The organism is Streptomyces echinoruber, assembly GCF_014651135.1.
In the GTDB taxonomy this organism is placed as follows: domain Bacteria; phylum Actinomycetota; class Actinomycetes; order Streptomycetales; family Streptomycetaceae; genus Streptomyces; species Streptomyces echinoruber.
Genome location: NZ_BMWH01000001.1, coordinates 64,120 through 121,790 on the forward strand (window position 1 = coordinate 64,120; position 57,671 = coordinate 121,790).

Genomic DNA, 57,671 nt, shown 5'->3' on the forward strand with positions numbered 1-57,671 from the left:
CGGCGGGCGCCGGCGCGTCGGGCGCCGGCCGGCCCGGTGGGCGCATAACGGCCCGGTGGGCACGGAACGGCCCGTGCCGGGTGCCGGGCGGTCCGCCCGGCACCCGGCCGGCGCGTCAGGCGGCCTGCTCGGCGAACACGTCGAGGAACGCCTCGCAGAACGCCTTCACATCGTCCGGTTTGCGGCTGGTGACCAGCTTGTTCGGGCCGTGGTCGCAGACCTTGACCTGCTCGTCGACCCAGGTGCCGCCCGCGTTGCGGATGTCCGTCCGCAGACTCGGCCAGCTCGTCAGCACCCGGCCGCGCACCACGTCGGCCTCGACCAGGGTCCACGGGGCGTGGCAGATCGCGGCCACCGGGCGCCCCCGCTCGAAGAAGGACTTCACGAACGCCACGGCCCTGTCGTCCATCCGCAGGAAGTCCGGATTGGCCACGCCGCCCGGCAGCACCAGCGCGTCGAAGGAGTCGGCCGAGGTCTCGCCGACCACCTCGTCCACGCGGAAGGTGTCCGCCTTGTCCAGGTGGTGGAACGCCTGGATCTCGCCGGGCTTCGTCGACACCAGCACCGGATCGTGGCCGGCGTCCTTCACCGCCTGCCAGGGGTCGGTCAGCTCGATCTGCTCGACGCCCTCGGGAGCGGCCAGAAACGCGATACGCATGACAGGTTCACCGTCCTTTCCGCGCGGCCCGGCGGGTCGCGTCACCCCCGGACCGCTTCTTCCTCGCTCGCGCCGCCCGCAGGCAGCGCACCAGCTCCTCGCCGTACGGCAGGAGCACGCAGGCGCCGATCGCGGTGGCGACGCCCGCGAGACAGCCGCGCGGCAGCGGGCGCCGGCGCGGCACCAGCCGCCACGCGTCCGCATCGCCCCGGCCCCCGCGCACCAGGGACCTGACCTGGTCGGCGTGCAGGCACATCAGCGAGGCCGGCGCGGCGAACGGCAGCGACTCCAGGAAGCTGTGGATGTGCTGCTCCAGCGGCTTGACCTCGCGGTCGCTCTCCACCGCCGTGCGCACGTCCCACAGCGCGGTCGCCTCGTGCACCGCGGCGCCGCCCAGCCGCACCGCCGGCAGCAGCGGGTTGACCTCGTAGCGCAGGGTCAGCGCGATGGGCAGGCCCACCTCGGCCATCATCAGGGAGTGGATCAGGGACTCCTTCGTTCCCGCCGTGTCCTCGATGCGGGTGCGCCGGTGCATCGCCCAGTCGGCGAGCCCCGGCACGAACCAGCCCGGCAGCAGCCCGTACAGCAGGTAGCGGATCGTGGCGTCGCCGACGTCGGCGGTGTCGCCGCCGCGCACCGCCGACTCGGCGGCCCGGGCGCGGCTCACGCGTCCGCCCCGCCGCCGGGGCCGCCGGCCGGCTCCGACCGGCTGATGTCGGCCGGCGCCGACCGCGGCTCCTGCGCCACGGCCAGGTCGCCGAGGCCGACCATGCCGACGGGCAGGCCGTCCTCGACGACCGGCAGCCGGCGCACGGCGTGTTCCCGCATCAGCGCCGCCGCCTCCGTCACCCTGTCGTGCGGTCCGACCGCCACCGGCTGCGGGGTGCACACCGCCTTGACGCTCACCTCCTGCGGGTCCAGTCCCTCGGCGACCGCGCGCACCGTGATGTCCCGGTCGGTGAGCACGCCGACGACGCTGTCGTCGTCCGCGACCAGGACGTCCCCGATGTCCTGGGTGCGCATCAGCCGTGCCGCCTCCACGAGCGAGGCGTCCGGGCGGACCGCGGCCACGCCCGGAGTCATGACTTCCCTGACGAGTTCAGCCATCTGTATGTGCCGGCCCTTCCTGGTTGTGGGGGGTGTGGTGGGCTGGTTGTGGGGGGTGTTGTGTGTGTGGGGGGGGCGGACGGTCGCGCGGCTACGCGTTCCCGCCGTCGGCCTCACCGGTCAGCGCCTCGGCCAGCTCCTGCACGTTCCCGTACCGGGCGCGGCGCGGCAGGCGCTCCAGCCGCTCGACGAGGGCGTCCGGCGCGTTGCCGCGGCGCAGGGCCCGCACCAGGTGGTCCCGGTCCGCCGGGAACGCGCTGCGCCCGAGGACGCGGGCCAGGTCCAGGCGCACCGCCTCCAGGGAACCGGGAGCGGCCCCGCGCACGTCGGTGAGCTGCGGGTCGTCCTCCGCGCCGGGCTCCGGGTCGTGCCACTCCTCGGTGCGGGTGGGGTGCCCGGAGCGGAGCAGCCCCTGCAGTTCGTGCTTCATCTCGTCGTCGCGGTGGACGCTCAGCCGGTCGCTGCCTCGCTGCATTGCTTCCCTCCGGATCGTTCTGGGGGACGGGCCTGCCGCGTACCCGGCGCCGCGGCGGCGACACGCCCGCCGCCGGGACGCGCGGGGGCCGTACGACGTCCCCTCCTGCCCGGCGCCGCCGCTACTTCCGGCCGCGGCCCGGCAGGAACTCCTGCATCTTCGCCTTCAGACCCTGCTTGGCCAGGTGGCCGCCTTCCGGGTCGCCCTTGAGGAGCGCGGCGGCCGTCGCCTCCATCTGCTCCCAGGTGGCGTGCGGCGGGATCGGCGGCACGGACGGGTCGGTGAGGAACTCGATCACCGCCGGGCCGTCCGCCTCCAGACCGGCCCGCCAGGCCGCCTCGACGTCCTCGGGCTTCTCCACGCGCACCCCGGTCAGGCCCAGGGAGCGGGCGAACGCCGCGTACTGCACGTCCGGCAGGGACTGCGAGGCCTCGAAGGACGGCGAGCCGCCCATGGCGCGCAGCTCCCACGTCACCTGGTTGAGGTCCTGGTTGTTGAAGACGGCCACGACCAGGCGCGGGTCCTCCCACCGGTCGCGGTACTTCGCCGCCGTGATCATCTCGGCGAGCCCGTTCATCTGCATCGCGCCGTCACCGACCAGCGCGATCGCGGGCCGGTCCGGGTGCGCGAACTTCGCGCCGATCGCGTACGGCACCCCGCAGCCCATCGTCGCCAGCGTGCCGGACAGCGACGCGCGCATACCGGGCCGCATCGTCAGGTGCCGCGCGTACCAGTTCGCCGTCGAGCCCGAGTCGGAGGTGACGATCGCGTCGTCCGGCAGCAGCGGGTCCAAGGTGCGGGTGACGTACTCCGGGTTGATGGGGTCGGCCGCGACGGCCGCCCGCCGCTCCATCACCTCGTGCCAGCGCCGCACGTTCGCGCAGACCGTCTCGTACCAGTCCCGGCCGCGGTCGGTGTTCAGCAGCGGGATCAGCCGCTCCAGCGTCGCCCTGGCGTCGCCGACGAGGTTCACCTCGTACGGGTAGCGCATGCCGACCATGTGCGGGTCGATGTCGATCTGCACCGCCCGCGCCTTGCCGAACTCCGGCAGGAACTGCGTGTACGGGAAGGACGAGCCGATCGTCAGCAGCGTGTCGCAGTCCCGCATCAGCTCGTAGCTCGGGCGCGTGCCCAGCAGGCCGATCGAGCCGGTGACGTACGGCAGTTCGTCGCTGAGGACGTCCTTGCCGAGCAGCGCCTTGGCCACGCCGGCGCCCAGCAGCTCGGCGATCCGCTCCACCTCGGCGCGCGCCCCGGCGGCGCCCTGGCCGACCAGGATCGCCACCTTCTCACCGGCGTTGAGGATCTCCGCGGCCCGCTGCAGCGACTCCTCCGACGGAACCGCGGTCCAGGCGCTGCGGTCCAGGCTGGAGGGCACCATCTTGAACTCGTGCGTGGGCGGCGAGTAGTCCAGCTCCTGCACGTCGCCGGGGATGATGACCGCCGTCGGGCAGCGCCGCGCGTACGCGGTGCGGACGGCCCGGTCCAGCACGTTCGGAAGCTGCTCGGGGACCGTCACCGTCTCCACGAAGTCGGAGGCGACGTCCTTGAACAGCGTGTGCAGGTCGACCTCCTGCTGGTAGGAGCCGCCCATCGCGGTCCGGTGCGTCTGGCCGACGACCGCCAGCACCGGCACGTGGTCGAGCTTGGCGTCGTACAGCCCGTTGAGAAGGTGGATCGCACCGGGCCCCGAGGTCGCCGTGCACACGCCCAGCCGGCCGCTGAACTTGGCGTAGCCGACCGCCTCGAACGCGGCCATCTCCTCGTGCCGTGCCTGAATGAACTTCGGCTGGTCCTCCGCACGCCCCCAGGCCGCGAGGAGGCCGTTGATGCCGTCGCCGGGGTAGCCGAAGACGTACTCGACCCCCCACTCGCGCAGCCGTTGCAGGACGTGGTCGGCGACCTTGGTGCTCATGTGCAGGGACCTCCCGGACTCGCTTCCGAACCTGGTGAAGGCACACGTGCGGACACGCACGGGCAGCAGGTGACGAGTGACCCGGTGCGCTGCCGGAAAACCTGGGGCGCCCGGCGGTCGCCCGGGCGGAGGCGGGAGGTTCCGGAGGGCCCGGGGCCGGTCCGGGCGCGGGGTCGGACGGCCGTTCCGGCGGCTCTTCCGGCGGCTCTTCCGGCGGCCGTGCTCCCCGGCGTCCGCCGGTGTTCCCCGGCGTTTTCCGGCCCGCGGGCCCCGTGACGTGCGGTGACCGCAGGCGTGGGGAACTGTGACGGTCACGGGCGTTTGGGGCCGCGGGCCCCGGGCAGGCGCACCCGGACCAGTGCTTCGGACCGGAGGCACGCCCGTGGGGGCGGCGGACGCGTCGCGAGGGCGCATCCGCCCACAGCCGTGACGCCCGCAACCGTGACGCCCGGATCGCGACCGCGCTCCCGCGGTGACCGTCCATCCCCGAGCACGCCGAGGGAGCTGCGACGCACCATGCGAACCCCAGCCCGCACAGCCCGCACAGCCCGCACGAAGCAGGCCACCACCAGGCACCCGCACGACGACGCACCCGACACGGAGGACGCCTTCCGCAGGCTCGCCGCCCTCCCGCCCGGCCCCGAGCACGACGCGGTGCGCGCGGGGATCGTGGAAGCCTGGCTGCCCATGGCCGAGCGCATCGCCGGCCGCTTCCGCAGCCGCGGCGAGAGCTTCGAGGACCTGCGCCAGGTTGCCGCGCTCGGCCTCGTCAAGGCCGTCGACCGCTACGACCCCGAGCGCGGCAACGCCTTCGAGAGCTACGCCGTCCCCACCGTCACCGGTGAGATCAAGCGCCACTTCCGCGACCACCTGTGGACCCTGCACGTGCCGCGCCGCGTCCAGGAACTGCGCAACCGCGTCCGCGTCGCCTGCCAGGAGCTGTCCACCACCGTCGGCCACCGGCCCGGCGTCACGGAGATCGCCGAGCACGCCGGGATGACCGAGGAGGAGGTCCGGGCCGGCCTGGAGGCGCTGGAGAGCTTCTCCGCGCTGTCGCTCGACGCGGAACTGCCCGGCAGCGACGACGGCTACTCGCTGGGCGACTCGCTGGGCGCCCCCGACCCGGCGCTGGACACCGTCGTCGACCGCGAGGCGGTCAAGCCGCGGCTGGCGGAACTGCCGGAACGGGAACGGACGATCCTGTACCTGCGGTTCTTCGGGGGCATGACGCAGAGCCGGATCGCCGAGCAGCTCGGCATCTCGCAGATGCACGTGTCGCGGCTGATCAGCCGGTGCTGCGACCGGCTGCGCGAGCAGGTGCTGCGCTAGCCGAAGGCCGTGAAGTCATGGCTCGGGCGGGGGTGTCCAGGGGGCGTAAGCTGCGGTTTCGCCGGACGTGAGGAGCGGAGCCCCGGTGGAACCGGCGGTCTGCCAGGACAAGCCGTTCACAAAGTTCGCACAGACAGACCGGAGGCTCCGCCGTCCGGACAACGTGCCCTCACGCGTGTCGTCACGGTGGCCGGACAGCGGCCATGCGCTCGGACCCGCGGACCCACAGGTGACGCGCTTCGTCCGGCGCCGGGCACATCGGCCGGCTCCACCGTCTGCCCGCCTGTCCTCCTGCCCGCCTGTCCTCCTCGAGCGCGACGGGACGGGGCCCCGGTGCCGCCCTTCCTCGCGTCACCCGCACGTGTGATGTGCTCCCGCTGAACGCGTGCAGCCGCGCGCGTCGCTGCCCGGCGCGGGCTCTCATGGCCGGTAGGCGGCACGACCGCCGTGCCGCCGCCGGTCGAAGGAGCCCGCCCCATGCGCCGCACCGCCCGTGCCCTGTCCGTCGCCGTCCTGGCCGGTGCCGCCCTGTCCGCCGCCGGCACCGCGGCCCGGGCGGAGCCGTCCGCGGGGGTCGGCCCGCAGTCCGTGCCACCCGGCGGCACCGTCACCGTCTCCGTGTCCTGCGACCCGGGCGGCAGCGTTGTGCCCGACACCCTGGAGGCGACGTCGCCAGCCTTCGACGACGGCACCGTCCGGCTCCGGCGGGTGCCCGGCGACGACGACCGCGCCGCCGCGATCGCCTATCGCGGCACCGCCCGTGTCGCCCCCGCCGAGGACCTGGAGGAGGACGTCGAGGGCCTCGGCCCGGACACCTCCTGGACGGTGGACGGCACCTGCCCGGCCCCGGCCGGCGGGCAGGGGAAGACGTGGCGCGCCGAGTTCCGGGTACAGCGCGGACAGGGTGGACTGGGCGGACCGGGCGGGCAGGACGGCACCGGTCAGGAGGACGGGCACGACGACGGGCAGGGCGGCTGGCACAGCGGCGGGCAGGGCGGCACCCAGAGCACCGGTGAGCGGCCCGACTGCGGGACCGTCGGGCCCGACGGCACCGGTTCCCGCGACGGCACCGGCTCCCGCGACGGCTCCCACAACGGCCGGACCCACGGCGCCGATTCCCCCGGTGCCGACCCCTACGGCTCCGATTCCCTCGGTCCCGATTCCCCCGGCATCAACCCCCACGGCTCCGACTCTCCCGGTCCCGGCGTCCCCGGCGTCGACTCCCGCAATGCGGAACCCCAGGACCCCGGTTCCCCTGCCTCCCAGACCCAGACCCAGATCCAGCCCCAGCCTCAAACCCAAGCCCAGACCCAGACCCAGACCCAGACCCAGACCCACACCCACGCCTCCGGCCTTCCCGACGACTCCTGCGGCGGTGTCCCGGCGGTCGGGCACGGCGTACGGGCCGGAGCGGGCGGCGCGTTCACCGCGTCGGTCCCGGCGCTGGTGGCCGGCGGGCTGCTGGTGGCCGGCGCGGCCGCGGGCGCCGGGTACCGCTGCACCGCGGGGCGCCGACGGCGCACGCGCGGCGCGGAGTGAGGGCGGCCGCGCCCGCGCCCCGCGTCAGCTCCCTGTGACCCGGGCAAACCCGACCGAGTGGCCATGAGGAGGCGGTGGGCGGGGTACGTGGTCCCACACGGCCGCAACCGCAGCACGCGCGGCACCGGTACCACTACCCACCGGTACCACACCGACAGCACGGCCGACGACGACACGACGCGGCCGGAGCACACGGAGGTTGGACATGCGGACGGATCCGGAGCCGGAGGGACACGGCCCCGTCCGCTACGGGCCCTCCCTGCCGGACGACGGCCTGCCGCCGCTGCCGGAACTGACCGACGTGCTCGCCGCGGCCGCCGGGCGGGCCGCGGAGCCCGTCGGCGGCGGCCCGGCGCTGCGCGAGGCCGCGTGCGGCCACTTCGCCCGCCGTGCCCTTCCCACCGGACCCGCCCGGGTGGCCGCCGCGCCCGGCGCGCCGCCCCTGCTGCTCGCCCTGACCGCCGCGGTGGGCGGTGACGTCCTGGTGCCCCGCCCGTGCGCGGCCTGGTGGGCGCCGTACGCGCGGCTGCTGGGCCGGCCCGTCTTCCACGTGGCGACGCCCGCCGAGTGCGGCGGGGTCCCCGACCCGTACGCCCTGCTGGAGACCGTGCGCCGGGTCCGCGCCGAGGGCGGCGACCCCCGGCTGCTCGTGCTCGCCGTCGCCGACGACCCCACCGCCACCGTGGCGCCGCCCGAGGTGGTGCACGAGACCGTCGAGGCCGCCGCCGCGGAGGGGCTGCTCCTGGTCAGCGACGAGACCTGGCGCGACACGGTGCACGCACCGCACGAGACGGTGCTGCTCGGCCCGGCCGAGATGCTGCCCGAGCGGGTCGTCGTCGTCACCGACCTGGCCGGCGCGCTGCTGCCCGGCGGCTGGCCCGCCGCCGTCGCCCGCTTCCCGGACGATGCCGCCGGCGGCGACCTGCACGCGCGCGTGCTGGACGTGCTCACCGCGCTCGACGCGCGCGTCGCCGCACCGGTCGCCGCCGCGGCCGCCTACGCGCTGGGCGACCCCGCGCCCGTCACCGCGCGCCGGGAGACCTCCGTACGGCTGCACGCGCACCTGGCCGCCGCCCTGCACGGCGCCGTCGTGGCCGCCGGCGCACTGGCCCGCCCCCCGCAGGCGGGCCGCCACCTGTACGCCGACCTGGAACCGCTGCGCGGCGCGCTGGAGAGACGCTCGGTCGGCGACGCGCAGGAACTGGAGGACTTCCTCACCGCCCGGCTGGGCATGCCCGCGCCGGGCGGGCACCGCTTCGGCGACGACCTCGCCGCCCCGCGCGTCCGCCTGTCCACCGGTCCCCTGCTGGGCGCCGGGGACGGGGAACGCGCCCGGCACCCCGATTCACCCGCGCTGTGGGAACAGCCTCAGGTGCAACGCGCGTTGAACCGGGTGAAGTCGGTCTTCGACGACCTTTGCGACGACGCTCAGCGATGGGAGCCTCCTCGATGACGCAGCAGTCCGAGCCGACCACGCCCACCATCCTCCCGGAAGCCGACGACCCGGCCTCCTCGTCAGCCCCGTCACTCCCATCAGCCTCGTCAGCCCCGTCAGCCCCGTCAGCCCTCACCTCCGTCTCGCCGCTCCCGCCGCTCGCCGAGCCCCGCCCCCTGGGGGAGCGGCGCATATGGCCCCGCACCTTCCACGACCGGCTGACCGCACCGCTGCCGGGGGCGAAGGCGTACGCCCGCTTCGTCCGCGAGGGGTCCCTGCGGCCCGGCAAGGAGGGGCTGGCCGACATTCCCCGGCTGCCCTGCGCGCCCGGTCCGCTGCCCCGCGTCGACGCCCGCACCGTCGCCGTCACCTGGGCGGGACACGCCAGTTGGGTGGTGCAGATCGGCGGCCTGACCGTCCTGACCGACCCGGTCTGGTCCCGCCGCATCCTCGGCACCCCGGCCCGCATCACGCCCGTGGGCGTGCCCTGGGAGGCGCTGCCGCCCGTCGACGCGGTCGTCATCAGCCACAACCACTACGACCACCTGGACGCCCCCACCCTGCGCCGACTCCCGCGCGACACCCCGGTGTTCGTGCCGGCCGGCCTCGGACGCTGGTTCCGGCGGCGCCGGTTCACCCGCGTCACCGAACTCGACTGGTGGGAGGCGGCCGAACTGAGTCCGGGGAGCGTCGCGGGCGCCCCGGTCGAGGGCGGTGGCGGGCGACGGGCGGCCGTCCGCTTCGACTTCGTCCCGGCCCACCACTGGTCCAAGCGCACCCTCACCGACACCTGCCGCACCCTATGGGGCGGTTGGGTGCTCACCGCGCCCGACGGGCAGCGCGTCTACTTCGCCGGCGACACCGGCTACGGCCACTGGTTCTCCCAGATCGGCCGGCGCTACCCCGGCATCGACCTGGCCCTGCTGCCCATCGGCGCCTACGACCCCCGCTGGTGGCTCCGCGACGTCCACTGCGACCCCGAGGAGGCGGTCCAGGCCGCCCAGGACCTCGGTGCCCGCCGCATGGCCCCCATGCACTGGGCCACCTTCGTCCTCTCCGCGGAGCCGGTCCTCGAACCCCTCCTGCGCGTCCGCGCCGCCTGGGAGAAGGCGGGCCTGCCCCGGGAGGACCTGTGGGACCTGCCGGTGGGGGCGTCGCGGATACTGGAGTAGCCCGCCGTCGTCCCGCTCACCCCGGGCGCTGCGACCGCTGCGCCGCCGAGGCCCCCCTGACCCGCCGCCACACGCCCGGTGCCGCGCTGATCAGGAGGGTCAGGGCGACGGCGGCGACGACGCCCTCCCAGGGCTCGGGGAAGAGGGAGCCGCCGAGGATGCCGATGAGCTGGTAGGTGACGGCCCAGGCGAGGCAGGCGGGGAGGTTGCCGCGGGAGAAGCGGCGCAGGGGCCACTCGGCGAGCAGGCAGGCCAGCATGACGGGGATGCGGCCGGCCGGCACCAGGCGGGAGAGGACCAGGACGGCTATGTCGTGCTCGGCGAGTTTCCCCTGCGCCTGCGCCAGCCGGTCCTCCGGGGCCCGCGCCCGCAGGGCCTCCAGCCGGCGCGAGCCGTTCCTGGACTTCATCCCCCGGCGGCCCAGCCAGTACAGCGCCGCGTCCCCGGCGAAGGCGGCCAGGGACGCGGTGACGAACACCAGCGCCAGCGAGAACGGCGCCGTCTGGTGGAAGGCGACCACGGCCGCCGAACTCACCAGCGCCCCGGTCGGCACCACCGGCACCAGCGCCCCGAGGAACACCAGCAGGAACAGCGACGGAAAGCCGAGCGCCTGCTGGGTGGACTCCGGCGGCACGCCCGACGTCACGGCGGCGGCCAGCCAGCTCACCGGGCGACCTCCAGCCGCACGCTCTCCCCGTGCCCGAGCCGGTGCACCGTCACCCCGGGCGCGTGCCGCGCGGCCAGGCGCGCGAACTCGTCGCCGGGCGCGTGGAACTCGTGCGGGCGCACGGCGTCCATCCCGATCGGCCAGTACGTGCCGTAGTGCACCGGCACGGCGCTGCGCGGCGCCAGCCGGGCCGCCGCGTGCGCCGCCCGGGCCGCGTCCAGGTGCCCCTCGCCGAGAAAGGGCCCCCAGCCGCCCACCGGCAGCAGCGCCACGTCCACCGGTCCGACCGCCTCCGCCATGCCGTCGAACAGGCCGGTGTCCCCGGCGAAATACGTCCGCGCCTCGCCCTCGACGACGTACCCCAGGGCGGGGCAGCGGCGCGGCCCGACGGGCAGCCGCCGCCCGTCGTGGCGCGCGGGCACCGCCCGCACGGACAGCCCGTCGACCGCCGTCGTGTCCCCGGCCGCCACCTCCGTGACGCGCAGGTGCGTCAGCCGCCGCAGCCCCGGCACCGCCCGGGGCGCGCCCCGGGGCACCAGCAGGCGCGTGCCCGGCGCGAGGCGCGCCAGCGACGGCAGGTGCAGGTGGTCGGCGTGCAAGTGGGAGACGAGCACCACGTCCGCGCGGAGCGCGCCGGGCGGGGGGAGCGCGCCGCGCCGGCGGCGCAGGTGCGCGAGCCGGCGCGCGCACAGGGGATCGGTGAGGACGCGGATGCCCGAGTCCTCGACCGTGCAGGTGGCGTGACCCCACCAGGTGACCTCCACCGGCACCTTCTTCGCCTCCTTCGCGCGCCTCCCGAAGAGCCTACGGGCAGGAGTAGGGTCGGCGGCGAAAACACCGGGGACAAAGGTGACAGGTGGGGGAGGCCATGGGCGAAGCGCGAAGTGCCGCCGGCCCCGGGGCCGGCACGGCATCGGTCCGGGTCACGGCGATCGCCAGTCTGACGCCGCTGGAGGAACTCGACAGCGACCCCTTCCTCGTGGACTCCCGCAGCCAGCACGCCATGTGCGCGCGCTGGGCGGCCGAGCACGGCTACGTCGTCGTCCGCGAGCTCCTCGTCCGCCGGCTGCGCCCCGACCACTGCGTACTGTGGGACGGCGTGCGGCCCGGCCGGGACGTGTTCGTCGCCCCCAGCCGCCGGGTGCTGGAGACGGCGCTGGCCGACGTGGAGGAGTTCACCGCCGAGTGCGCCCGGCGCGGGGTGCGCGTGGAGACGGTCGGCCGCGCCGAACCGGCGTACGACGCGCAGATGAAGGCCCGGGTGCACCGGCGGCTGTCGATGCCCACGGCCGGCTACGACGGCCGCTGACCGCCGGCATCACCACCACACCGCCGCCGGTGACGACGGCCGCCGACCATCGGCGCCACCATCCCCGCCGCCCCGGTCGCGGCGTCCGGCGCCGCGCCGTACGGGCCGTACGGCCGGCACTCGTCCGGGTGCGGTTCGGGCGAAGTCGGACGTGTGTCAGGGTGGAGGCGGGCCCACACCGACGACGGGCCGGGACGCGAGGGGTGCGAGGGGGACGGGACGTGCGCGCAGGACGGTGGCGGCCGGTCGCCCGGCAGGTGGGGCGGAGCATCGCGGTGTGGGCGGTCTCCACGCTCACCATGCTCGTGCTCGCCGGGCTCCTGCCGGACTTCCGGCTGCAGTCCCCGGACGGCGACAGCGCCACCACCATCGCCGTCACCGCCGCGTGCGGCGCCGGCGCCTTCGGCGTGCTGTCCGCCGTGGTGTGGCCGCTGCTGGTCCGGCTGCTGCTGCTCGTGCCCGCGCTCGTCCTGGGCCTGCTGGTGTTCTTCCTCAATGGCTCCCTGCTGCTGCTCGCCCTGCGCGTCAACCCCTCCGGGCAGAGCGAGGCCGCGCCGGAGACCGCCGTCATCGTGGCCGCCGTGATGTCCGCCGTCGCCTCCGCCACCGGCGGCGCCCTGACCGTGCGGGACGACGACGCCTACCGGCGCCGCCTGTACCGTCTCGCCGACCGCCGCCGCAGACCCCGGCCGGCCTGCCCGGCCACCCCGGGCACGGTGTTCGTGCAGCTCGACGGCGTCGGCCACGACGTGCTGCTGGACGCCGTCGGCAAGGGCCTGATGCCCACCGTCGCCCGCCGGCTGGGCACCGGGCCGGGCGAGGAGGCCACGCACCGGCTCAACCCCTGGCGCACCGACTGGTCCAGCCAGACCGGCGCCAGCCAGCTCGGCATCCTGCACGGCAGCAACGAGGACGTGCCCGCCTTCCGCTGGTACGAGAAGGACACCGGGGAGGTCGTGGTCTGCAACCGGCCGACCAGCGCCGCCGAACTGCAGCGGCGCGCCGCCGCCCGCGCCGGCCACGACGGGCTGCTCGCCGCGGACGGCGCCAGCCGCGGCAACCTGTTCAGCGGCGGCGCCGACGAGAACGCGCTGGTGCTGTCCGTCTCCGCGCGCCGCGACCGCCGCCACCGCTCCCGCGCCGGCTACTTCGCCTACTTCTCCGACCCGGCCAACGCCGTGCGCACCGCCCTGTCCTTCACCGCGGAGGTGGCGCGCGAGATCACCCAGTCCACCCGGGCCCGACTGCGCCGGCAGCGCCCGCGCGTCGGCCGCGGCGGCCTGTACCCCTTCGTGCGCGCCTTCGCCACCGTCGTCGAACGGGACGTCGTGGTCGCCGCGGTGATGGGCGACCTGCTGGCCGGCCGCACCGCGATCTACGCCGACCTCGTCGCCTACGACGAGGTGGCGCACCACTCCGGGCCGCGCAGCCGGGACGCCGAGCAGGTGCTGCAGCGCCTGGACCGGTCGCTGGCGCTCATCGAGAAGGTCGCCGAGCACGCCCCGCGCCCGTACCGCGTCGTCGTCCTGTCCGACCACGGGCAGAGCCCCGGCGAGACCTTCCGCGCCCGCTACGGCCTCAGCCTCGGCGAGCTGGTGCGGGCCGGCTGCGGGCTGCCCGTGCCGCGCAAGGCCGAGCGGACGCACAGCGGCGCCGAGGCCCGCGCCGCCGTCCGCGCCGCACTGCGCCGGCCCGTCGAGGAGGACGCCGGGCGGCACCACCCGCCGGTGCGGCGCGCCGAGCCGATCGTGCTGGCCTCCGGCAACCTCGGCCTGATCTCCTTCCCGGACGTGCACCACCGCATGACCAAGGAGGAGATCGACGCCCGTCACCCGGCGCTGCTGCCCACGCTCGCCCACCACCCCGGCATCGGCTTCCTGCTGGTGCGCAGCGAGGAGCACGGCGGGGTGGTGCTCGGCGCCCACGGCAGCGAGATCCCCCTGGACCGGCTCGACGAGGACCCCGGCCCGCTGGCGGTCTTCGGCCCCGGGGCCGCGGCGGCCGTACGGCGCACCCACGCCTTCCCGCACGCCGCCGACATCATGGTCAACTCCTGCTACGACCCCGCCGACGGCGAGGTCCTCTCCTTCGAGGAGCAGATCGGCTCGCACGGCGGACTGGGCGGCGCGCAGGCCCGGCCGTTCCTGCTCTCCCCGCTGGCCTGCTCCCCGCCGGTGGCGGAGGGCGGGGAACTCGTCGGCGCCGAACAGGTCCACAAGGTGCTGCGGCGCTGGCTGGACGAGGCCGGCGGGCCCCAGGTGCCGCTGCCGGCCGCACCGCGGCGGCACGCCGCCTGACCGGCCGCCCGGAAACCCGCCGGCCGCCCGGAATCCCGCCGGCCGCCCGGGATCCCGCCCGACCGGCGCCCGGGACCCCGCCGTTCACCGGGATAGGGGCCGGTGTTCCGCGTGCGGCGGACCGTGATGTGATCGGATGGTGCCGGGGAACCCGGGAACGCCCCTTCCAGGGCGGGAATCCGGAATCCGCTGGAACTCCAGAAGGCCGAAAGGACTCAACGTGGCAACCACGCGCACCGCACACACCGTCTGGGAAGGCAACCTGCTCGAGGGCAACGGCACCGTCACCTTCGACTCCTCCGGCATCGGCCGGCAGCCGGTGTCGTGGCCGTCCCGCGCCGAGCAGCCCGGCGGGAAGACCAGTCCCGAGGAGCTGATCGCCGCCGCCCACTCCAGCTGCTTCTCCATGGCGCTGTCGCACGCCCTCACCGGTGCCGGCACCCCGCCCACCAAGCTGGTCACCTCCGCCGACGTCACCTTCCAGCCGGGCGAGGGCATCACCGGCATCCACCTCACCGTGGAGGGCACCGTCCCCGGCATCGACAACGACGCCTTCGTCGCCGCCGCCGAGGACGCCAAGGCCAACTGCCCCGTCAGCCAGGCTTTGAAGGGCACCACCATCACCCTCTCGGCGAAGCTCGCCTGACGGTCGCGGGCACGCGCGACGCCGGGGCCCGTACGGAGCCGGCCCGGACGCACCGGACGGCGGCCCGGGCCCCGAACCCGCCTCCCGGCGGGGCGCCGGCCGCTCAGAACCGGTCGGCCGATCAGAACCGGCCCGCCGGTCAGAACCGGTCGGCCGGTCAGAACCGGTCGGCCGGTCAGAACCGGTCCCGGTACTCCCGCAGCAGCCTCCTCGTGCGCTCCGCCGACGCCGCGCCGGCCGACATGTGGTCCAGGACCTCCAGATGGGCGGAGACCTCGGTCCGGGCGTCGAGGTACAGAGCGCCGGTGAGGTACTCGGTGAACACCAGGTCGGGCAGCTCCGGCTCGGCGAACCGGAACAGGGTGAAGGGGGCGTACGTCCCCGGGTGCGGCCCGGCGGCGAACTCGGCGACCTGCACGGTGACGCGGTCCCGCTCCGTGTACTCCAGCAGCTTGTCCAACTGGTCGCGCATGACCTCGCCGCGGATGCTCACCGGCCGCCGCAGCACCGTCTCGTCCATGATCACCCACAGGTGCGGCGGATCGGGGCGCTCCAGCAGCCGCTGCCGCTCCATGCGCAGCGACACGTGCCGCTCGATCGCCTCCGGCCCGCCCTGCCCGACCGTGCCGGCCTCCAGGACGGCCCGCGCGTAGGCCTCCGTCTGCAGCAGCCCGGGCACGAAGTGCGGCTCGTAGGAGCGGATGATCCGGGCGGCGCCCTCCAGGCTCACGTACAGGCTGAACCACTCCGGCAGCACGTCGTGGTACCGCTGCCACCAGCCGGGCCGGTTCGCCTCCTCGGCGAGCCGCACGAACGTCCCCACCTCGTCGGGGACGACGCCGTAGGCCTCCAGCAGCACCTGCACGTACGGGATCCGCAGCGCGACGTCGGCCGTCTCCATGCGGCGCACGGTCGCGGACGTCACGCGCAGCACCTTCGCGGCCTGCTCGCGGCTGAGGCCGGCCGCCTCCCGCAACTCCTGCAGGCGTCTTCCCAGCACCACCTGGCCCACGGTGGGCGCGACCCGCCGCTCCACGCCACGCCTCCCCTGGTGCGCCCTTGCGCGCCCTGTGCGCCGATGTTTGGGGGCAGTCTGCCATGTCCCGCCTCCGGCTTCACCCGTGTCCCGCGGGAATCCTGACGGATCGTCGGCGACGGCGGCGACCCGGCTGCCGCCGCCGCGGGGACGCACGGGACAAGGGGGCCGAGTGACGGCAGAGGCGGGAGGGACGCGTGGACGAGCCGTGGTCGCGGTGGAACCGGAAACTGTCCTGGCAGGCCGCGGCGGTCCACCGGGCCCGGGTGCGCGGCTGCCTGCTCGGCGGCGCGCTCGGTGACGCCCTGGGCTGTCCGGTGGAGTTCCACTCCCTGGACCGGATCCGCGCCGAGCACGGCCCGCGCGGAGTGACCGGTCCGGTGCCGGACGGCACGGGCGTGGTCGGCCGGATCAGCGACGACACGCAGATGACCCTGTTCACGGCCGAGGCCGTACGGCAGGCCCACGAGCGGGAGCGGCTCAAGGGCATCGGCGGCGCCGCGCCCCGCCTGGTGCGCTGGGCCTACCAACGCTGGCTGGAGACGCAGCGCCGGCCCGCCCCGGACCCGGCCGCCCCGATGCCCCCGGAGTACGAGGGGCCCGTCGGGCGCCTGGTGACCGAGCCGTGGCTGTACGCCCGCGGCGCCCCCGGCAACGCCTGCCTGTCCGGGCTCGCCCGGGACTTCGTCCCCGACCCGGCCGCCGAGCTCGGCCCGCCCGGGCCGGTCAACCCCGGCTCCAAGGGCTGCGGCGCGGTGATGCGCTCGGCGCCCTTCGGGCCGGCGCTCGCCCCGGTGGAGCACGCCTTCGGCCTGGCCGCCCGCTGCGCCCGGACGACCCACGGCCACCCCACCGGCTCCTACGCGGCCGGCGCCCTGGCCGCCATCGTCTCCCACCTCGTCGACGGCGAGTCCGTCGAGGGCGCGGTGCTGCGCACTCAGCGGCTGCCGGCCCGGCACCCCGGCCACGAGGAGACCACCGCGGCCCTGCAGCGCGCCCTGGACCTGGCCGCCGAGGGCGCGCCGGACGCGGAGAAGGTCGAGCGGCTCGGCGCCGGCTGGGTCGCCGAGGAGGCCCTCGCCATCGGCGTCTACTGCGCCCTGGCCGCCGACCGCGTCACCGACGCCCTGCTGCCGGCCGTCAACCACTCCGGGGACAGCGACTCCACCGGCTCGGTGTGCGGCACCATCCTGGGCGCCCGCTGGGGCGACCACGGCCTGCCGCACGAGTGGCTGGAGCGCGTCGAGGGCCGCGACACGATCGCCTCCGTGGCCGACGACCTGGCGGCCGAAAGCGTGCGCACCTGAGCCGCCGGCGCCGTCCCGGCCGGCGCCGCGCCGCCGCTCCTGTGGCACGCTGAACCGGACCGGCGCACGCTGGACCGGACCGGCGCACGCTGGACCGGACCGGTACGAGGAGAGGCGCGAGCCGCAAGCGGGGAAGGAGCGCGGGCATGGCCGTCGAACCGCTGTCGCAGCAGGAGATCGAGGACCGGCTGGCGGACCTGCCCGGCTGGTCGCTGGAGGAGGGCCGCCTCACCCGCACCTACCGGCTCGCCTCCCACTTCGCGGCGACGGCCATGGTGGTGCATGTCGCCCAGGTGCAGGAGGAGCTGAACCACCACTCCGACCTCACCCTCGGCTACCACACCGTCTCCCTCGCCGTGCACACGCACAGCGCGGGCGGCGCCGTCACCGCCAAGGACGTGGAGCTGGCCCGCCGGGTGGAGGACCTCGCCCCCGGCCACGGGGCGAGCTGAGCGCCGCCCGCCGCACCCACGGCAAGGACCCGGGGGACAGGGGGGCCGCGTGCTGGACTACAGCAAGGAAGCCGACCGCTACGACGACCTGCGTGGCGGCGAGCCCAGGGCCGCGGCCGCCGCCGAGGCCGTCCTCGGCCTGGTGCCGCCGCACGCCCGCCGCCTGCTCGACGCCGGCTGCGGCACCGGCATCGTCACCCGGCGCCTGGCCGCCGCCCGCGAGGGGCTGCGGGTGTACGGCGCCGACCTGACGTACGCGATGGCCCGGCGCGCCGCCGCCCGGCTGCCGGGCGCCGTGGTCCTCGCCGACGCCCGCCGGCTGCCGTTCGCGGACGGCCGGTTCGACGCCGTCAGCACGGTGTGGCTGCTGCACCTGGCCGAGCGCCCGCAGGACGCGCGTGCCGTCGTCGGCGAGTGCGCCCGGGTGCTGGCGCCCGGCGGGGTGTACGTCACCACCGTCGACAAGGCCGCCGCCCACAACGTGGGCAGCGACATCGACGCGGTCCTCGCCTCCCGGCCGCGCAGGGCGGCCACGGACGAGGCGCGGGCCGTCCAGTCGTACGCCGCCGAGTTCGGCCTGGTCCCGGCCGGGCAGGCCCGCTTCCGCGGCCAGGGGCAGGGCCGCAGCCCCCGCCGGACCGTCGCCGACCTGCGGCGCGGCTGGTTCGTGACCCTCCCGCCCGGCGACCCGCTCTCCGAAGGCTTCGCCGAGCGCCTGCGGGCCCTGCCCGACCAGGACCGCCCGCGCCCCGACCCGGTGTTCACCCTGCGGGCGTTCCGCAAGCCGGCGGACGTGTGAGGCCCACGGCCGGCCGCGGGCCGGTCACCGCCGGATTGGCCGTGACCGGGGAGAACGGCGCGGGCGGCGGCAGAACTCCAGGAAGCCCGTCCGGTTCCTTTCCGGCTCGAGGTGACCGCAGAGCTTGTCCTCGCCCAGGTCATGGGCGGCGAACGGCCACGACCCCGAAGGTCCGCGATCAGCCCCGGGCATCCGGGCCGTTGCGTTCGAGCGCCGCTCGGATCCGGCCGAGCCACTTTATGCCCAGCCGGCGCCCGTCGGGGAATTGGTCGTCCCGGTCCCAGCGCCACGCCGTGATCATCGCCAGTACGAGGATCCGGCACGCGCGCAGCAGGTCCTGATCGACACCCGGATAGTGCGCGCCGACCTCTTCGGGCGCATGGGCGAGGTCGAACTCGACGGGCCCCCGGCAGCACGTCTCGAAGTCGATGAACAGCGGCCCGTCCTTCGTGGCGAGCACGTTGCCCGGGTGCGGCTCGCCGTGCAGGAGCTGCTCGGCGCCGCTGCGCTCGCCGATCATGCGTCCCAGGCCGCGCAAGGTGTCGCCGAGCAGCTCCCGGTCCGCGTCGGCGAGCGCCGGAGTGCGGTCGCGGTCCGCCACGAGGTGCCGGGCCTGCCCGACGCGATCCGTGAACCGCGGTGCCGGGACGTCGAGCCCGCGCATGCCGGCGTGCAGCCGCTCGAGCGCGTCGGCGTAGTCGGCCGGCGGGACCTCTCGGGGTGTCACGGGTGCGTAGTAGGTCCACAGCGTGACCACGAAGCCGTCGCGCTCATGGACGCCTGGCTCCGCTCGAGGTTCGAGAGCGGCCACGGGGCACCCGGATGCGGCGAGCCGCCGGGCGAGCTCGACCTCGAACCGTGCGACCTGCCGCGCCACGGGCGCCACCCGGGCCAGGACGTCACAGGGCAGCAGACGCAGAGTGAGCTTGTTCGAGTCGTGAAGAACGATCGCGTCGTCGGCCGTCAGGCCGAGCGACGAGGCGGTCGACAGGGCCGCGGCCACCGCGCGCGGGAGCTCCGACGCCTGCATCGTCGCCCGGCTCCTCTCCGCTGAGCGCCGCCGCACCTCCCCGGGCGGCGCGACCCGCGCACTCTACCGAGTTCTCGACCGAGTTCTCGACCGAGTTCTCGGAAAGACCTCTGCGGCCTCTCGAAGAACCTTCGGACATCCTCGAAAAGGCGGGCGGAAAGGCGAGGGCCGGGCGGCCCCCGTGCGGGAGGGGGCGCCCGGCCGTGGTCCCGCCACCCTGCGGCGGGACCGGTGACGCGGAGCGTTCAGCGGGGACTTATTCGAGGAGCTCCGCGTACGAGCCCATGGCGGTGGCGATGTCCGCCTGGGCCCAGAACCGGTGGTAGGTGAAGCTGGGCGCGGCACCGCCCTTGAGGTAGGCCTCGATCTTCGACCAGGCCGGGTCGTTCTTGTAGAAGGAGCGGATCGAGCTGAACGTCGACGAGGAGTTGATCGCGTCGCCGTTGGGCATCTTGCCGCTCCAGCCGCTGGGCACGTACACCGCGTCGCCGAAGCGGCTGTAGTCGCTGCGGGTCTCCGGGACGGCGATGCCCAGGCTGTCCTGGTAGTGGTCCCACATGCCGTCCAGCAGCGCCTTCGCCGTCGACTTCGCCTGCGCGTCACCGGACTTGGCGGCGTAGTACGTCAGTGTCTTGGCGTACGCGGCGGCCACGCCGACATCGTTGGTGTAGTCGGCGACCGTGACGTGCAGCCCGCTGTTGGAGCCGGGGGAGGAGGGGTTCCAGGTGTCGGGCTGCCCCGACCACTGGAGGGTGGAGGGGATCTGGTAGGTGCCGTCCGGGTTGATCGTGGTCTTGGACAGCGCCCACTTCACCCACTTGTCCAGGATCGCCTTCGCCGTGGCGTTCCCGGTCTGCTGGTAGTACTCGGCCACCCGCTCCATCGACCACGCCTGGAAGCCGAACCACTGGTTGGACGGCGGGTCGTGGTAGACGGGCTGCCAGTCGTAGTACATGCCGTAGAAGGTCGGCGTGCCGGACGGCGGGGTGGCGTAGCGGCCCTGCCAGCTGTTGGTCGCGCCGCCCGCGATGCCGCCCTCGGACGACTGCAGCCACTGGTAGAACTCCAGCTGCCGCTGCAGCGACTTCGCCCAGTCGGAGGCGCCCGTGGCCGACTTGGGCTTCAGGGCGGCGTAGGAGCTGAGCGCGTACGCGGCCAGCGGGTTCTGGTAGCCGCCGTGGACGTGGCTGGAGCCGATGCGCCAGGCCCAGCCCGCGGAGGTGTCCAGGGCGCCGCCCCAGGCGTAGTACCAGGACAGCAGGTAGTGCGAGGCGTCCTTGCCGGTGCCGGCCGGGCAGGAGGACGGGCTCGTGCAGTTGCCGATCTTCTTGAAGTACTTGTCGTACATGGCGTAGCGCAGGTAGTCGCCCATCTTCGCCGCCTTGGCGACGGTGGCGGAGACGGCGCTGCCCTTGCCCTGCTGCTTGGCCCACACGTCCGCCCAGTAGGCGGCCTGCACCGCACGCGCGTCGGCGTCCGGGGCGTCGGTGAACTTCCACTGCTTGGCGTACGACGAGTCGCCGGTGAAGAGGTCCAGGTAGCCGTTGGTGCCGCCGTACTTGAAGGCGTCGCAGGTCGGCTGCGGGACGGTCTCCCACACCGACTCCTGCGGGCCGCGCTGGAAGGTGTTGATGTACGACGGGCCGGTGGCCGTCGGACCGGCCTCGCATTTGCCGGGCTCGTTGCCGTAGCCGTAGACGTTGTCGACGTCCTGGATCCAGTGCATGCCGTAGACGTCGTCCGTGCCGTACGCGCTCTTCAGCTCGCCCGCGATCGGGTCGGAGCCGACCGGGACGCCGGTGTCGAGCTTGGCCGGGTACTCGTTCGGGGTGTCCAGCTCGGGCGCGTAGGTGGCCGGTTTGGAGGCGTTGTAGAAGGAGTTGGTGGGCTGGTCGGCGTGGGTGGGGATCATGTACTTCTCCATCAGGTCCCACGCGCCGTTGAACTTCGACCAGTCACCGGTGACCTTGCCGTACATCGCCTGCAGCCACAGCAGGTAGCTGTAGGCTTCCGACGTCGTCTCGTGGCCGTGGTCCGGTGCCTCGACGATCAGCGTCTCCACCGAGTGGTACGGGATGCCCTCGGGTGAGAAGTAGCCGTTCGCCGGGTTGGTGATCTTCCCGTAGAGGTCCAGGAAGCGGGCGTCGTACGCCTTGGAGGCGGCCAGTTCCGTCACCGTGACCGACGCCTTGGCGTGGCCGGGCGCCGTCGACTCGAAGGTGGCCGCGCCGGTGCCGGAGGAGTCGGCCGTGACGGTCACCTTCTGCGCGGTGTTCCAGTTCGACGGGGTGAACGTCAAGGTGGCGCCGCCGGTCACCGACAGGCCCGAGTTGCCGCTCGCCCGGGTGGTCGTCACCGTCACGTTGGAGGACGGCTGGGTGGACAGCTTCACCTCGTACGTGCCGGACTTGCCCTGCTGGACGCCCAGTTGGGTCGGCGAGGCCACGACGGCCGGTCCCGAGGCGACGGTGATGCCGACCGGCGTGGACTCCGCCGAGGCGCCCAGGCTGTCGTACGCCTTCGCCAGCAGGGAGTGGCTGCCCGCGGCCAGGTCGGAGACGGACAGCGTGTACGGCGCGCTGGTGTCGGTGCCCAGCAGCTTGGTGTCGTCGTAGAACTCCACCTTGGTGATGCTCGCGTCGTCCGCGGCCGCGGCCGTGGCCGCCAGCGGCACCGCGTCGCCCTGCGTGTAGGTGGCGCCCGCGGTGGGGCTGGTCAGCACGGTGACCGGCGGCTGGTGCGCGCCGGCGCAGGTGGTGCCGTTGACCGCGAAACTGGTGGGCGCGGTGTTGGTGCCGCTGTAGGTGAACTGCGCCCCGGTGGAGACGGCCGCTCCGGCGGCGATCGTCGCGTTGTACGAGGCGTTCTTCACCGTGACCGTCTGTCCGGACTGCGACCAGGTGCCGTTCCAGCCGTTGGTCAGCTTCTGGTTGCCGCTGTAACTGTACGTCAGCGTCCAGCCGTTGATCGCGTCCGTGCCGCGGTTGGTGAGCGTCAGGTCCGCGGTGAAACCGGAGCCCCAGTCGTTGGTCTTGTAGTCGACGCTGCACTGCAGCGCGGCCGCGTGCGCGGCCGTCGTGCCCGTCGACACCATCGCCAGGGGCAGGGCCAGGGCCGCCACCGCGGCGGCCCACAGCCGCCGTGCCGGACGGCGTCTGCCAGGGGGGTGCATGAGCTGGTTCCTCCTTGCGGCTCGGGAGAGGTGGGGGGAGGAGCGACAAGCCTTGAACCAGTGGGAGCGCTCCCATAGTGGGGACGGGGGTGAGGGTGGTCAAGGTGCTTGAAGGGTCGAAACGATTCGATGCGTCAGATGCCGCACACAGGGCGGAAATCTCGCCGAAACTCTGTGGCCCCTCTGGTCAACGCCGAGGCGCGGCGCTACCTTCACTCGCACCAGTGGGAGCGATTCCATCAGTCGGCGCGCCGCACCCGGCGTGCCCGAGCTGCAAGGAGTCGCTCATGCGACACCCCCCGCGTTCAGTCCTTTCAGCCGTCGCCGGCGCGGTCGCCCTCCTGGGCGCCGTGACGGTCCCGGCGGCCACGGCCTCCGGCGCCGCCCCCGCGTGCTCGGTGGAGTACTCCGTCACCAGCCAGTGGGACAACGGCTTCCAGGGCGCCGTGCGGATCACCAACAACGCGGCCGCGGTGAGCAGTTGGAAACTCACTTTCGACTTCTCCGGCGGCCAGAAGGTCAGCCGGGGCTGGAACGCCGAATGGTCCCAGTCCGGTACGACCGTGACCGCCGCCAATGAGAGCTACAACGGCACACTGGCGAGCGGTGCGAGCGTCAGCGCCGGCTTCCTCGCCACCTGGTCCGGCGGCAACCCGGCGCCGGGCACGTTCAAGCTCAACGGCACCACCTGCAACGTCGACACCGAGCCCACGCCGACCGATCCCACCCCGAGCGATCCCACGCCGACCGACCCCCCGCCGGCCGGCGGCACGGCACCCGCCCTGCACGTCTCGGGCAACAAGCTCGTGGACGCCGACGGCAGGCAGCGCCGGCTGCTCGGCGTCAACCGCTCCGGCGGCGAGTTCATGTGCGTCCAGGGCCACGGCATCTGGGACGGCCCGGTGGACGACGCGGCGATCCGGGCGATCGCCGACTGGAAGGCCGACGCGGTGCGCATCCCCCTCAACGAGGAGTGCTGGCTGGGCCTGTCCCACGTCAAACCGGAGTACGCGGGCGCCCATTACATCGCCGCCGTCAAGGACCTGGTGGAGCGGGTCGAGGCGCACGGCATGACCCCGATCGTCGAACTGCACTGGACCCACGGCCAGTACACCGGCAACTCGGCGGGCTGCTCCGACGTGCACGCCACCTGCCAGAAACCGATGCCGGACGCCCAGTACACGCCGTCGTTCTGGTCGTCGGTGGCGAGCACCTTCAAGGACGACCAGGCGGTGGTCTTCGACCTGTTCAACGAGCCCTACCCGGACCGCGCCACCTCCACCACCGCCCAGGCCTGGCAGTGCTGGCGGGACGGCGGCACCTGCCCCGGCATCGGCTACGAGGTCGCCGGCATGCAGGACCTGGTCGACGCGGTGCGCGCCACCGGCGCCAAGAACGTGATCATGCTGGGCGGACTGGCGTACTCCAACGACCTCGGCCAGTGGCTGACGTACCGGCCGGCCGACCCGGCGGGCAATCTCGCCGCCGCCTACCACGTCTACAACTTCAACACCTGCTCCAGTGAGAGCTGCTGGAACTCCACGCTCGCCCCGGTGGCCGCCCAAGTGCCGCTGGTGGCCGGGGAGATCGGCGAGAACACCTGCTCCCACGGCTTCGTCGACCGGGTCATGAAGTGGTTCGACGACCGCGATCTGTCCTACCTCGGCTGGACCTGGAACACCTGGGACTGCTCCTCGGGCCCGTCCCTGATCTCCAGCTACGACGGGACACCGACCGCCTACGGCACCGGGCTGCGCGACCACCTGCGCGCCCTGGCCGGATGACCGGTCACACCATCCGCACCACCCGCACTACCTGTGCGACCTGCACCACTCGCGCGACCTGCACCACTCGCACCCACACCCATCGCACACGACAAGGAAACCCGCACTCATGAGTCGTACCAGACTTGCGATGCTCGCCGCCCTGACCCTGGTTGCCGGTGCCTCGGGCACGGCACTGGCGGCCGTGCCGCACGGGAGCGGCGGCCTGGCCGCCGCCCCCTGCACCGTCGACTACAAGGTGCTCAACCAGTGGGACTCCGGCTTCACCGCCTCGGTCACCGTGACCAACAACGGCTCCGCAAAGTCGAGTTGGTCGCTGAAGTGGGCGTATGCCGGCAACCAGAAGGTCACCAGCGGCTGGAGCGCGAAGATCACCCAGAGCGGGCAGAACGTCACCGCGTCCAACGAGAGCTACAACGGCACGCTGGCGACCGGCTCCTCGGTCAGCTTCGGCTTCAACGGCACCTACAGCGGAACCAACGCCGTTCCGTCCACCTTCACCCTCGACGGCGTCACCTGCAACGCCGACGGCGGCACGCCCACCGACCCGGGCACGCCGACCGACCCCGGCACCCCGTCCGGCAAGGTCGACAACCCCTTCGTGGGCGCCAAGGGCTACGTGAACCCCGAGTGGTCGGCGCACGCCGCCGCCGAACCGGGCGGCAGCCGCGTCGCCAACCAGTCCACCGCCGTCTGGCTCGATCGCATCGCCGCCATCCAGGGCGTCAACGGCGGCATGGGCCTGCGGGACCACCTCGACGAGGCGCTGAAGCAGAAGGGCTCCGGTGAGCTCGTCATCCAGCTGGTCATCTACGACCTGCCCGGACGTGACTGCTCGGCCCTCGCCTCCAACGGCGAGCTCGGCCCGACCGAGATCGACAAGTACAAGACCCAGTACATCGACCCGATCGCGTCGATCCTGTCGGACCCGAAGTACGCGGGCCTGCGGATCGCCACCGTCATCGAGCCGGACTCGCTGCCCAACCTGGTCACCAACGCCGGCGGCACCGCGGGCAGCACCGACGCCTGCGCGACCATGAAGGCCAACGGCAACTACGAGAAGGGCGTCAGCTACGCCCTCGACAAGCTGGGCGCCATCCCGAACGTCTACAACTACATCGACGCCGGCCACCACGCCTGGCTGGGCTGGGACAGCAACCTCGACCCGTCCGTCCAGGAGTTCTACAAGACCGCGACCAGCAACGGCGCGAGCGTGAACGACGTCACCGGCTTCATCGTCAACACCGCCAACTACAGCGCCACCAAGGAGCCGAACTTCAAGATCACCGACACGGTCAACGGACAGACCGTCCGCCAGTCCAAGTGGGTGGACTGGAACCAGTACGTGGACGAGCAGTCCTACGCCCAGGCGCTGCGCAACAAGCTCGTCGCGGCCGGTTTCAACTCCACCATCGGCATGCTGATCGACACCTCCCGCAACGGCTGGGGCGGCTCCGCCCGGCCCACCGGCCCCGGCCCGCAGACCTCGGTCGACGACTACGTCAACGGCGGCCGCATCGACCGGCGCATCCACGCCGGCAACTGGTGCAACCAGAGCGGCGCCGGTCTCGGTGAACGGCCCACCGCGGCTCCGGCCGCCGGGATCGACGCCTACGTGTGGGTGAAGCCCCCGGGGGAGTCGGACGGTGCCAGCTCCGCCATCGACAACGACGAGGGCAAGGGCTTCGACCGGATGTGCGACCCGACGTACGGGGGCAACGCGCGCAACGGCAACAACCCCACCGGGGCGCTGCCCAACGCGCCGCTGGCCGGGCACTGGTTCTCCGCCCAGTTCCGGCAGCTGATGCAGAACGCCTACCCGCCGCTGTCCTGACGTGGTGAGGACCGCCGGGGCCGGGACCTACGCGTCCAGGCCCCGGCGGATCGCCTCCTCCACCGGTGAGCGGCCGCCGTCGGCCCGCTCCGGCCGCAGCGGCACCGCCGGATGCAGCGGCGGCTGCGCGATGAAACGGGGCCGAGTGCCGTGGTGCGGCTGCACCGCGTGCACCAGGAACGGGTGGCACAGGTAGACGTCGCCCGGGCGGCCGGTGGCGTACGCGAGCGGGCGGTGGGCGGAGGCCGCGTCGACCTGCGGGCCGAGCTGGAGGAAGGACGCGCCCGCCTCGCCGTACGGCGCCGGCACGGGCGGTACGTCCAGGTGGGAGCCGACGCGGATGCGGGTCGGGGCGTCGGCCTCGGTGACCTCGCTGAACAGGAACAGCATCAGCAGGGCGCGGCCTCGGGAGCGCAGGTTGGTGTGGTAGTGCGCGGCCCCCTCGGGCAGGTAACCGCCCTCGATGTGCCAGCCGGTGTCGCCGGGCTCCTCCGGATGCGGGAAGCGCAGCGGGAACGTGCCGAGCGAGTACCGCGGCTCCCAGCGGCCCTCGCCGACGAGCAGGTCGAACGCCCGGTGCAGACCGGGGAGTTGGCGGCCGCCGCGAACGGGCCCTGCGCCATGCCGCCCACCCGGACCACGGGCTCTCGCCAGGTGCCGGGGTCGTCCGGGTCGTACCCCGTCTCCCGCCACAGCAGCCGCGCGCAGTCCGCGGCGACCCGCGGCGGGAAGGCGCCCTCGATCCTCACGAAGCCGTCGGTGAGGAACCTCTCCACCCGTTCGTCGTCCACCCGGTCATGGTGGGGGACGCACCCGGGCGCCGCATCCGGTTTTCGCGTGGTGTTTTTGCCGTTCCGGCAACAGTGGTGGCCCACCCCGGCGCGTCGGCGCAGGCTGTCGGCATCGCAAGGGAGAGGCTGAGCACCATGGCGCACCACCACCACGAGCACCACGAGCGCACCGGGGACGTCAAGGACGTCAAGGACGTCAAGGACGTCGGGGACGTCGGGGACATCGACTGGGCGGCGCTGGCCCCGCTGCTCCAGGCGCAGGCCGAGCTGTACACGCCGCTGTACACCCGTGCCCTGTCCTGGCTGGCCAAGGAGGTCACCGAACCGGGGCTGATCGTCGACGCGGGCAGCGGGCCCGGCGTGGTCGCGGGCCTGCTCGCCGAGACCTTCCCCGGCGCCCGGATCGTCGCCGTGGACGGCTCCGAGCCGCTGCTGGAGCGGGCCCGCCGGCGGGCGGCCCGGCTCGGCGTCGCCGACCGCTTCGGCACACTGACCGGTGAACTGCCCGGCGTACTGGACGAGTTGGACTACCCGGCGGACCTGCTGTGGGCCAGCCGCAGCCTGCACCACCTCGGCGACCAGCGCGCCGCGCTCGCCGCGTTCGGCGCGCGGCTGGCCCCCGGCGGCACCCTCGCCCTGCTCGAGGGCGGGCTGCCCACCCGCTTCCTGCCCCGCGACATCGGTCTCGGCCGCCCGGGGCTGCAGGCGCGGCTCGACGCGCTGGAGGAGGACCGGTTCACGCGGATGCGCGAGGAGCTGCCCGGCTTCGTCGCCGCCGTCGAGGACTGGCCCGCCCTGCTGACCGCCGCCGGCCTCCGGCACACCGGCACCCGCACCTTCCTGCTCGACCTGCCCGCGCCCCTGCCGGACCGGGCCCGCGCCTACGTCGCCGACGACCTGGCCCGCAGGCGGGACCTGTTCGGCGACGACCTCGACCCCGACGACCGCGCCACCCTCGACCGCCTCCTCGACCCCGACGATCCCCGCGGCGTCCACCGCAGGCCGGACGTGTTCGTCCTGGCGGCCCGCACGGTGTACCGGGCGGTGCGGCCGCACTGACACCGCGGACGGCGGCGGCCGCTCGGCGGAACCGGCGGCCCCGCGGGAGCGGTGGCCGACGGCCCCGCAGGACCGGCGGTCGGCGGCCCCGCAGGACCGGCGACCCGACCGGAACGGCGGCGGCCCGGCAAGACGGCGGCCCCGGGGGACCGGCGCGCGGGGCGCTCCTCCAGGGCCGTGCCGGGAACGTCGGCCGGGTCTCAGACCATGCTCAGGCCATGTTCAGATCATGCTCAGACCATGTCGAACGTGGCCGGGTCCGGGCCCAGGCGCCGGCCCTCGTCCAGGGCGCGGAAGACCGCGAGGTCCTCGTCGTCCAGGCTGAAGTCGAAGACCTCGATGTTCTCCTTGATCCGGGACGGGGTCACGGACTTCGGGATGACGATGTTGCCGGTCTGCACGTGCCAGCGCAGCACGACCTGCGCCGGGGTGCGGCCGTGCTTCTGCGCGACGGCGACGATCGCCGGTACCTCCAGCAGGCCCCGGCCCTGGCCGAGCGGCGACCAGGCCTCGGTGGCGATGCCCTGCTCGGCGTGGTACTCGCGGGCCTGGTGCTGCTGCAGCTGCGGGTGCAGCTCGATCTGGTTGACGGCCGGGATCACGGAGGTCTCGCCGATCAGCCGCTCCAGGTGCTCGGGCAGGAAGTTGGAGACGCCGATCGCCCGGGCGCGGCCGTCCGCGAGGATCTTCTCGAACGCCTTGTAGGTGTCGACGTAGCGGTCCCGGGACGGCAGCGGCCAGTGGATCAGGTACAGGTCGACGTACTCCAGGCCGAGCCGCCGCAGCGAGGTGTCGAACGCGCGCAGCGTCTCGTCGTACCCCTGGTCGCTGTTCCAGAGCTTGGTGGTGACGAAGATCTCCTCGCGCGGGATGCCGGAGGCGGCGATGGCCTTGCCGGTGCCCTCCTCGTTGCCGTAGATCGCGGCCGTGTCGATGCTGCGGTACCCGGCCTCCAGAGCGGTGGCGACGGCCCGCTCCGCCTCGTCGTTGGGCACCTGCCACACGCCGAAGCCCAGCTGGGGCATCTCGACACCGTTGTTCAGGACGATCGGGGGAACCTTGCTGCTCACTGACTCTCGATCCTTCGGTTGACGTCAGGGGGACTTCCCGCACCCTCGTCAACGATCAAGGAGCGGGACACATTCCTGACGGGTACGGTCCGGACGGGCCGAGTGCCCCGTCTCACACCCGGTACAACGCCTCGACCTCCTGCGCGTAGGCGTTCTCGATCGCCTTGCGCTTCAGCTTCAGCGACGGGGTGAGCAGTCCGTGCTCCTCGGTGAACGGCTGGGCCAGGATGCGGAAGGTGCGGATGGCCTCGGCCTGGGAGACGAGCGTGTTGGCGGCGACCACCGCGCGGCGCACCTCGGTCTCCAGATCGGGGTCGCGCACCAGTTCGGCCGGGGACAGCTTCGGTTTGCCGCACATCTCCAGCCAGTGCTCGACCGCCTCCTGGTCCAGGGTGACCAGGGCGGCGATGTACGGCCGGTCGTTGCCGACGACGAGGCACTGGGCGACCAGCGGGTGCTCGCGGACCCGTTCCTCCAGGGGGGCCGGGGAGACGCTCTTGCCGCCGGAGGTGACCAGGATCTCCTTCTTGCGGCCGGTGATGGTGAGGTAGCCGTCCTCGTCGAGGCTGCCGAGGTCGCCGGTGGCCAGCCAGCCGTCGTGCAGGGCCTGGTCGGTGGCCTTCTGGTTGTTGAGGTAGCCCTGGAAGACGTTGCCGCCGCGCAGCCAGATCTCGCCGTCGTCGGCGATGTGCACGGTGACACCGGGAACGGGCCGGCCGACGGTGCCGTACCGGGTGCGCCCGGGAGGGTTGGCGGTGGCGGCCGCCGTGGACTCGGTCAGGCCGTAGCCCTCGTAGATCTGCACGCCGGCGCCGGCGAAGAACAGACCGAGGCGGCGGTCCATGGCCGACCCGCCCGACATGGCGTTGCGGATGCGGCCGCCCAGCGCGGCCCGCATCTTGGAGTAGACCAGCTTGTCGAAGAACTGGTGCTGCATGCGCAGCCCCGCCGAGGGGCCCGGCCCGATGCCCCAGGCCTTGGCCTCCACCGCGTCGGCGTACTTCACGGCGACCTCGACGGCCTTCTCGAACGGCCCGGCCTTGCCTTCCTTCTCCGCCTTCCGGCGGGCGGCGTTGAACACCTTCTCGAAGATGTACGGCACCGCGACGATGAACGTCGGCTGGAACGAGGCCAGGTCGGGCAGCAGCACGGAAGCGTTCAGCTGCGGCTGGTGGCCGATCCTGACCCCGCCGCGGACCGCGGCGACCTCCACCATCCGGCCGAAGACGTGCGCCAGCGGCAGGAACAGCAGCGTGGAGGCCTCGTCGCCCTTCTTGGAGTGGAACACCGGCTCCCAGCGTGCGACCACCGTGTCCGCCTCGAACATGAAGTTGCCGTGCGAGAGCACGCAGCCCTTGGGGCGGCCGGTGGTGCCGGAGGTGTAGACGACCGTCGCCACCGTGTCGGGGGTGACGGCCTCCCGGTGCCGGTGCACCACGTCGTCGTCCAGGTGCGCGCCCGCCTCGTACAGCTCCTGCACGGCGCCGGAGTCCAGTTGCCACAGCCGGCGCAGCCGCGGCAGCCGGTCGATGACGGTGGCGATCGTCATGGCGTGGTCCTCGTGCTCCACGATCGCGGCCGACACCTCCGCGTCGTACAGCATCCAGAAGCACTGCTCGGCCGAGGAGGTGGGGTAGACGGGCACGACCTGGGCACCGATCGTCCACAGCGCGAAGTCGAACAGCGTCCACTCGTAGCGCGTCCGGGACATGATCGCCACGCGGTCGCCGAAGCGGATGCCCGAGGCGAGCAGGCCCTTGGCCAGGGCGAGCACCTCGTCGCGGAACTCCGCGCGGGTCACGTCGCGCCACCGGCCCGTCTCGTCCTTGCGGCCGAGCGCCACCCGCAGCGGGTCCTCCTCGGCGTGCCGGAAGACGACGTCGGCCAGGCCGCCCACGGGCGGTCCGAGCGACGTCACCGGAGGACTCGTGAACTCGCGCAATCCTCGCTCCCCGCTTCTTGTGACGCCTCGCACAGGCCGTGAAAGCTACCCCACGCGCGAGGGGGGCGGGAGGGGGTCCGAAATCGAACAACCCTCGCGTACGGGCAGGTCGACGGGCGGAAAAATGCGTTCACATGGGGAAGGTTCGGACAGAATCCCGACGGTGGCGTAAGTTTCGGTCCCGTAATCTCCACCGAATCTGTACGACCCGATTACGCCCCGGGCGACGGGGCGCAGCCGGTCGGTCGCGGTGTGCGGCCCCCTTTCCCGTCAGCGCCGGCGCGGCCGATTCCGTCACACCCGGCTCGCCCCGGCGGGACGCCCCGACGCCCTCGACCCGGTCCGGCACCGGCGCCGTCCCCGCCGGCCCCGCCCGGCGGGCGTCCGGCACGTGAAGGCGGCCCCGTGTTCCTGCGCCGGGTGGAGCAGCCGGCCGGTGCGCCGCGCCTCCGGCCGGGCCGCCCCTCTCAGTCCCTCTCAGTCCCTCTCAGTCCCTCTCCGCCCCTCTCAGCGCCGGTGCAGCCGGTCCCCGCCGGCGAGGATCGCCGCCGCCAGGGCGTCCGCGGCGTGCTGGGCGGAGGGGCGGCGGCGGCCGTGGACGAGGACGAAGTCGACGCCGCCGAGCTGGGGCAGGCCGAAGCGGTCGGGGACGCGGACCAGGCCGGGCGGGACGAGGCCGCGCGCGTGGGCCATCACGCCGAGGCCGGCGCGGGCGGCGGCGATCAGGCCGTTGAGGCTGCCGCTGGTGCAGGCGATGCGCCAGGGGCGGCCCTGGCGCTCCAGCGCCTCCAGGGCGAGGGCGCGGGTGATGCCGGGCGGCGGGTAGACGATCAGCGGGACCGGGCGGTCGGGCTCCGGGCGGAGGCGTTCGGCGCCGATCCACACCAGCTCGTCGTGCCACACCAGTTCACCGTGCGTGTCCTGGGGGCGCCGCTTGGCCAGGATCAGGTCGAGCCCGCCCGCGGCGAGCTGCGCGTGCAGGGTGCCGGACAGCTCGACGGTGAGCTCCAGGTCGACCTCGGGATGCTGGTGGCGGAAGCCCTCCAGGATCTCCGGCAGCCGGGTGAGGACGAAGTCCTCCGACGCGCCGAAGCGCAGCCGGCCGCGCACCCGGGTGCCGGTGAAGAACGCCGCCGCCTGCTCGTGCGCCTCCAGGATCCGGCGCGCGAACCCGAGCATCGCCTCGCCGTCCTCGGTGAGCTCCACCGAGTGGGTGTCCCGGGTGAACAGCGGCCGCCCGGTGGCGTCCTCCAGGCGGCGCACGTGCTGGCTGACGGTGGACTGGCGCAGCCCGAGCCGCCGGGCGGCCTGCGTGAAGCTCAGGGTCTGCGCCACGGCCAGGAAGGTCCGCAGATGGGCGGGATCGTACACATCCTCGACCCTAGCCGGTCATCATGGTTGGCGATAGCAGTGAGAGCCGTGTGCCGGATTCCCGATCACCGTCGGGAGGAGCAGGATGGTGAAGGGGCCCCGCGCCCCGCCGCCCGTGCCCGCGAGACGCAAGGGGAGCGCCGTGAAACGCCTGACGTGGCCGTCGTGGCTGCCGATCGACCCGTACCTCCTGCTGCTGCTCGGGACGGTGGGCCTCGCCGCCGTGCTGCCGGCCCGCGGGACGGCGGCCGACGTCACCGGCGTCGCCTCGACGGTGGCGATCGGCTTCCTGTTCTTCCTCTACGGCGCCCGGCTGTCCACCCGCGAGGCCCTCGACGGGCTGCGCCACTGGCGGCTGCACCTCACCGTCCTCGCCTGCACCTTCGTGGTCTTCCCGCTGCTCGGCATCGCCGCCCGCGCCCTGGTGCCGGTGCTGCTGACCCAGCCCCTCTACCAGGGGCTGCTCTTCCTCACCCTGGTGCCGTCCACGATCCAGTCCTCGATCGCCTTCACCTCCCTCGCCCGCGGCAACGTGCCCGCCGCGATCTGCGCCGGCTCCTTCTCCTCCCTGGTCGGCATCGTCCTCACCCCGCTGCTCGCCGCCGCCCTGCTCGGCGGCGGCGCGGGCGGCTTCTCCCCCGACTCGCTGGTGCAGATCGTGCTGCAGCTGCTGGTGCCGTTCCTGGCCGGGCAGGTGCTGCGCCGCTGGATCGGGGACTTCGTGGCCCGGCACAGGAAGGTGCTCGGACTCGTCGACCGCGGTTCGATCCTCCTCGTCGTCTACACCGCGTTCAGCGAAGGCATGGCCCGGGGCGTGTGGCACCGGGTCAGCCCCGCCCGGCTGGCCGGGCTGCTCGCCGTGGAGGCCGTACTGCTGGCCGTGATGCTCGCCCTGACCTGGTACGGCGGCCGGGCGCTGCGCTTCGGCCGCGAGGACCGCATCGCCCTGCAGTTCGCCGGGTCGAAGAAGTCGCTGGCCTCCGGGCTGCCGATGGCGAGCGTCCTGTTCGGCGCGCACGCCTCGCTGGCGGTGCTGCCGCTGATGCTGTTCCACCAGATGCAGCTCATGGTGTGCGCGGTCATCGCCAGGCGCCGCGCCCGCGACCCGGAGGTCGGCGACACCGCCTCGCCCGGGCCGGCCGCGGCGGCGGCGACCGCGGCCGGCACCGGGACGCCTCCCCGCTGACGCGGGCCGACGCGGCGGACGGGCCCGCCCGGGCGGGCCTGCCCGGGCGGGGCGGCGACCGCGGCTCGGTACCGGCCGCGCCGCCCGGCGCCGATCCCGGCCGCGCCCGGCCCGGCCCGGGGCGCGCCCGCGGAGTGCTGCCGGCGGCGACCCGGTCATGTGGTGGTGGGGCGGTGGGGCGGCGGAGCGCGGTGTCAGCGTCCGCCGCGCACGCGGTCCATGGGCAGCCACAGGACGGTGTGGCCGTAGGGCTCCGCCGTCCCCTCGCGCACCCCGGTCAGTTCCTCGTCGCTCAGGGCGCGGTCCCAGACGTGGACGTCGTCGAGGGCGCCGGTGAAGAAGGCCCGGCTGTCCATGCGCTGCCCGAGGTGCACGCCGAAGGGCGAGTTGCGGCTGACGGAGCCCGGCACGTCGGCCGTGTCGAGGGCCGTGCCGTCGACGAAGAGGGTGAGCCGGCCGCCGCCGCGGCGCAGCGCGAGGTGGTGCCACCGGCCGTCGTTGTAGGCGCCGGTGGTGCGCACGTACGCCGACCGCGGGGCGCTCGCGCCGTCGCGCACCGTGATCAGGCCCTGGAGGCGGTTGTTCGCCGGTTCGCCGCGCAGCCACACCTGGGGCCGGCCGGTACCGATGCCGCCCATCCACAGCAGGGGCTGCTCGCCGTCGGCGGCGGTGTAGCGGAACCACAGGGAGGCGGTGAGGTCCTTGGTGCCTAGGGGGAGTTGCGGCCGGTAGGGCAGGCGTACGGCGTCGTCGGTGCCGTCGAAGGCGAGCGCGCCGCCGAACACGCCGTCGGTCTCCTCGGTGCCGCCCAGGACGAGCGCGCGGGAGGCGTGCGGGGCGAGGTCGGCGGTGGTCGGGTCGGGGCCGCGGCGCGGATGCAGCCAGTCCTCGGTGAACCGGGCGAAGCGGATCTCGTCGCGGGCGTCGGCCGCGCCGCCCTCGTACAGCAGACCCACCGTGTCGCCGCCGACGCGGACCAGGTCGGAGTAGCCGGACCAGTCGGTCGTCACGGCGGTGCCGCGGTCGACGCTGTCCCAGGTGCGGCCGCCGTCGTAGGAGGAGCGGATCATCATGGTGCGGCGGCGGTCGGGGTCGCCGGGGCAGGACAGCAGGAGGCGGTCGCCCAGGCGCAGCAGCGCGCCCTGCACCTGCGGGGTGTACAGGTCGGGCAGGTCGCGGAAGGGCGCGGTGAAGCGGTCGCCGCCGTCCCGGCTGACGGCCTGGGTGCGGTGGCCGAGGTCGGTGCCGTCCTGTTCCCGGCCGCTGACCAGGATCGAGCCGTCGGCGCGCTCGGCGAGGGTGAGTTCGGACGGCTTCTGCCGGAAGGTGCCGTCGGCGGCGATCGGCCAGGTGTCGGTGGCGCCGACGCGCCAGTGGTCGCCGTGGTCGTCGCTGACGACCAGCGCGGCGTGGTTGGCGGTGACCCGGCTGCCGTCCCAGGTCTCGGTGTTGACCCCGAACACCAGCCGCCCGGCGTGCCGGCCGCGGGTGAGCTGGACGCCGTGCACGGGCCCGGTGGCGTACCAGGAGTTCCAGTGCGCGGGCAGGATCTCGGCGCTCAGGTCGCGTGGCTGCGACCAGGTGAGCCCGTCGTCGTCGCTGTACTGCAGGTGCGGGGTGCGGTCGCAGGGCACCGAGCAACTGGCGCTGTCCGTACGGCCGGTGTTGTACGTCTCCGCCAGCAGGACGCGGCCCGTCCGGCGGTCCACGACCGGCGCCGGGTTGCCGTGGGTGTCGCCGCCGCCCTCGTTGACCACCCGCAGCGGGCCCCAGGTGCGGCCGCCGTCCGTGGAGCGTTTGACGACGATGTCGATGTCGGCGGCGTCCCCGCAGTTGAGGACACGGCCCTCGGCGAAGGCCAGCAGGGTGCCGCGGGTGGTCCGCACGATCGCCGGTATGCGGAAACAGGCGTAGCCCGGGTCCTGGGCGGCCTTGAAGAGGACCTGCTGCTCGAACGGGGGCGTGTCGGCGGCCGGCCGGGCGTGCGCCGGGAGCGGCATCAGGAGGACGGCGACCGCCGCGAGCACGGCGGCCGGGGTGGATCTCAGACGTGTGCGCAGACGTGACGGCATGGTGCGACCTGCCCTTCATCCGTCCGGACATCCGGACATCCCACGTCCGATGACCCGGTCCCCAGACGGTAGTTGGACGCCCGGGCACCCGACAAGAAGCGTGCGGCGCATGACTGACGGGGCTTCAGGGGCCTGTCGCCGTCAGGGCACGAGCACCACCTTGCCGAGATTGCGGCGCCCCAGGACGTCCGCGTGCGCCCGCTCCGCGTCCTCCAGCGTGAACCGCGCGTGCACCCGCGGGCGCACGGCGCCCTCGGCGAACAGGTGCCACAGCTCCCGCCGCCACCGCTCGTACAGCTCCGGCTGTTCGCGGGCGACGCGCGCCATCTGGAAACCGGTGACCGATTTGGCGCCCACCAGCAGGTCGTATGCCCGGACGGTGCCGCCGCCCGAGCTGTAGGCGACCAGCCGGCCGCCCGGCGCCAGGGCGGCGAGCACCCGGCCGAGCAGGTCGCCGCCGACCGCGTCCAGGGCGTAGTCCGCGGGCTCGCCCCAGCCCTCCTCGCCGTAGACCGCGACCTCGTCGGCGCCCAGGGAGCGCACGAAGTCCGCCTTGGCCGGATCCGACACGGCGCCCACGACCCGGATCGCCCCGCGCGTCCGGGCCACCTGCACGGCGAGGTGGCCGACGCCGCTCGCCGCGGCCGTCACCAGCGCCGCCTCGCCCGCCTCGGGACGCGCGGCGTGCAGCGCGCCGAGGGCGACCAGGCCGCCGCGCACCAGCGCGACCGCGTCGACGGCCGAGGCGCCGTCGGGCACGGGGGAGGCCATGGCCTCGTGCAGCGGGGCGAGGTCGGCGTAGGCGTGCCCGAAGCACAGCCCGGTCACCCGGTCGCCGGGCCGGAACCGGGTGACGCCGGCGCCGGCGGCCACCACCTCCCCGGCGATCTCCCCGCCCAGCGGCACCGGCTCCGCCTCCTCGGCGGCCTTGCGCACCACGGGCAGGGTGACCCCGACGGCCGCGCAGCGCACGAGCAGTTCGCCGGGGCCGGGCTCGGGGGCGGGGACGTCCTCCACGAAGAGCGGGCCGCCGGGGGAGTCGTACCGGACGCGGCGCATGGCACCTCCAGAAACCGTTGGGACCCCCAATGGATTCATTGGGGAACCCAACGGTATTCATGATTCATGGGGAAGTCCAACGACTTCTTCGTTAGGCTGCCGCCATGGCCGACGAAGCCCCCCTCCCCGCCATCCGCTCCCTGCCCAGCTGGCTGCTCGGCCGGGCGGCCGCCCGCGGACGCGCCTTGGTGGCCGAGGCGCTGGCCGCCGAAGGCCTGAGGATGTGGCACCACGTGGTGCTCTCCGCCGTCCGCGACCTCGCCCCCGTCGCCCAGGCCGACCTCGGCCGCAGCATCCGCCTCGACCCCAAGGACCTGGTCGGCATCCTCAACGACCTCCAGGCGGACGGGCTCGTCGAGCGCGCCCCCGACCCGAAGGACCGCCGCAGGAACCTGGTCTCCCTCACCGGAGCGGGCGAGCGACTCCTCGTGCGCTGCGAGAAGGCGGCCCGGGAGGCGAACGACGCGCTGCTCGCGCCGCTGACGGCGGCCGAACGGGAGCGGTTCACGCGGATGCTGGTCCGCGTGGTGGGCGGGGCGGGCACGGCGGGTGTGGCGGGCACGGCGGGTGTGGCGGGCACGACGGGTGTGGCGGGCACGAAGGACTGAGGCCGGGGACCGGGGGAGGCCCGGCCTCGGCCCGCCGTGCCCGCGCGGCGGGGTCCCGCCGCTCGGAAGCCTGCTGCGCCGTGTCGGGGCGCGGTCGGCGCGTGTCGGGGGCAGTCAGCCCGTGGCGGCCGTGGTCGTGAGGGCGATGCGGTCCTCGCCCGCGTACACGTTCATGGAGGTGCCGCGCAGGAAGCCCACCAGAGTCAGGCCGGTCTCCGCGGCCAGGTCCACCGCCAGGGACGACGGCGCGGAGACCGCCGCCAGGACCGGGATCCCGGCCATGACCGCCTTCTGCGCCAGCTCGAAGGAGGCCCGGCCGGAGACCAGCAGCACCGTCCGGGACAGCGGCAGGTCCCCGTTCTGCAGGGCGCGCCCGACCAGCTTGTCGACGGCGTTGTGCCGGCCCACGTCCTCCCGTACGTCGAGCAGCTCGCCGTCCTCCGCGAACAGGGCCGCCGCGTGCAGGCCCCCGGTCCGGTCGAAGACCCGCTGGGCCGCCCGCAAGCGGTCGGGGAGGCTCGCCAGCAGCTCCGGCGCCAGACGGAGCGGGGGCGTGTCGGCGATCGGCCAGCGGGCCGTCGTGCGCACCGCGTCCAGACTGGCCTTGCCGCACAGGCCGCACGAGGAGGTGGTGTAGACGTTGCGTTCGAGGGTGACGTCCGGGACCGCCACGCCGGGGGCCGTCCGCACGTCGACGACGTTGTAGGTGTTCGAGCCGTCCACCGCCGCGCCGGCGCAGTAGACGACGGTGCGCAGCTCGGCGGCGTCGCCCAGCACGCCCTCGCTCACCAGGAAGCCCGCGGCCAGCGCGAAGTCGTCGCCCGGCGTGCGCATCGTGATCGCCAGCGGCCTGCCGTTCAGCCGGATCTCCAGCGGCTCCTCGGCGACGAGCGTGTCGGGACGGGACGACACGGCTCCGTCCCGGATACGGATCACCCTGCGTCGTTCCGTGACTCGTCCCATGTCCTGATCAGCCCCGGTTCTGTGCGTGCTGGCGGCCGAAACGGCCCTTGCTACGGCCCTTGCTGCGGAAGGCGCCGTGGGTCACCGGGTCGTCGTGCGGCGGGGTGACCCACGCGATCTCATTGTCCTGCACGGGCGGCGTCAGGTCGCGGCCCGCTTCACGGTCCACTTCGCGGCCATTCCGCAGCCCACTCCGCAGCCCATTCCGCGGCCTGCTCCGCGGTACGGCCGCGCCCGGGCCGCCGGGGCCGTCCCGGGTGGCACGCCGGCCGAGACGGTGGATCCGGCGCCGGCCGTCCCGGGCGCGGCCGCGTGACATGGCTCATAGTGGACACGCGGCGACTGTCACATGACACCCGGTGCCCCTACGCCTCCGTACCGGGTACGACTACGACAACGCGCGCGGCCCCGCCCGGGTGTCCCGCCCGCGCCGCCCGCGCACGGGGTGCGTGCCCGTGCCCGGGCGATCCGCCACGCATCCCCGCCCGACCGTGCACCGAGAGCGGAGCAACCCGATGGCACACACCCTCACCCTCAAGGCGGGCACCGCCTGGAGCGACGCCTGGCGGCGCTGCCTCGCCGCCGCCCCCGAGGCCTTCCGCGACGACCGCGTCCTCAACCTCTGGAACGCCGCCTGGCAGGCCGACGGCAACCCCCTGCCCGCCACCAGCCCCATCGACGGCAGCCCCATCGCCGGCCCGCCCCGCCTGGACGCGGCCACCGCCCGGCAGGCCGTCCGCGCCGCCCTCGACCAGCACCGCACCTGGCGGCACGTACCGCTCGCGGAGCGCCGCGCCCGCGTCACCGCCGCCCTCGACGCCCTCACCGAGCACCGCGACCTCCTCGCGCTGCTGCTGGTGTGGGAGATCGGCAAGCCCTGGCGGCTGGCCTGCGCCGACGTGGACCGCGCCATCGACGGCGTGCGCTGGTACGTCGACGGCATCGAGCCCATGCTCGCCGACCGCGCCCCGCTGGACGGCCCGGTGTCCAACATCGCCAGCTGGAACTACCCGATGAGCGTGCTGGTCCACGCCATGCTCGTCCAGGCGCTGGCCGGCAACGCGGTCGTCGCCAAGACCCCCACCGACGGCGGCCTCGCCTGCCTCACCCTGGCCTGCGCGCTCGCCGCCCGCGAGGGCCTGCCCGTCACCCTGGTCAGCGGCAGCGGCGGCGAGCTGTCCCAGGCGCTGGTGCGGGCGCCGGAGATCGGCTGCGTCTCCTTCGTCGGCGGCCGCGACACCGGCGCCGCCGTGGCCACCGCCGTCGCCGACCTCGGCAAGCGGCACATCCTCGAACAGGAAGGCCTCAACACCTGGGGCGTCTGGGACTACAGCGACTGGGACGCCCTGGCCGCGGTCGTCCCCAAGCTGTTCGACTACGGCAAGCAGCGCTGCACCGCCTACCCCCGCTTCGTCGTCCAGCGCGACCTGTTCGACGCGTTCCTGGCGGCGTACCTGCCGGCGGTCCGCCGGGTGCGCACCGGCCACCCGCTGGCCGTGGCCCACCCCGACGACCCCTTCCCCGAACTGGACTACGGCCCGCTCATCAACGCCGCCAAGGCCAAGGAACTGCGCGACCAGGTCGCCGAGGCGATCGACCGCGGCGCGGTCCCGCTGTTCCGGGGCGAGCTGTCCGACGGGCCGTTCCTGCCCGGCCAGGACACCTCCGCCTACGTCCCGCCGGTCACCCTGCTGAACCCGCCGCCGTCCTCCCCGCTGCACCACGCCGAACCGTTCGGCCCCGTCGACACCATCGTCCTGGTCGACACCGAGGCCGAGCTGCTGGCGGCGATGAACGCCTCCAACGGCGCCCTCGTCGCCACCCTCTCCACCGACGACCCCGCCACCTACGACCGGCTCGCCCCGCAGATCCGCGCCTTCAAGACCGGCCACAACCGCCCCCGCTCCCGTGGCGACCGCGACGAGCTCTTCGGCGGCTTCGGCGCCTCCTGGCGCGGCGCCTTCGTCGGCGGCGACCTGCTGGTGCGCGCCGTCACCCGCGGCCCGGCCGGAGAGCGGCTGCCCGGCAACTTCCCCGACTACCACCTGATGCCCTGAACCGGACCGGCCCCCGACGCGCCGATCCGGACCGGCCCCCGACGCGCCGGTCCGGACCGGCACTCACCCGATGCGCCGAACCGCCGCCGCCGGTCGCGCCACCGGAAGGAAACGCAGGTGAAAGGCACTGCGAAACCTTGGTATGGTTGTCCCTGTCGCCGCGGGGAACACCCCGCACGGCGGCGGACACCTCGTCCGGGTGGCGGAATGGCAGACGCGCTAGCTTGAGGTGCTAGTGCCCGTTTAAGGGCGTGGGGGTTCAAGTCCCCCCTCGGACACTCGGAGAAACCGACGAAACGGGTTTCTGCTGGTGACGGAAGTCACCAGCAGGGGCCCGTTTCTCGGTTTCATGATCGCTGTGAGGCATCACACAGCCTGGTCAGGTCATACGACAGGCCCCGACGCACGAGCTATCTCACGGGTGGGACCTGTCTTCGTTGTGCTGCAGTGGCGGGGGCCGGATCGGTTTATGCCGCTGGTGTCAGGTGGCCGGTCGGGGTCCTGCTCTTCGGTTGTCTGGTGGGGTGGCGGTGGTGGGTCCGGCGTCGTGGCCGTTCGCCGCCGAGGGCCAGGGTGTCCAGCCACTTCTTGATCTTGCGGCGGTTGGAGTGGGCCAGCTGGAAGGCGAGCAGGATCGTTTGGGCGGCGATGCCGCGGATGCGTCGGGATCCTGCGGATTCGATGCCCTCGGCGAGGGGGTTCTTGGCGTAGCCGTTGTAGCCCTCGACGCTGTTGCGGAGCCGGAAGTAGACCTTCTGCCATTCCGGGCTGCCGTAGTCCAGGGCCTGCCACTGCTTGGCGCCGGCGTCGGGGCCGATGGTGATCGTGCGCTGGCGGCAGACCTTGAGCGGGCCGGTGGGGCTGGGTTCGGGGTCGATGAGGGGCAGGTGGATGCCGCGGCCCATGCTGTAGGGCTTGATGGGGCACTGAACCTTGCCTGCTGCGGCGGGGCACGTCATCCGCTGGTAGCCGTCGGCGTCGGCGTTCTCTTTCGGCATGATGCGGTAGCTGCGGCGGGCGGCGATCAGCCGGACCCATGTCTCCCGGTCGATGCGTTCGGCGTGCAGGTCGATGGTGGCGTTGATGAGCGGCTCGGGCATGGAGGGGCAGTACCAGCGGCCCTCGACGAGGATCGCGCCGTGTGCGCCGGCCTGTTTGCCGAGCTGGTCGGCGCGGTAGTCGTAGACGGGCTTGTAGCCCATGGCCCGGACGGGCAGCTGCCACTCGTCGGGCTCGGAGTTGTTGTAGGCGCGATCGCCGGCCAGGTAGCCGGGTTTGTATCCACGCTCCCGGAGGCGGTTGAGGATCTTCAGGCCGTTGTACGCGGGACGGTGGCCGGGCTTGTCCAGACTGACGCCGAGGACGAGGGCCGGGAGGACGTCGGGGTTGGGGGTGCCGTCGTCGAGGAGTACGGCGTCGTGTTCGGCGTCGCGGGTCACGATGAGGTGGGCGTCGTAGCCGAAGAGGTACTTCTTCTTGAGCGAGGTCTTCTTCTTGTTGCCTTCGGAGGCTTTGGCCGTGCGCTTGTCGGTGGGCGGTGGTGTGGGGCGCATGGCGTCGGTGACCGGGGTGTCGGGGTCGCGGTGGTCGCCTTCGCGTACGTACCAGCCGACGTCGGGGTCGGTGGCGAGCTCCAGCCCGTTGGTGCGCCGGCCGCGGGAGAACGTCCTCAGAGGGCGGTACGTGACGTGATGTCGCTTTTACCGGTGGTTCGTTAAATCCGGAGGTAGAGGTCAATGCCGTGTCCGGTGCTGACCGCGTCGATCAGGGCCTGGAGCTCGGAGGGTGGGTCGGTGTCCGTCCAGGCTTGCCATCATCGGGTGAGGGTGATGGCGGGGGTGAGCCAGGAGCGGATGGCCCGTAAGGCCTTTGGCCGGCAGGGCGGTTGGGGCTGGTGGGGTATGGCTGGGCCCCCTCTCTGGCCCCTCCTCGGGGCACGGGTCCGGTGCGCTGGCGTCCAGCGGTCCGGGCGGGGCGAACCACTGGTCCCAGCAGAAGGGAAAAGCGCAGTTGACCAGAATCTGGTGGCGGCGGATGGCGCGGTCGGAGCGGACTTGGAAGTCGGCCCAGCCGAGTTCGTCCTTGATCTGCTTGTAGCTCTGCTCGATCCAGGGCCGCAGGCCGTAGAGGCGGACGATCTCGGCGAGGTCGGCCGGCGGGTGCGGGCTGGTGACGGCAGGGGGTGCGTCGGGGTGGGGCAGGTTGGTGGCCAGGTACCAGGTGGCCTTCTCCGGCAACGTAGCCGGGTCGGTGGTGGCCACGACCAGCCGGCAGGGCGAGTCGGGTCCGTAGCCGCCCAGGCGGGCGTCAGCGGCCCGCCAGGTCTCGGTGTGCCCGTCGCGGAAGTGACGCTCCACAGCCGTCCAGTCGCCCGGATGCTTGGCATTCTTCCAGGCCAGGGCGTGGGCGGCTTCGATGGGGGTGTGCGGCTGGTCGGCCCGGGCCCAGGTGCCGCGGTGCGGCTTGAGCGCGACCACGTAGGCCAGGCCGGCCTCGCGCAGCGCGAGGTACCAGTCGTCGCTCACGGAGTAGGCGCAGTCGGCGACCACCGCCCGGCAGCCGAAGCCCGCCTCCTTCCCGCGGGCGCGAGGGCGGCGGGGCTGCTGCTGAGCCTGCTGCTGCGGGGCCGGGCTCCTTCCCGCGGGCGCGAGGGCGGCGGCCGGCTGCGGTTTCGTGCGGAAGGCCGGATCGGCCCGGCCGCGGGCGAAGTGGTGGGCAGGGGTGTAGGGAGTCGCGTGCAGCGGGGAGTACACGCGGCCGTCGGTCCATACCGTGGACACCGTGACAATGCCGCTGCCCGTCTTGCCCAGCCGGCCCAGCCACTGCCGGCCCACATGCGCGGTGGCGGTGCCGTCCCTGCGGTCCCCGGAGTCGTCGATCACGATGACCCCGCCGGCGTGCGGAGCCGTCGCCGGCTCCTCGCGCAGCAGCTCAAGCCGCCGGTCGTTGGCCTGCTCGGCCTCCCAGGGCGACTCGGACAGGAAGAACTGCAGCCGCTGCACCCCCGGCGTCCCCGCACCCGCCACCGGCTCCGCCCCGGCCAGGCAGGTGATCGTCTTGTTCCGCTCCCGCGGCGCCAGCAGCCCGGTCAGGTACTCGCGACACCCCCGCCGCGGGGCGGGACTGAAGAAGAGGTCGTCGAACCGGGCCGCGTAGTCCTCCAACGGCCCCGGCGCGGGCGGACACGGACGGCGAGCGGTCATCTTCAGCCCCTGGCAAGGAAGCTGACTCCTCCCACCGGCCTACGACCAACCCGACCTGCCGTCAACCCACGCCACCACCGGATCTAACGAACTACCGGTAACGTGGCAGGTCACCCGACCTGCTGAACTGCGGTTCTTTCCGGGACAGCGGAGGCGGCCGTTCTCCACGCTTCGAGATGTCGAGTCACGAAGGACAAGAGAACGGCCGCTGTGTATGAGTCTGTCTGTCGATGCGTCCACAGGCGAGGCGTTGGACGTGTTGTCCCGCTTTCGGGTCGAGTTCTACGAATGCCTTTACGCCCGCGCGGATGCGCTCTTCGAGCTCACCGACGCGGTGCTGTGCGCGGACGGGCCGGTGAAGACCCTGGTCGAGCTGTCGCTCGCGGTCGAGCACCGGCGCGGGCACGGTGCGCTGTACGCGGCCTTGGACCGCGGCTGGCTGGAGCCGACACGCCTGCGCCGCACGCTGGCCGGCCTGCCGCTGCCGAAGGCGGCCGACGGCCGGATCGTGCTGGCTGCGGACGTGAGCAACTGGCTCCGTCCCGATGCCCCGACCAGCGACAACCGGCTGTTCTGCCACGTCTACGGACGTGGCGACCGCAAGACGGACCAGTTCGTGCCGGGCTGGCCGTATTCCTTCGTCGCCGCGCTGGAATCCGGCCGCACCTCCTGGGTCGCGCTGCTGGACGCTGTCCGCCCGGGACCCGCCGACGACGCGACGCTCGTCACCACCGCCCCACTACGCGATGTCGTAAAGCGGCTGACGCAGGCCGAGCACTGGCGGCCGGGCGACCCGGAGATCCTCATCGTGATGGACGCCGGCTACGACGTCACCTACCTCGCCCACGCCCTGGCCGACCTGCCGGTGATGCTGCTCGGGCGCCTGCGCTCGGACCGGGTCATGCTCCGCGACCCCGGCCCGCCCCGCTGCGGCCCGAAGGGCGGACGGCCCCGCCGGCACGGCGGCGTCCTCACTTTCGCCAAGCCCGACAGCCGGCACCAGCCCGACGTCACCACCAGCACGGACACCACCCGCTACGGCACTGCGGAGGCGATGGCCTGGGACCGGATGCACCCCAGGCTCACCCACCGAGGTCCATGGCTGGACCACGCGGACGAGGAACTACCCATCCTGCACGGCACGTTGGTGCGGCTGCAGGTCGAGCGCCTGCCGGGCGACCGCGACCCGAAACCAATCTGGCCGCAGTGCTCGGCCACCGCCGCCACGCCGGTGGACGTGGACCGCTGGTGGCAGTCCTTCCTCCGCAGATTCGATCTCGAGCACACCTTCAGACTCCTGAAGCAGACCCTCGGCTGGACGGCACCGAAGGTTCGCCACGCCGACAGCGCCGATCTGCGGACCTGGCTCATCATCGCCGCCCACACCCAGCTCCGCCTCGCCCGCCCCCTCGCCGAGGACCTGCGCCGTCCCTGGGAGCGACCCGCCGAGCCCCGCTGCCTCACCCCCGCCCGCGTCCGCCGGGGGTTTCGCAACGTCCGCGCGACGGCGGCCCGTCCAGCGGCCGCACCGAAACCGTCCAAGCCGGGCCCGGGACGGCCTCCCGGATCGAAGAACAAGCACCGGGCCAGGCACCACGACGTCGGCAAGACGGTCAAACGGGCCGAGTCGATCAAGGAACACCAAGCCCGCCGAGGATAAACGCCAAGCTAAGCCGGTGGCCGTTCTCCTCTCCGGGCCCTCACCCCGACACCCGGACAAACGCCCGGATCAGGCAGGAACCCGCACACCACTTCCCAGGACGCAACCCCCTTACCTGTTTCTCCGAGTGTGGTGGATGGCTCTGGGCACGGCGGAACGGACCGTCGATGGCTGGGAGGCTGTCGACGGTCCGCGTCCGTGTCGCGGACGGCGATCGTCGCATGAGCCCGGCGCACAGCCCCCTGCCTCGCCTGCTGAAGTCGCCGTGATCATGCCCCGTCACCACACCGCCGTGCCGTTTCACCAGACGGGGCGCAACGGCGGGATCGAGCCACCGGCCAACGTACGGATGACGGCCGCGAGTTCAGCTCGCGGGACTTGTCGACCGACTTCGTGGAGCTGCTTGGTCAGTTGCGCCTCCAGCTCGTGCAGGATCTGCCCGGCCACCGCGAGGTGCTTCAGAGCCTTGTCGGTCAGAACAACGAGCTTGCGCCGACCGCCGGCGGGGTGTGGCCGACGTTCCACGTAGCCCCGCCTCTCCAGGTCGTCGATGATCTGGCCGGCGGCCTGTTTGGTGACCCCGAGTTGCTCGGCCAGCTCACTGCTGGTCGCACCGGAGCCGTGCAGCACCTGAAAGACCAGGCCGTGCATGGGGCGCAGGTCGGCATAGCCCGCGGCGTCAAGGCGGCTCACGAACTCGGAGAGGACCAGCTGGAAGGCCATCCCGAGCAGGAAGGTGAGCTCGGTTTGCTCGAGGGGGTCGTGGGTCTCCATCAGCCCATCTTGACACACCGATATAAAGCCGCTTTACTCGCTGCAAGTAAAGATGCTTTACACAGGAGGTGTCATGAACGCGGTCAGCGAGAGCGAGCAGCGGACGACCAAGACCCCTGCCGGTTCGATGTTCGGCCTGGCGGCCCCCAGCCAGGGGAGTGCCGAGGTCAGCACGTGGCGGGTGGAACTGGGGGCGGACTCGGCTACACCGGTACACATCATCGACCGCGAACAGGTGTGGATGCCCCTGTCGGGCGAGTTCGAGGTCGAGGTGGAGAGCGAGACCGGGCAGGCCAAGGCCGGCCAGGCCGTCATCATCCCCGCCGGTGCCGTGCGGCAGCTGAAGGCCGTGGGCGGCCCGGCGGAGGCGCTGGTCGCCATGGCCGTCGGCGGCAAGGCGATGATGCCCGGGAGCGAGGACAAGATCCCGCTTCCGTGGGCTGAGTGACCATACCTGACTGAGCGACCCGGCCAGGTCGACCCCCGAGGGATCTGGCCGGGCCGTTCGCCTCTCCGGACTCTCCGCCTCGGTCCTCACGTCACCGTGAAGTCAGAGATGTCGGACATCAAGTGCAACCCGCCCAATCCGATTAAGGACAGGTATGAATCCCGAAGTGAGCAGCGGGCGCCGCCGGGCGATTCTGGCTCTGCTCGCCATCACCGTACTGATCGTGGTCATGGACCTGACGATCATCAATGTGGCGCTTACCCCGATCCAGCAGAGTCTGAACGCGACCAACGCCGAGCTCCAGTGGTCGCTCGACACGTATCTGATCACCTTCGCGGCCTTCCTCTTCACCGGTGGCGTGTGCGCGGACCGGTTCGGACGGAAGCGGACGCTCATGGCCGGCCTGGTGGTGTTCGGTGCCGGCTCGGTGCTGGGGGCGTACGCCGACACCGTCACGGAACTCATCGTGTGGCGTGGCGTCATGGGCGTGGGCGCGGCGGTCGTGCCGACCGTCACGCTGGCCGTCATCATGAACGTCTTCCCGCCCATGGAGCGGCCGAAGGCGATCGCGGCCTGGGCCTCGGCCGCAGGAGTCGCCTTCGCCGTGGGGCCGGTGCTCGGCGGGCTGCTGCTCGAGCAGTTCTGGTGGGGGTCGATCTTCCTCATCAACGCCCCGCTGGTCGTCGCCGGCGTGATTCTCATGGGGGTGCTCGTCCCCGAGTCCAAGAACCCCGCGCCCGCCAAGTTCGACCCGCTCGGCGTGCTGCTGTCCATCGCCGCCGTCGGCCTCCTGGTCTACGGCATCGTGACGGGCGGTGAGGACAACGACTGGCTGGCTGCCGACACTCTGGGCGGGCTGATTGGCGGTCTGGTGCTGCTCGTGCTCCTCGTGGTGATCGAGTCGCGAATGGCGGCACCGTCCCTGGACGTCAGCCTGCTGCGCAGTGCCCGGTTCTCGGCGGGTTCCGGAGCCATCGCGCTCTGCTTCTTCGCGCTCATCGGGGCGATCTTCGTCACGCAGTTCTACTACCAGGCCGTGCTCGGCTTCTCTCCGATGAAGGCCGGTCTGTTGCTGCTGCCCACGGGCATCGGCTCCATGATCATGTCCGCCCGCTGCCCCAAGCTCGTGATGCGGTTCGGGCCGCGCGCCGTGGTGGCCGCCGGCGCGTGCGTCATGGCTGTGTCCTTCATCCTCAGCAGTCGGCTGACCGCGGACACGCCCACCTGGCTGCTGATCGTCGCGCAGCTGATCTTCGGTCTCGGCTGGGGCTGCATCATGGCGCCGGCCACCGCGTCCCTGATGTCCGTCGTGCCTCCGGTCAAGGCCGGTGCGGGGCAGGCCGTGTCGCAGACCATGCGCCAGGTCGCCGGTGCGCTGGGCGTCGCGGTCATCGGCAGCATCATCGGTGTGGTCTACCGCTCGGGGATGGAGGACTCGGTGGGCGTGCTCCCGGAGGCCCTGCGCGACGAGGCCGCCGGGTCGATCGGCGGCACCCTGCGCGCGGTCAAGGCCGCAAAGCTCGGTGACCAGGCTCCTGCTCTGATCGGCAAGGCCGTTGACAACTACCTGTCGGGCATGGAGATCACCATGCTCGTGACTGCCGGTGTCGCGCTGCTCGCCGCCGCTGTGTCCCTGCGCTGGCTGCCGAAGACGGCACCGAAGCCGCCGGTCCCGCCGGCACCGAAGCCCACCGCGGGCGAGGCCGCCGGCTCGCTGGGAGCACGTGTCTGAGGACCACCTGCACGCGTACGACGAGAACACAGGGTGCCCGCCGTATACAACGGCGGGCACCTTTGTGTCTCGCTCCTGGGTGAAGTCGACACACGGACTTCATAATTCCGCATCACTGCGTGTAGTGGTGGGGAGTTTTCAAGCTGCGGCTCCGCGGTGCGAATAGGGGTGAATCGGACGGAGCTAGGCATTCCGAATTTATTAACATGACCAAGAGTAAAAGTGCTTGACTTACTCCCTCGCGAATCCATAGTGTCATGCCGTCAAGCAGCTCTCTCGGTGCGCCAGGTGGGATGCAGGAGCTGCCTCTCCGTGACTCGTTGACTGTTAATCAGGTTCGGCGATCGCGGTTTGTTTCCTAATGCGGGCGATCGGCGCCCGGCATCGTTAGGATGGGGGATCAGTGGTGTCATTCGGTGATGCCGAAAAAACGTCGGCCGGTGTTGATCTGGAAACGCTCGAAGGTGTCTCTTCCTGGCTTCGTCGCGAGGTTGCCGCACTGGTGGGCCGTGATGCCGGCGACGTTCTCGAGGACGAGCTCTTCTCACGCCTCGGGATGGATTCGATGCGGGCCACCAGCCTCATGGCGGCGCTCTCTCGCGCCACGGGAAAGCGCTGGTCACCAGCGTTTCTGTGGGCCAACCCCACCATTGGCGACCTCGCGGAACGAGTGGTGGCCGGTGACGCCCTCCCGGAGGGGCCGCAGGGGCCGATCCGTTCCCCGGCCCGGGGGGACCTCCGTCCGGGTGAGCCCGTCGCCGTCGTGGGCATAGCATGCCGCTTTCCGGGTGCGGATGGTGTCGCGGCGTTCTGGAACCTGCTGGAAGCGGGCGTGGACGCCGTCCGGGACGTGCCGGAAGGTCGGTGGGAAAAAGATTCCCCGGGCTATGGAGATCCTGATGTCTCCGGCGGCATGACCGCGACGGAAGCCGGTTTCCTGGATGGTCGGATCGATGAATTCGACCCGTTGTTCTTCGGGATTTCCCCGAGGGAATCCCAGGAAATAGACCCGCAGCAGCGACTTTTCCTTGAAGTCGCCTGGGAGGCGCTCGAGGACGCGGGTGTCACGGAGAGAAGTTTGGCCGGCAGCGACACCGGCGTGTTCGCCGGAGCGATTTGGCACGATTACGCCGACCTCGCCTTTGGAAATACCGGTGGCCTGTCCTCGCACTCCGCCACAGACCGGGCACTGAACATGATCGCCAACCGGCTGTCCTACGTGCTCGGGCTGCGTGGCCCGAGCATGGTCCTCGACTCCGCCTGTTCGTCGTCCTTGCTGGCCGTACATCTGGCCTGCCAGAGCATCCGGAGCGGCGAGTCGTCCATGGCCATCGCCGGTGGGGTCAATCTGCTGCTGAGTCCTGAAACCATGGTGTCCCTCAGCCGGTTCGGCGGCCTGTCACCCGACGGCCGCTGCAAGGCGTTCGACGCGAGGGCGGACGGGTTCGGCCGCGGCGAAGGCTGCGGAGTCGTCGTCCTCAAACCGCTGTCGCGCGCTCTCGCGGACGGGGACCACATCTGGTGCACGATTCGGGGTTCCGCCGCCAACAACGACGGCTTGAGCAACGGACTCACCGCCCCCAATCCGGCGGCGCAGGAAAGCGTGCTGCGCGCCGCCTACCGCAACGCCGGCATCGCCCACCCACAGGTGCACTACGTCGAAACGCACGGCACCGGAACCGCGCTCGGCGACCCCATCGAGGCCATGGCCCTCGGCGCTGTGCTGGGAAAGGGCCGGCCCGAGGACCGGCCACTCCGCATCGGATCAGTCAAAACCAACATGGGACACCTCGAAGCGGCGGCGGGAATCGCCGGCTTGATCAAGACCGCTCTGGTGCTCAAGCACCGGCGGGTGCCGCGGAACCTGCACTTCGAGACCCCGAGCCCGCACATCCCCTTCGACGAACTGCGCCTGACTGTTCCCACCAGAGCCGAGCCGTGGCCCGAGGACAGCGGGCTGTACGCAGGAGTCAGCTCCTTCGGCTGGGGCGGCACCAATGTCCACGTGGTGGTCGAGGGCCACCGGGAGCCTGCCCCGCCGACGGTGCCCGGCAGCGCCGCGCGGGGCATACCCGGCCGTCCCCGGATCGCCTTCGTCTGCTCGCCGTACGGGCAGCAGTGGGTCGGCATGGCGCGCAACCTTTACCGCACGGAGCCGGTCTTCCGGTCCGTTCTGCAGGAATGCGACCGCGAACTCGCCGGCCACACCGGGTGGTCGCTCGTCGAGGAGCTGTTCCTGGACGAGGCGCGGGCCCACACCGGTGACGTCGGGGTCATGCAGCCCGTCGTCTTCGCGGTACAGGTGGCCCTGGCGACCTGGCTGGAGGCCGCCGGGGTGCGACCCGGCGCCGTGGTCGGGCACAGCCTCGGGGAGATCGCCGCGTGTGTCATCGCCGGCGTGCTCGACCTACCCGATGCCGTACGGCTGGTCCACCACTACAGCGACCAGCAGCGCAGGGTGGCCGGTCCGGACCGCGGCATGGCCGTGGTCGAGCTGTCCGCCGGCGAACTGGAGGAGCGCCTGGCCGGGCGGGACTCCTCGGTGTGCGTGGCGACCCGCAACGGGCCGCGCACCACGGCACTGGCGGGCAGCCGCACGGAGCTGGAGGAGATCGTCGCCGCACTGAAGGCGGAGGGCGTGCTGTGCGCCATGATCCGCGTCGATCTGCCGGCCCACAGCGCGGCGATCGACCCCATTGTGGCGGACCTGGAGAAAGCTCTGGAGGGCATCGCCGGCCGGCCCGGCCGTATCCCGGTCATCTCCTCGGTGACCGGGCGGCCCTTGGACTGGCGGGAGGTGGGCCCCGCGTACTTCGCGCGGAACCTGCGCGAACAGGTGCGGCTCGCCGACGCCACGGCACATCTGCTGCGGGAGAAGTTCGACGTCCTGCTGGAGATCAGCGCCAACCCGGTGCTTGCCCCGGCGCTCCAGCAGAGCGTCGACGACTTCGGCCGCACGGCGACCGTCATGACTACGATGCGCCGCGGCGACGACGACCGTACGGGGCTGATCGAGACCCTTGACGCGCTTGCCCGGCTCGGTACGAAGGTACGGCTGCCGAGCGTGCGGGACGAGCCGGTCGCGGAGCTGTTCACGCTGTCCGCCAAGTCGCCCGAGGCACTGCGTGAGCTGGCCGGGCGCACCGCCGCGAGCCTTGCCGGGACGGGCTCGGAGGGCGGGGATGCGGCCGGTGAGCCGACGAGTGCTCTGCCGGCGCTGGCGCAGGCGGCCCTCCCGCGGGCCCACCACCCCTACCGGTTGGCGCTTTCGGCGCGGGACGAGGAGGAGCTGGCCGAGGCGCTTGCCGCGCACGCCCGCGGCGAGGACCCCCCGGGGCTGTACGTCTCCGGCCGGGCCGCCGAGAAGCGGCCCCAGGTGGCCTTCGTCTTTCCCGGCCAGGGCTCCCAGTGGGTCGGCATGGGCCGGGAACTCATGCAGAGGGAACCGGTCTTCCAGGCGGCCGTCCGGGAGTGCGACGCGGCAGCCCGCGCCTTCGTGGACTGGTCCATCGAGGCCGAGCTGACCGCCGGCGACACCGATCTGGTGGTCGACCGCATCGACGTCGTCCAGCCCGTGCTGTTCGCCGTCGAGGTGGCCCTCGCCGCGCTGTGGCGCTCCTGGGGCGTGGAGCCCGACGCGGTGATCGGACACAGCATGGGCGAGGTCGCCGCCGCGCACGTCGCCGGAGTGCTGAGCCTTGAGGACGCGGCGCGGATCATCTGCCTGCGTAGCCGTCTGCTGCGCCGCGCCAGCGGGCAGGGCGCGATGCTCGCCGTCGAACTCACCATGGACGAGGCACGACAGGTGCTGGCGGGCCGGGAGCACGCCGTGTCCATCGCCGTGAACAACAGCCCGCGCTCCACGGTGCTCTCCGGGGACCGGGACGTACTGGCCGAGATCGCCGGGCAGTTGGAGGCGGAAGACGTCTTCTGCCGCTGGGTGAAGGTGGACGTCGCCTCCCACAGTCCGCAGATGGACCCGCTGCGGCCGGATCTGCTGGCGGCTCTGGAGGGGCTGGCGCCCCGTCGCGGGACCATACCGGTGTACTCGACCGTCACCGGCGAGGCCGTCGGCGGTGAGGAGATGACCGACGCCTACTGGGCCGACAATCTGCGCGAACCCGTCCTCTTCGGCGACCAGGTCGCCCGGCTGCTGCAGAAGGGCGTGCACGCGTTCATCGAGATGAGTCCACACCCCATCCTGCTCCCCGCCGTTGAGCAGGTCGCCTCCGTGGGCGTGGCCGGCCCGGCCGTGCTGCCGTCGCTGCGCAGGAATGAGAGCGCGCGGGAGTCGCTGCTCGCCTCCCTGGGGCGGCTGCACGTGCTGGGCGTCCCGGTCCGCCTGGAGCGCGTCCTGACCCCCGCGCGCCCCAGCCGACGGCTGCCGCACTACCCGTGGCAGCGGGAGCGGTACTGGCACGAGCAGACCGGCAGGACCGCCGGTACGGGGCTCGCCCCTCGGCAAGGGCTGCTCGGCGAGCGGATCGATTCGGCGATCCAGCCCGGCACCCACTACTGGCAGACGGAACTGAACACCTCGACCGCGGCCTTGGGAGACCACCGCATCGGCGGGGCGGTCGTCGTCCCCGGCGCGGCCTTCGTGGACATGGCCCTCGCCGCGGCCCGCCAGGTGCTGCCGGGCGAGCGGCACCTGCTGTCCGACGTGCTCTTCCAGCAGCCGCTGGTACTGCCCGAGGCGGGACACGCGCGTGTCCAGGCGGTGCTGGAGGGGTCCCGGGAAGAGCGGGCGCGACTACGTTTCTTCGCCGCCGAGGAGACCGGCCCCGTCTGCGTGGCCGAGGCCGTGCTGTCGGCGGCCGGCTACGGCACCGGCCCGGAGCCGGCCGACGCCGGCTCTCTCGCCGCACGGATGACGGACGCGCTCGACGGACCGGACTACTACCGGGCGTTGGCGGCTTGCGGCCTCGGCTACGGTCCCGCCTTCCAGGGCATCGGGCACATCGCGCGCGGAGCGGGCGAGGCGCTCGCGAGGATCGGCCCGCACGGTCGGGAGTGGCGTGACACGGGACACGTCCTGCCTCCCACGCTGCTGGACGCCGCCCTCCAGACGGCGGTGGCGCCGCTCCTCGGCGCCGACTGGACGGCGGAGGGCGGGTTCCTGAGCGAGGGCATGGGCCGAGTCGCCGTCCACGGCACGGTCCGCGGCGAGGTGTGGGCTCACACCACCTGCCGGGTCGTGGGCGACGGACAGTGGGAGGCCGACGTCTCGGTCCACGGCCCGGACGGAACTCTGCTCGCCGAGGTCACCGGGTTGCGCATCGTCCGGCTCGCGTCCGTACCCGTGCTCACGACGCCGCCGTCCGCACCACCGGACGGGGACGGCCCGGCACAGTCCGGCAACCGGGGGGACGGTCCGGCTGCCCTGCGCGAGCGCATCGCCGCGCTGGCGGACGGGGCGGAGCGCCGCGCGGCACTGGAGTCGGTGGTGCGGGAGAACGTCGCCCGTGTCGTGAAGCTCCCCGCGCGCAGGGTGGATCCCGACCGGCCGCTGAAGTCCCTGGGGATCGACTCCCTGATGTCGCTGGAGCTGCGCAACAGGCTGGAAGCGACCTTCGGCGTTCGGCTGTCGGCCACCCTCATCTACAACTACCCGACCATTCGCGACCTCGCTCCCTTCCTGGCCGAAAAGCTGCGGCTGGCCCTCGACGAGTCCGCGGCGCCATCAAAGACCCCGGTCCCGCCGGCCCCGCGCGCGGGCGCCGGCGGCAGGGCCGAAGCCGGGGATCTGAGCCCCGAAGAACTCCTCGAACGTGAACTCGCCGAGCTCAACGAGCGGATGGAGACCATCTAGCATGCGCGGCACATCCGGGACCCCGACGGACCGGTACGCGGCCACAGCCGCCGATGACAGCAGCATCACCAAGGCCCTCGCCGCCATCCGCCGGCTCCGCGGACAGATCGATGTGCTGGAGCGGGCGAAGCGGGAAGGGATCGCCGTGGTCGGCATGGGATGCCGGCTGCCGGGCGGGGTGACATCACCTGACGCCTTCTGGCAGGTGCTGTCCGAGGGCGTCGACACCATCGGGGAGGTGCCCGAGGACCGCTGGGAGCTGCGCCGGGCGGACGGACCGGGCGGGCCGCCCGACGGGAAGCCGCCGCCGCACGGTGGCTTCATCGAGGGCGTCGACCGGTTCGACCCCTACTTCTTCCGCATATCGCCGCGCGAAGCGGCCCGCATGGACCCCCAGCAACGGCACTTCCTCGAAGTGGCCTGGGAGGCGCTGGAGGACGCCGGACTGATCCGGGAGAAACTCCAGGGCAGCCGGACCGGTGTCTTCGTGGGCGCCAACGCCACGGACTACCTCCAGCTCCAACTCGAAGGAGCCGCGGCCGACACCTACACCGTGGTGGGCGGCACGAACTGCATCATCGCCAACCGGCTGTCGTACGTGCTCGACCTGCGCGGCCCCAGCATGACCGTGGACACCGCGTGCTCCTCCTCGCTCGTGGCCGTGCACCTCGCCGCCCAAAGCCTGCGCACCAAGGACTGCGACACGGCCGTCGTCGGCGGCCTGAACCTGATCCTCTCGCCCAGGCTGGCCGAGGCCCACGCCAAGGGGCTGCCGCTGGCCCCCGACGGCCGCTGCAAGACCTTCGACGCGGACGCGAACGGCTACGCCCGCGGCGAGGGAATCGGCGTGCTCGTCCTCAAACGCCTCTCCGACGCCGTGGCTGACGGCGACCGGATCTGGGCGGTGATCCGAGGCTCCGCCGTCAACCAGGACGGCCTGACCAACGGGCTGACCGCCCCCAACGGGCTGTCCCAGCAGAGTGTGATCCGGCAGGCCCTGCACAACGCCCACCTCGAACCCTCCCAGGTGACGTTGCTGGAGGCGCACGGCACAGGCACCGAACTCGGCGATCCCATCGAGGTGGAGGCGCTGAGCGCCGTCTACGGACAGCCCGCGTCCGAGGGCGACGTGTGCGCGCTCGGCTCGGTCAAGACGAACATCGGCCACCTCGAGGCCGGGGCCGGCATGGCCGGACTGATCCGGTCGGCGCTGAGCATCCACCACCGCACCCTCACCCCCCACCTGCATCTCACGACCCTCAACCCGCATATCGACCTCGACGGGACCCGGCTGGTCGTACCGACCTCCCTGCGTCCGTGGGACGTGCCCGACGAGCGGCGGCACGCGGCCGTCAGCTCCTTCGGTGCCGGCGGCACCAACGCCCACGTGATCCTCGGCCCCGCACCGGCGGACACCGGGCGCGCGGACGAGCGGCCCCCGAGCGGGGACGGCCCCTGGCTGCTGCCGGTCTCCGCGGCCACCGGCGACGCACTCGCCCCCCTGGCCCGCGCCTACCGCGACCACCTGCGCTCCGCCAAGGGGCGCGCCCAGCGCTTCGACGACATCGTCCACACGGCGACGGCCCGCCGCACCCGCCACGAGCACCGGCTGGCCGTCGTTGCCGGATCGCACGAGGAGGCGGCGGACCGGCTCACCAGGTGGCTGGACGGGGAGGAGGCGACCGGCGTGGTCACCGGCCGGGCGAACGGCAGCGTGGCCGACGGCCTCGTGTTCGTCTACCCGGGGCAGGGCTCCCAGCGGGCCGGCATGGGCCGGGAACTGCTGGACGCCTGCCCGGTGTTCCGCAAGGCGGTCGGGGAGTGCGACGACGCGATGCGGCCCTTCCTCGGCGGGCGCTCGGTCGTCGACCACGTCATGCGCCTGGAGCCCGACGCCGCACTCGACCGCATCGACCTGATCCAGCCCGCCCTGTTCGCCCTCGCCGTCGGCCTCACCGCCCGCAGCCGCTCCTTCGGCGTCGCACCGGATGCCGTGGTCGGCCACAGCATGGGCGAGGTGGCCGCCGCGCACATCGCCGGGGCGCTCACCCTGGACGACGCCGCCCGGGTCATCTGCCGGCGCAGCGCCCTGCTCCGCCGCATCAGCTGCCAGGGCGCGATGCTCGTCGTGGCGCTCCCCCTGGACCAGGCGGACCGGCTCATCGAGGACTGCCGGGACAAGGTGTCCGTCGCGGTCGCCAACAGCCCCACCTCCACGGTGCTGTCGGGCGATCCGCGCACCCTGGTCGACCTGTCCGAGACGTTGCGCGCCCGCAATGTGTTCTGCCGCCCGGTGAAGGTCGACGTCGCCTCGCACAGCCCCCAGGTGGACCCGCTGCGCGACGAACTCCTCGCCGACCTCGTCGGACTGTCACCCCGGCCGTCCCGCATCCCCATCCTGTCGACGGTCACCGGCGAACCGACCGACGGCTCGGACTTCGACGCCGATTACTGGATGCGCAACCTGCGCGAGCCCGTACTGTTCTGGGACGCCGTGCAGTCGCTCATCGCCCGGGACAACGGGGTGTTCGTCGAGATGAGCCCTCACCCGGTGCTGCTGTCCGCGATCGAGCAGGGCTTCGAGTTCAGTGAACGGGACGGGCTCGCCCTGCCGGCGATGCGACGTGACGCGCCCGAGACGCACGGCATGCTCGAAATCCTCGGCGCCCTGCACGCACACGGCCTGCCGGCGGCCGGTGCGGACACGCTGCTGCCCGCCGACGCCCGCCCCGTGCCGCTGCCCGCCTACACCTGGCGGCACGAGCACTTCTGGTTCCGCGACGCCGAGGCGGCACGCCGTGCCGCGACCGGCGTACGGCGCCCGGAACCCACCGCCGCCCCGGCGCCGGAACCCGCACCGGCACCGGCCGGATCACCGAAGGCCGGCGGCGCGCGGAGCGAGCCGCACGACCGGCCGGCATCCGTGGCCATGGCCGAACGCCATGGCATGATCCGGAGGTTCGTGCTGCGTGCCGTGGCCGACGTGCTGGAGATGGCACCGGAACGCGTCGATCCCGGCGCCGGGTTCTTTCAGATGGGCATGGATTCGATGCTCGCCGCCCGGGTCCGCGTACTGCTGGAGGCAGGGCTCGGGCGCAAGCTGCCCGCACCCGTGATGTTCGAGCACCCGTCGGTCGAGGAGCTCTCCGCCCATCTGCTGGGCCTCACCGAGCGGCAACCCGCCGCGCCCGGTCCCCGGCCGGCTCCACCGGAGACCGAGGCACCCGCGCCGGCACCCACGGTCCCACCCGAGGAGCCCGCCCAGGCCCCGGTGGACGAGACGACCGACGACCTCACCGAGGAGGAACTCCTGGCTCTGCTGGCCGAAGAAGTCCGCTCCTCGACCCGTACCGCAGGAGGTTCCCGATGACCGGCAACGGCCCTGAACGCCAAGCAGTCCTCGCCCAGAGCCTGAAGGAGATCCGCAGGCTGCGCGCCGAACTCGACGCGGTGCAGAACGCCGGAACGGAGCCCATCGCCGTCGTCGGTATGGCCTGCCGCATGCCGGGCGGCGCCGACAGCCCTGAGGCGTTCTGGGAGTTCCTGGACCGCGGCGGGGACGGGATCGGCGAGATACCGGCCACGCGCTGGGACGTCGACCGCTTCTACGACCCCGACCCGGACGCGCCCGGCAAGATGTCCACCCGGCGCGGTGGATTCCTGGACGACGTCGACCGGTTCGATGCCGGGTTCTTCGGGATCTCCCCCCGCGAGGCGGCCGCCCTCGACCCGCAGCAGCGCCTGCTGCTGGAGGTCGGCTGGGAGGCCCTCGAACACGCGGGACAGTCACCCGACGGACTACGGGGCTCCGACACCGGCGTCTACTTCGGGGTCACCACCTACGACTACCTGCAGGCGCAGATGCAGCAGGTCGACCCGGCCGACCTGACCGCCTACAGCC

41 protein-coding genes, 1 tRNA gene and 2 pseudogenes (1 of these 44 running past the window's edge) are annotated in these 57,671 nt (G+C 73.0%); 23 read left to right on the forward strand and 21 right to left on the reverse strand.

Annotated elements, in window-relative coordinates; translation table 11 throughout:
• Nucleotides 1-115 precede the first annotated feature (115 nt).
• From IE225_RS00315 to IE225_RS00335, 5 genes are all read right to left on the reverse strand, one after another.
• A complete protein-coding gene (locus tag IE225_RS00315; RefSeq protein WP_190055205.1) occupies nucleotides 116-658 on the reverse strand; it encodes a type 1 glutamine amidotransferase domain-containing protein in 543 nt (180 codons plus the stop codon).
• A gap of 7 nt (nucleotides 659-665) precedes the next feature.
• On the reverse strand, nucleotides 666-1,325 hold the full coding sequence (locus tag IE225_RS00320) for a diguanylate cyclase (protein ID WP_229879091.1): 660 nt from the start codon (nucleotides 1,323-1,325) through the stop codon (nucleotides 666-668).
• Nucleotides 1,322-1,765: a CBS domain-containing protein gene (locus IE225_RS00325; RefSeq protein ID WP_190055206.1), complete on the reverse strand. Its 444-nt coding sequence runs from the start codon at nucleotides 1,763-1,765 to the stop codon at nucleotides 1,322-1,324. Before IE225_RS00325 ends, IE225_RS00320 begins: the two co-directional genes overlap by 4 nt.
• 91 nt (nucleotides 1,766-1,856) lie before the next feature.
• Nucleotides 1,857-2,240 carry a DUF2795 domain-containing protein gene (locus IE225_RS00330; protein ID WP_190055207.1) on the reverse strand — a complete coding sequence of 128 codons (384 nt, stop codon included), beginning with the start codon at nucleotides 2,238-2,240 and terminating at the stop codon, nucleotides 1,857-1,859.
• 121 nt (nucleotides 2,241-2,361) lie between these two features.
• Entirely contained in the window at nucleotides 2,362-4,155 is a 1,794-nt protein-coding gene (locus IE225_RS00335; protein WP_190055208.1) for a thiamine pyrophosphate-requiring protein, read from the reverse strand.
• A 516-nt stretch (nucleotides 4,156-4,671) separates the two neighbouring features.
• Here IE225_RS00335 and IE225_RS00340 point away from each other — a divergent pair.
• From IE225_RS00340 to IE225_RS00355, 4 genes are all read left to right on the forward strand, one after another.
• A complete protein-coding gene (locus IE225_RS00340) occupies nucleotides 4,672-5,484 on the forward strand; it encodes an RNA polymerase sigma factor SigF (RefSeq protein WP_190055209.1) in 813 nt (270 codons plus the stop codon).
• Nucleotides 5,485-5,961: 477 nt separating this feature from the next.
• The gene (locus tag IE225_RS00345) at nucleotides 5,962-7,023 is read left to right on the forward strand and encodes a hypothetical protein (protein ID WP_190055708.1); all 1,062 of its coding nucleotides are present in this window, start codon (nucleotides 5,962-5,964) and stop codon (nucleotides 7,021-7,023) included.
• A gap of 205 nt (nucleotides 7,024-7,228) precedes the next feature.
• A complete protein-coding gene (locus IE225_RS00350) occupies nucleotides 7,229-8,476 on the forward strand; it encodes an aminotransferase class I/II-fold pyridoxal phosphate-dependent enzyme (RefSeq protein ID WP_190055210.1) in 1,248 nt (415 codons plus the stop codon).
• Nucleotides 8,473-9,630, forward strand: a complete 1,158-nt coding sequence (locus tag IE225_RS00355) for an MBL fold metallo-hydrolase (RefSeq protein ID WP_190055211.1) — start codon at nucleotides 8,473-8,475, stop codon at nucleotides 9,628-9,630. Before IE225_RS00350 ends, IE225_RS00355 begins: the two co-directional genes overlap by 4 nt.
• Before the next feature lie 16 nt (nucleotides 9,631-9,646).
• On the opposite strand, the gene IE225_RS00360 is transcribed toward IE225_RS00355, so the two are convergent.
• On the reverse strand, nucleotides 9,647-10,297 hold the full coding sequence (locus tag IE225_RS00360) for a DedA family protein (RefSeq protein ID WP_190055212.1): 651 nt from the start codon (nucleotides 10,295-10,297) through the stop codon (nucleotides 9,647-9,649).
• Entirely contained in the window at nucleotides 10,294-11,067 is a 774-nt protein-coding gene (locus IE225_RS00365) for an MBL fold metallo-hydrolase (protein ID WP_190055213.1), read from the reverse strand. Before IE225_RS00365 ends, IE225_RS00360 begins: the two co-directional genes overlap by 4 nt.
• 98 nt (nucleotides 11,068-11,165) lie before the next feature.
• Between IE225_RS00365 and IE225_RS00370 the strand changes: the two genes are divergently transcribed.
• The 3 genes from IE225_RS00370 (at nucleotide 11,166) to IE225_RS00380 (ending at nucleotide 14,549) form a co-directional block, all read left to right on the forward strand.
• Nucleotides 11,166-11,606 (forward strand): hypothetical protein, encoded by a 441-nt coding sequence (locus IE225_RS00370; protein WP_190055214.1) that lies wholly within the window; start codon nucleotides 11,166-11,168, stop codon nucleotides 11,604-11,606.
• A gap of 221 nt (nucleotides 11,607-11,827) precedes the next feature.
• Complete coding sequence (locus tag IE225_RS00375; protein WP_190055215.1) at nucleotides 11,828-13,903, forward strand: phage holin family protein; 2,076 nt, start codon at nucleotides 11,828-11,830, stop codon at nucleotides 13,901-13,903.
• A gap of 220 nt (nucleotides 13,904-14,123) precedes the next feature.
• Nucleotides 14,124-14,549: an OsmC family protein gene (locus IE225_RS00380; RefSeq protein WP_190055216.1), complete on the forward strand. Its 426-nt coding sequence runs from the start codon at nucleotides 14,124-14,126 to the stop codon at nucleotides 14,547-14,549.
• Between the two features lie 175 nt (nucleotides 14,550-14,724).
• Here IE225_RS00380 and IE225_RS00385 read toward each other — a convergent pair whose 3' ends face one another.
• A complete protein-coding gene (locus IE225_RS00385) occupies nucleotides 14,725-15,585 on the reverse strand; it encodes a Sco1979 family transcriptional regulator (RefSeq protein WP_190055217.1) in 861 nt (286 codons plus the stop codon).
• A 197-nt stretch (nucleotides 15,586-15,782) separates the two neighbouring features.
• Between IE225_RS00385 and IE225_RS00390 the strand changes: the two genes are divergently transcribed.
• The 3 genes from IE225_RS00390 to IE225_RS00400 all read left to right on the forward strand — a co-directional run bounded on the left by IE225_RS00390 (nucleotide 15,783) and on the right by IE225_RS00400 (nucleotide 18,143).
• Nucleotides 15,783-16,892 carry an ADP-ribosylglycohydrolase family protein gene (locus IE225_RS00390; RefSeq protein ID WP_229879092.1) on the forward strand — a complete coding sequence of 370 codons (1,110 nt, stop codon included), beginning with the start codon at nucleotides 15,783-15,785 and terminating at the stop codon, nucleotides 16,890-16,892.
• Nucleotides 16,893-17,038: 146 nt separating this feature from the next.
• On the forward strand, nucleotides 17,039-17,344 hold the full coding sequence (locus IE225_RS00395; protein WP_190055218.1) for a 4a-hydroxytetrahydrobiopterin dehydratase: 306 nt from the start codon (nucleotides 17,039-17,041) through the stop codon (nucleotides 17,342-17,344).
• Between the two features lie 49 nt (nucleotides 17,345-17,393).
• Complete coding sequence (locus IE225_RS00400) at nucleotides 17,394-18,143, forward strand: class I SAM-dependent methyltransferase (protein ID WP_190055219.1); 750 nt, start codon at nucleotides 17,394-17,396, stop codon at nucleotides 18,141-18,143.
• 178 nt (nucleotides 18,144-18,321) lie between these two features.
• On the opposite strand, the gene IE225_RS00405 is transcribed toward IE225_RS00400, so the two are convergent.
• Entirely contained in the window at nucleotides 18,322-19,173 is an 852-nt protein-coding gene (locus tag IE225_RS00405) for a phosphotransferase enzyme family protein (RefSeq protein WP_190055220.1), read from the reverse strand.
• Nucleotides 19,174-19,429: 256 nt separating this feature from the next.
• Nucleotides 19,430-22,345 carry a glycoside hydrolase family 48 protein gene (locus tag IE225_RS00410; RefSeq protein WP_190055221.1) on the reverse strand — a complete coding sequence of 972 codons (2,916 nt, stop codon included), beginning with the start codon at nucleotides 22,343-22,345 and terminating at the stop codon, nucleotides 19,430-19,432.
• A 287-nt stretch (nucleotides 22,346-22,632) separates the two neighbouring features.
• Here IE225_RS00410 and IE225_RS00415 point away from each other — a divergent pair, with 287 nt between their 5' ends.
• Complete coding sequence (locus tag IE225_RS00415; protein WP_190055222.1) at nucleotides 22,633-24,129, forward strand: cellulase family glycosylhydrolase; 1,497 nt, start codon at nucleotides 22,633-22,635, stop codon at nucleotides 24,127-24,129.
• A 109-nt stretch (nucleotides 24,130-24,238) separates the two neighbouring features.
• Nucleotides 24,239-25,963: a glycoside hydrolase family 6 protein gene (locus IE225_RS00420; protein WP_190055223.1), complete on the forward strand. Its 1,725-nt coding sequence runs from the start codon at nucleotides 24,239-24,241 to the stop codon at nucleotides 25,961-25,963.
• Between the two features lie 27 nt (nucleotides 25,964-25,990).
• On the opposite strand, the pseudogene IE225_RS00425 reads toward IE225_RS00420, so the two are convergent.
• A pseudogene (locus IE225_RS00425) lies at nucleotides 25,991-26,754 on the reverse strand (phytanoyl-CoA dioxygenase family protein).
• 135 nt (nucleotides 26,755-26,889) lie between these two features.
• On the opposite strand from IE225_RS00425, the gene IE225_RS00430 reads away from it, so the two are divergent.
• Nucleotides 26,890-27,813, forward strand: coding sequence for a class I SAM-dependent methyltransferase (locus IE225_RS00430; RefSeq protein WP_190055224.1), 924 nt, complete (start codon nucleotides 26,890-26,892; stop codon nucleotides 27,811-27,813).
• A 233-nt stretch (nucleotides 27,814-28,046) separates the two neighbouring features.
• Here the strand turns inward: IE225_RS00430 and IE225_RS00435 are convergent, their stop codons facing one another.
• The 3 genes from IE225_RS00435 to IE225_RS00445 all read right to left on the reverse strand — a co-directional run bounded on the left by IE225_RS00435 (nucleotide 28,047) and on the right by IE225_RS00445 (nucleotide 32,196).
• Nucleotides 28,047-28,883, reverse strand: coding sequence for an aldo/keto reductase (locus IE225_RS00435; RefSeq protein ID WP_190055225.1), 837 nt, complete (start codon nucleotides 28,881-28,883; stop codon nucleotides 28,047-28,049).
• Between the two features lie 112 nt (nucleotides 28,884-28,995).
• Nucleotides 28,996-30,825, reverse strand: coding sequence for an AMP-dependent synthetase/ligase (locus IE225_RS00440; RefSeq protein WP_190055226.1), 1,830 nt, complete (start codon nucleotides 30,823-30,825; stop codon nucleotides 28,996-28,998).
• A 507-nt stretch (nucleotides 30,826-31,332) separates the two neighbouring features.
• Complete coding sequence (locus IE225_RS00445) at nucleotides 31,333-32,196, reverse strand: LysR substrate-binding domain-containing protein (protein ID WP_190055227.1); 864 nt, start codon at nucleotides 32,194-32,196, stop codon at nucleotides 31,333-31,335.
• Nucleotides 32,197-32,338: 142 nt separating this feature from the next.
• Between IE225_RS00445 and IE225_RS00450 the strand changes: the two genes are divergently transcribed.
• Complete coding sequence (locus tag IE225_RS00450) at nucleotides 32,339-33,382, forward strand: bile acid:sodium symporter family protein (RefSeq protein WP_229879093.1); 1,044 nt, start codon at nucleotides 32,339-32,341, stop codon at nucleotides 33,380-33,382.
• Nucleotides 33,383-33,576: 194 nt separating this feature from the next.
• Here the strand turns inward: IE225_RS00450 and IE225_RS00455 are convergent, their stop codons facing one another.
• Nucleotides 33,577-35,454 carry a sialidase family protein gene (locus IE225_RS00455; RefSeq protein ID WP_190055229.1) on the reverse strand — a complete coding sequence of 626 codons (1,878 nt, stop codon included), beginning with the start codon at nucleotides 35,452-35,454 and terminating at the stop codon, nucleotides 33,577-33,579.
• A 141-nt stretch (nucleotides 35,455-35,595) separates the two neighbouring features.
• Nucleotides 35,596-36,513, reverse strand: a complete 918-nt coding sequence (locus tag IE225_RS00460; RefSeq protein ID WP_190055230.1) for a quinone oxidoreductase family protein — start codon at nucleotides 36,511-36,513, stop codon at nucleotides 35,596-35,598.
• Between the two features lie 104 nt (nucleotides 36,514-36,617).
• Between IE225_RS00460 and IE225_RS00465 the strand changes: the two genes are divergently transcribed.
• Nucleotides 36,618-37,121, forward strand: coding sequence for a MarR family winged helix-turn-helix transcriptional regulator (locus tag IE225_RS00465; RefSeq protein ID WP_190055231.1), 504 nt, complete (start codon nucleotides 36,618-36,620; stop codon nucleotides 37,119-37,121).
• A gap of 114 nt (nucleotides 37,122-37,235) precedes the next feature.
• On the opposite strand, the gene fdhD is transcribed toward IE225_RS00465, so the two are convergent.
• Both fdhD and IE225_RS00475 read right to left on the reverse strand, forming a co-directional pair.
• A complete protein-coding gene (gene fdhD / locus IE225_RS00470) occupies nucleotides 37,236-38,084 on the reverse strand; it encodes a formate dehydrogenase accessory sulfurtransferase FdhD (protein ID WP_190055232.1) in 849 nt (282 codons plus the stop codon).
• A 7-nt stretch (nucleotides 38,085-38,091) separates the two neighbouring features.
• Nucleotides 38,092-38,238, reverse strand: a pseudogene (locus IE225_RS00475) (2Fe-2S iron-sulfur cluster-binding protein); the annotation flags it as partial.
• Nucleotides 38,239-38,599: 361 nt separating this feature from the next.
• Here IE225_RS00475 and IE225_RS00480 point away from each other — a divergent pair.
• The gene (locus IE225_RS00480) at nucleotides 38,600-40,141 is read left to right on the forward strand and encodes an aldehyde dehydrogenase family protein (protein WP_190055234.1); all 1,542 of its coding nucleotides are present in this window, start codon (nucleotides 38,600-38,602) and stop codon (nucleotides 40,139-40,141) included.
• 193 nt (nucleotides 40,142-40,334) lie between these two features.
• Nucleotides 40,335-40,419 (forward strand) — tRNA-Leu (locus tag IE225_RS00485).
• A gap of 189 nt (nucleotides 40,420-40,608) precedes the next feature.
• Here IE225_RS00485 and IE225_RS00490 read toward each other — a convergent pair.
• Nucleotides 40,609-41,694, reverse strand: coding sequence for a hypothetical protein (locus IE225_RS00490; protein ID WP_229879094.1), 1,086 nt, complete (start codon nucleotides 41,692-41,694; stop codon nucleotides 40,609-40,611).
• Nucleotides 41,695-41,874: 180 nt separating this feature from the next.
• Nucleotides 41,875-43,344: an IS701 family transposase gene (locus tag IE225_RS00495; protein WP_190055235.1), complete on the reverse strand. Its 1,470-nt coding sequence runs from the start codon at nucleotides 43,342-43,344 to the stop codon at nucleotides 41,875-41,877.
• 214 nt (nucleotides 43,345-43,558) lie between these two features.
• Between IE225_RS00495 and IE225_RS00500 the strand changes: the two genes are divergently transcribed.
• The gene (locus IE225_RS00500) at nucleotides 43,559-45,004 is read left to right on the forward strand and encodes an NF041680 family putative transposase (RefSeq protein WP_190055236.1); all 1,446 of its coding nucleotides are present in this window, start codon (nucleotides 43,559-43,561) and stop codon (nucleotides 45,002-45,004) included.
• A gap of 300 nt (nucleotides 45,005-45,304) precedes the next feature.
• On the opposite strand, the gene IE225_RS00505 is transcribed toward IE225_RS00500, so the two are convergent.
• Entirely contained in the window at nucleotides 45,305-45,778 is a 474-nt protein-coding gene (locus IE225_RS00505; protein WP_190055237.1) for a MarR family winged helix-turn-helix transcriptional regulator, read from the reverse strand.
• A 73-nt stretch (nucleotides 45,779-45,851) separates the two neighbouring features.
• On the opposite strand from IE225_RS00505, the gene IE225_RS00510 reads away from it, so the two are divergent.
• The 5 genes from IE225_RS00510 to IE225_RS00530 form a co-directional block, all read left to right on the forward strand.
• Nucleotides 45,852-46,226, forward strand: coding sequence for a cupin domain-containing protein (locus IE225_RS00510; RefSeq protein WP_190055238.1), 375 nt, complete (start codon nucleotides 45,852-45,854; stop codon nucleotides 46,224-46,226).
• A 154-nt stretch (nucleotides 46,227-46,380) separates the two neighbouring features.
• A complete protein-coding gene (locus tag IE225_RS00515; RefSeq protein WP_190055239.1) occupies nucleotides 46,381-47,958 on the forward strand; it encodes an MFS transporter in 1,578 nt (525 codons plus the stop codon).
• A 502-nt stretch (nucleotides 47,959-48,460) separates the two neighbouring features.
• Nucleotides 48,461-53,770, forward strand: a complete 5,310-nt coding sequence (locus IE225_RS00520) for an acyltransferase domain-containing protein (protein ID WP_373303127.1) — start codon at nucleotides 48,461-48,463, stop codon at nucleotides 53,768-53,770.
• A 1-nt stretch (nucleotide 53,771) separates the two neighbouring features.
• Nucleotides 53,772-57,140, forward strand: a complete 3,369-nt coding sequence (locus IE225_RS00525) for a type I polyketide synthase (protein ID WP_190055241.1) — start codon at nucleotides 53,772-53,774, stop codon at nucleotides 57,138-57,140.
• Nucleotides 57,137-57,671 carry the 5' portion of a hybrid non-ribosomal peptide synthetase/type I polyketide synthase gene (locus IE225_RS00530; RefSeq protein WP_190055242.1) on the forward strand. It continues 7,604 nt past the right edge of the window, so the window shows 535 of its 8,139 coding nt (coding positions 1-535); the start codon lies at nucleotides 57,137-57,139; the stop codon falls past the right edge of the window. Before IE225_RS00525 ends, IE225_RS00530 begins: the two co-directional genes overlap by 4 nt.

Bases quoted from the DNA above. Each gene is read 5' to 3' on its own strand.
- IE225_RS00350 (WP_190055210.1), top strand. From the start codon at position 7,229: ATGCGGACGGATCCGGAGCCGGAGGGACACGGCCCCGTCCGCTACGGG.
- IE225_RS00335 (WP_190055208.1), bottom strand. From the start codon at position 4,155: ATGAGCACCAAGGTCGCCGACCACGTCCTGCAACGGCTGCGCGAGTGG.
- IE225_RS00460 (WP_190055230.1), bottom strand. From the start codon at position 36,513: ATGCGCCGCGTCCGGTACGACTCCCCCGGCGGCCCGCTCTTCGTGGAG.
- IE225_RS00455 (WP_190055229.1), bottom strand. From the start codon at position 35,454: ATGCCGTCACGTCTGCGCACACGTCTGAGATCCACCCCGGCCGCCGTG.
- fdhD (WP_190055232.1), bottom strand. From the start codon at position 38,084: ATGGGACGAGTCACGGAACGACGCAGGGTGATCCGTATCCGGGACGGA.
- IE225_RS00525 (WP_190055241.1), top strand. From the start codon at position 53,772: ATGCGCGGCACATCCGGGACCCCGACGGACCGGTACGCGGCCACAGCC.
- IE225_RS00415 (WP_190055222.1), top strand. From the start codon at position 22,633: ATGCGACACCCCCCGCGTTCAGTCCTTTCAGCCGTCGCCGGCGCGGTC.
- IE225_RS00325 (WP_190055206.1), bottom strand. From the start codon at position 1,765: ATGGCTGAACTCGTCAGGGAAGTCATGACTCCGGGCGTGGCCGCGGTC.
- IE225_RS00495 (WP_190055235.1), bottom strand. From the start codon at position 43,344: ATGACCGCTCGCCGTCCGTGTCCGCCCGCGCCGGGGCCGTTGGAGGAC.
- IE225_RS00480 (WP_190055234.1), top strand. From the start codon at position 38,600: ATGGCACACACCCTCACCCTCAAGGCGGGCACCGCCTGGAGCGACGCC.
- IE225_RS00340 (WP_190055209.1), top strand. From the start codon at position 4,672: ATGCGAACCCCAGCCCGCACAGCCCGCACAGCCCGCACGAAGCAGGCC.
- IE225_RS00330 (WP_190055207.1), bottom strand. From the start codon at position 2,240: ATGCAGCGAGGCAGCGACCGGCTGAGCGTCCACCGCGACGACGAGATG.
- IE225_RS00345 (WP_190055708.1), top strand. From the start codon at position 5,962: ATGCGCCGCACCGCCCGTGCCCTGTCCGTCGCCGTCCTGGCCGGTGCC.
- IE225_RS00395 (WP_190055218.1), top strand. From the start codon at position 17,039: ATGGCCGTCGAACCGCTGTCGCAGCAGGAGATCGAGGACCGGCTGGCG.
- IE225_RS00510 (WP_190055238.1), top strand. From the start codon at position 45,852: ATGAACGCGGTCAGCGAGAGCGAGCAGCGGACGACCAAGACCCCTGCC.
- IE225_RS00505 (WP_190055237.1), bottom strand. From the start codon at position 45,778: ATGGAGACCCACGACCCCCTCGAGCAAACCGAGCTCACCTTCCTGCTC.
- IE225_RS00420 (WP_190055223.1), top strand. From the start codon at position 24,239: ATGAGTCGTACCAGACTTGCGATGCTCGCCGCCCTGACCCTGGTTGCC.
- IE225_RS00410 (WP_190055221.1), bottom strand. From the start codon at position 22,345: ATGCACCCCCCTGGCAGACGCCGTCCGGCACGGCGGCTGTGGGCCGCC.
- IE225_RS00490 (WP_229879094.1), bottom strand. From the start codon at position 41,694: ATGCGCCCCACACCACCGCCCACCGACAAGCGCACGGCCAAAGCCTCC.
- IE225_RS00465 (WP_190055231.1), top strand. From the start codon at position 36,618: ATGGCCGACGAAGCCCCCCTCCCCGCCATCCGCTCCCTGCCCAGCTGG.
- IE225_RS00370 (WP_190055214.1), top strand. From the start codon at position 11,166: ATGGGCGAAGCGCGAAGTGCCGCCGGCCCCGGGGCCGGCACGGCATCG.
- IE225_RS00355 (WP_190055211.1), top strand. From the start codon at position 8,473: ATGACGCAGCAGTCCGAGCCGACCACGCCCACCATCCTCCCGGAAGCC.
- IE225_RS00405 (WP_190055220.1), bottom strand. From the start codon at position 19,173: ATGCAGGCGTCGGAGCTCCCGCGCGCGGTGGCCGCGGCCCTGTCGACC.
- IE225_RS00500 (WP_190055236.1), top strand. From the start codon at position 43,559: ATGAGTCTGTCTGTCGATGCGTCCACAGGCGAGGCGTTGGACGTGTTG.
- IE225_RS00515 (WP_190055239.1), top strand. From the start codon at position 46,381: ATGAATCCCGAAGTGAGCAGCGGGCGCCGCCGGGCGATTCTGGCTCTG.
- IE225_RS00430 (WP_190055224.1), top strand. From the start codon at position 26,890: ATGGCGCACCACCACCACGAGCACCACGAGCGCACCGGGGACGTCAAG.
- IE225_RS00315 (WP_190055205.1), bottom strand. From the start codon at position 658: ATGCGTATCGCGTTTCTGGCCGCTCCCGAGGGCGTCGAGCAGATCGAG.